46 protein-coding genes and 1 pseudogene (1 of these 47 running past the window's edge) are annotated in these 53,686 nt (G+C 38.6%); 16 read left to right on the top strand and 31 right to left on the bottom strand.

Features of this window, described 5'->3' with window-relative positions; all coding sequences use genetic code 11:
* Positions 1 to 2,296, top strand: the 3' portion of a protein-coding gene (locus tag ACJJVX_RS03845; protein ID WP_405630256.1) for an FAD-binding and (Fe-S)-binding domain-containing protein. 776 nt of this gene lie to the left of the window's left edge; only the last 2,296 of its 3,072 coding nucleotides appear in the window; its start codon lies off the left edge, out of view; its stop codon occupies positions 2,294 to 2,296.
* 91 nt (positions 2,297 to 2,387) lie between these two features.
* On the opposite strand, the gene ACJJVX_RS03850 is transcribed toward ACJJVX_RS03845, so the two are convergent.
* On the bottom strand, positions 2,388 to 3,578 hold the full coding sequence (locus ACJJVX_RS03850; protein WP_405630259.1) for a cation:proton antiporter: 1,191 nt from the start codon (positions 3,576 to 3,578) through the stop codon (positions 2,388 to 2,390).
* Complete coding sequence (locus tag ACJJVX_RS03855; protein WP_054203688.1) at positions 3,579 to 4,790, bottom strand: tyrosine-type recombinase/integrase; 1,212 nt, start codon at positions 4,788 to 4,790, stop codon at positions 3,579 to 3,581. It abuts the gene before it with no gap.
* Positions 4,791 to 4,906: 116 nt separating this feature from the next.
* Between ACJJVX_RS03855 and ACJJVX_RS03860 the strand changes: the two genes are divergently transcribed.
* Together ACJJVX_RS03860 and ACJJVX_RS03865 are read left to right on the top strand one after the other, a co-directional pair.
* Positions 4,907 to 5,470 carry a YSC84-related protein gene (locus ACJJVX_RS03860; RefSeq protein ID WP_054203689.1) on the top strand — a complete coding sequence of 188 codons (564 nt, stop codon included), beginning with the start codon at positions 4,907 to 4,909 and terminating at the stop codon, positions 5,468 to 5,470.
* Positions 5,471 to 6,015: 545 nt separating this feature from the next.
* Entirely contained in the window at positions 6,016 to 6,756 is a 741-nt protein-coding gene (locus ACJJVX_RS03865) for a hypothetical protein (protein WP_405630263.1), read from the top strand.
* A 168-nt stretch (positions 6,757 to 6,924) separates the two neighbouring features.
* Here the strand turns inward: ACJJVX_RS03865 and ACJJVX_RS03870 are convergent, their stop codons facing one another.
* Both ACJJVX_RS03870 and ACJJVX_RS03875 read right to left on the bottom strand, forming a co-directional pair.
* A complete protein-coding gene (locus ACJJVX_RS03870; RefSeq protein WP_170172865.1) occupies positions 6,925 to 7,968 on the bottom strand; it encodes a patatin-like phospholipase family protein in 1,044 nt (347 codons plus the stop codon).
* A 73-nt stretch (positions 7,969 to 8,041) separates the two neighbouring features.
* Positions 8,042 to 9,448: a sodium:alanine symporter family protein gene (locus ACJJVX_RS03875; RefSeq protein ID WP_054203694.1), complete on the bottom strand. Its 1,407-nt coding sequence runs from the start codon at positions 9,446 to 9,448 to the stop codon at positions 8,042 to 8,044.
* A 426-nt stretch (positions 9,449 to 9,874) separates the two neighbouring features.
* On the opposite strand from ACJJVX_RS03875, the gene ACJJVX_RS03880 reads away from it, so the two are divergent.
* Both ACJJVX_RS03880 and ACJJVX_RS03885 read left to right on the top strand, forming a co-directional pair.
* On the top strand, positions 9,875 to 10,288 hold the full coding sequence (locus tag ACJJVX_RS03880) for a LexA family protein (protein WP_405630265.1): 414 nt from the start codon (positions 9,875 to 9,877) through the stop codon (positions 10,286 to 10,288).
* Entirely contained in the window at positions 10,276 to 11,538 is a 1,263-nt protein-coding gene (locus ACJJVX_RS03885) for a Y-family DNA polymerase (protein ID WP_054203696.1), read from the top strand. Before ACJJVX_RS03880 ends, ACJJVX_RS03885 begins: the two co-directional genes overlap by 13 nt.
* Positions 11,539 to 11,652: 114 nt before the next feature.
* On the opposite strand, the gene ACJJVX_RS03890 is transcribed toward ACJJVX_RS03885, so the two are convergent.
* From ACJJVX_RS03890 to ACJJVX_RS03915, 6 genes are all read right to left on the bottom strand, one after another.
* The gene (locus ACJJVX_RS03890) at positions 11,653 to 12,117 is read right to left on the bottom strand and encodes a hypothetical protein (RefSeq protein WP_054203697.1); all 465 of its coding nucleotides are present in this window, start codon (positions 12,115 to 12,117) and stop codon (positions 11,653 to 11,655) included.
* A 104-nt stretch (positions 12,118 to 12,221) separates the two neighbouring features.
* On the bottom strand, positions 12,222 to 12,740 hold the full coding sequence (locus ACJJVX_RS03895; protein ID WP_054203698.1) for a DUF4240 domain-containing protein: 519 nt from the start codon (positions 12,738 to 12,740) through the stop codon (positions 12,222 to 12,224).
* The gene (locus tag ACJJVX_RS03900) at positions 12,737 to 12,931 is read right to left on the bottom strand and encodes a YwbE family protein (RefSeq protein ID WP_054203699.1); all 195 of its coding nucleotides are present in this window, start codon (positions 12,929 to 12,931) and stop codon (positions 12,737 to 12,739) included. The genes ACJJVX_RS03895 and ACJJVX_RS03900 overlap by 4 nt, the downstream gene beginning before the upstream one ends.
* A 57-nt stretch (positions 12,932 to 12,988) precedes the next feature.
* Positions 12,989 to 13,435, bottom strand: a complete 447-nt coding sequence (locus ACJJVX_RS03905; RefSeq protein ID WP_405630269.1) for a hypothetical protein — start codon at positions 13,433 to 13,435, stop codon at positions 12,989 to 12,991.
* Between the two features lie 7 nt (positions 13,436 to 13,442).
* Entirely contained in the window at positions 13,443 to 13,730 is a 288-nt protein-coding gene (locus ACJJVX_RS03910; RefSeq protein ID WP_054203701.1) for a hypothetical protein, read from the bottom strand.
* Complete coding sequence (locus ACJJVX_RS03915; RefSeq protein WP_054203702.1) at positions 13,723 to 13,944, bottom strand: hypothetical protein; 222 nt, start codon at positions 13,942 to 13,944, stop codon at positions 13,723 to 13,725. Before ACJJVX_RS03915 ends, ACJJVX_RS03910 begins: the two co-directional genes overlap by 8 nt.
* A gap of 101 nt (positions 13,945 to 14,045) precedes the next feature.
* Here ACJJVX_RS03915 and ACJJVX_RS03920 point away from each other — a divergent pair, with 101 nt between their 5' ends.
* Both ACJJVX_RS03920 and ACJJVX_RS03925 read left to right on the top strand, forming a co-directional pair.
* Positions 14,046 to 14,855, top strand: a complete 810-nt coding sequence (locus ACJJVX_RS03920; RefSeq protein ID WP_170172978.1) for an ion transporter — start codon at positions 14,046 to 14,048, stop codon at positions 14,853 to 14,855.
* A 160-nt stretch (positions 14,856 to 15,015) separates the two neighbouring features.
* Entirely contained in the window at positions 15,016 to 17,130 is a 2,115-nt protein-coding gene (locus ACJJVX_RS03925) for a TonB-dependent receptor (protein ID WP_405630271.1), read from the top strand.
* A gap of 68 nt (positions 17,131 to 17,198) precedes the next feature.
* Here the strand turns inward: ACJJVX_RS03925 and asd are convergent, their stop codons facing one another.
* Positions 17,199 to 18,344 carry an aspartate-semialdehyde dehydrogenase gene (gene asd, locus ACJJVX_RS03930; RefSeq protein WP_342884334.1) on the bottom strand — a complete coding sequence of 382 codons (1,146 nt, stop codon included), beginning with the start codon at positions 18,342 to 18,344 and terminating at the stop codon, positions 17,199 to 17,201.
* A 267-nt stretch (positions 18,345 to 18,611) separates the two neighbouring features.
* On the opposite strand from asd, the gene ACJJVX_RS03935 reads away from it, so the two are divergent.
* The gene (locus tag ACJJVX_RS03935; RefSeq protein ID WP_405630273.1) at positions 18,612 to 19,019 is read left to right on the top strand and encodes a hypothetical protein; all 408 of its coding nucleotides are present in this window, start codon (positions 18,612 to 18,614) and stop codon (positions 19,017 to 19,019) included.
* 219 nt (positions 19,020 to 19,238) lie between these two features.
* Here ACJJVX_RS03935 and ACJJVX_RS03940 read toward each other — a convergent pair whose 3' ends face one another.
* From ACJJVX_RS03940 to ACJJVX_RS04010, 15 genes are all read right to left on the bottom strand, one after another.
* Complete coding sequence (locus ACJJVX_RS03940; RefSeq protein WP_054203707.1) at positions 19,239 to 21,962, bottom strand: TonB-dependent receptor domain-containing protein; 2,724 nt, start codon at positions 21,960 to 21,962, stop codon at positions 19,239 to 19,241.
* 72 nt (positions 21,963 to 22,034) lie between these two features.
* Complete coding sequence (locus ACJJVX_RS03945; protein ID WP_054203708.1) at positions 22,035 to 23,645, bottom strand: hypothetical protein; 1,611 nt, start codon at positions 23,643 to 23,645, stop codon at positions 22,035 to 22,037.
* Between the two features lie 321 nt (positions 23,646 to 23,966).
* Entirely contained in the window at positions 23,967 to 25,274 is a 1,308-nt protein-coding gene (locus ACJJVX_RS03950; protein WP_054203709.1) for a lipopolysaccharide assembly protein LapB, read from the bottom strand.
* A 33-nt stretch (positions 25,275 to 25,307) separates the two neighbouring features.
* The gene (locus ACJJVX_RS03955) at positions 25,308 to 25,913 is read right to left on the bottom strand and encodes an energy transducer TonB (RefSeq protein WP_054203710.1); all 606 of its coding nucleotides are present in this window, start codon (positions 25,911 to 25,913) and stop codon (positions 25,308 to 25,310) included.
* Between the two features lie 9 nt (positions 25,914 to 25,922).
* Positions 25,923 to 26,333: a biopolymer transporter ExbD gene (locus tag ACJJVX_RS03960; RefSeq protein ID WP_054203711.1), complete on the bottom strand. Its 411-nt coding sequence runs from the start codon at positions 26,331 to 26,333 to the stop codon at positions 25,923 to 25,925.
* A 51-nt stretch (positions 26,334 to 26,384) separates the two neighbouring features.
* Positions 26,385 to 26,912: a MotA/TolQ/ExbB proton channel family protein gene (locus ACJJVX_RS03965; RefSeq protein WP_054203712.1), complete on the bottom strand. Its 528-nt coding sequence runs from the start codon at positions 26,910 to 26,912 to the stop codon at positions 26,385 to 26,387.
* Positions 26,913 to 26,915: 3 nt separating this feature from the next.
* The gene (locus tag ACJJVX_RS03970; protein WP_054203713.1) at positions 26,916 to 28,283 is read right to left on the bottom strand and encodes a MotA/TolQ/ExbB proton channel family protein; all 1,368 of its coding nucleotides are present in this window, start codon (positions 28,281 to 28,283) and stop codon (positions 26,916 to 26,918) included.
* Positions 28,284 to 28,293: 10 nt separating this feature from the next.
* Entirely contained in the window at positions 28,294 to 29,046 is a 753-nt protein-coding gene (locus tag ACJJVX_RS03975; protein WP_054203714.1) for a DUF3450 domain-containing protein, read from the bottom strand.
* Positions 29,047 to 29,265: 219 nt separating this feature from the next.
* Positions 29,266 to 29,688: a DsbA family protein gene (locus ACJJVX_RS03980; protein ID WP_331458687.1), complete on the bottom strand. Its 423-nt coding sequence runs from the start codon at positions 29,686 to 29,688 to the stop codon at positions 29,266 to 29,268.
* 15 nt (positions 29,689 to 29,703) lie between these two features.
* A complete protein-coding gene (locus ACJJVX_RS03985; protein WP_405630277.1) occupies positions 29,704 to 29,850 on the bottom strand; it encodes a hypothetical protein in 147 nt (48 codons plus the stop codon).
* 30 nt (positions 29,851 to 29,880) lie between these two features.
* Complete coding sequence (locus tag ACJJVX_RS03990) at positions 29,881 to 30,972, bottom strand: GGDEF domain-containing protein (RefSeq protein ID WP_054203715.1); 1,092 nt, start codon at positions 30,970 to 30,972, stop codon at positions 29,881 to 29,883.
* A 32-nt stretch (positions 30,973 to 31,004) separates the two neighbouring features.
* Positions 31,005 to 32,894 (bottom strand): methyl-accepting chemotaxis protein, encoded by a 1,890-nt coding sequence (locus ACJJVX_RS03995; RefSeq protein WP_405630279.1) that lies wholly within the window; start codon positions 32,892 to 32,894, stop codon positions 31,005 to 31,007.
* Positions 32,895 to 33,134: 240 nt separating this feature from the next.
* Positions 33,135 to 33,701: a basic secretory protein-like protein gene (locus tag ACJJVX_RS04000; protein ID WP_405630281.1), complete on the bottom strand. Its 567-nt coding sequence runs from the start codon at positions 33,699 to 33,701 to the stop codon at positions 33,135 to 33,137.
* 203 nt (positions 33,702 to 33,904) lie between these two features.
* Positions 33,905 to 36,262 carry a GH92 family glycosyl hydrolase gene (locus ACJJVX_RS04005; RefSeq protein WP_405630284.1) on the bottom strand — a complete coding sequence of 786 codons (2,358 nt, stop codon included), beginning with the start codon at positions 36,260 to 36,262 and terminating at the stop codon, positions 33,905 to 33,907.
* Between the two features lie 201 nt (positions 36,263 to 36,463).
* Positions 36,464 to 37,735: a sugar MFS transporter gene (locus tag ACJJVX_RS04010; RefSeq protein ID WP_405630287.1), complete on the bottom strand. Its 1,272-nt coding sequence runs from the start codon at positions 37,733 to 37,735 to the stop codon at positions 36,464 to 36,466.
* 142 nt (positions 37,736 to 37,877) lie between these two features.
* On the opposite strand from ACJJVX_RS04010, the gene ACJJVX_RS04015 reads away from it, so the two are divergent.
* The 3 genes from ACJJVX_RS04015 (at position 37,878) to ACJJVX_RS04025 (ending at position 41,993) form a co-directional block, all read left to right on the top strand.
* On the top strand, positions 37,878 to 39,095 hold the full coding sequence (locus tag ACJJVX_RS04015; RefSeq protein ID WP_054452664.1) for an AGE family epimerase/isomerase: 1,218 nt from the start codon (positions 37,878 to 37,880) through the stop codon (positions 39,093 to 39,095).
* Complete coding sequence (locus ACJJVX_RS04020; RefSeq protein WP_054452667.1) at positions 39,092 to 40,051, top strand: carbohydrate kinase; 960 nt, start codon at positions 39,092 to 39,094, stop codon at positions 40,049 to 40,051. Before ACJJVX_RS04015 ends, ACJJVX_RS04020 begins: the two co-directional genes overlap by 4 nt.
* Before the next feature lie 211 nt (positions 40,052 to 40,262).
* Positions 40,263 to 41,993 carry a hypothetical protein gene (locus ACJJVX_RS04025; protein WP_054452669.1) on the top strand — a complete coding sequence of 577 codons (1,731 nt, stop codon included), beginning with the start codon at positions 40,263 to 40,265 and terminating at the stop codon, positions 41,991 to 41,993.
* A gap of 375 nt (positions 41,994 to 42,368) precedes the next feature.
* Here ACJJVX_RS04025 and ACJJVX_RS04030 read toward each other — a convergent pair whose 3' ends face one another.
* From ACJJVX_RS04030 to ACJJVX_RS04040, 3 genes are all read right to left on the bottom strand, one after another.
* The gene (locus ACJJVX_RS04030) at positions 42,369 to 42,878 is read right to left on the bottom strand and encodes an RNA methyltransferase (RefSeq protein WP_405630290.1); all 510 of its coding nucleotides are present in this window, start codon (positions 42,876 to 42,878) and stop codon (positions 42,369 to 42,371) included.
* Entirely contained in the window at positions 42,878 to 43,375 is a 498-nt protein-coding gene (locus tag ACJJVX_RS04035) for a YcgN family cysteine cluster protein (protein ID WP_054203723.1), read from the bottom strand. The genes ACJJVX_RS04030 and ACJJVX_RS04035 overlap by 1 nt, the downstream gene beginning before the upstream one ends.
* Before the next feature lie 95 nt (positions 43,376 to 43,470).
* Entirely contained in the window at positions 43,471 to 45,285 is a 1,815-nt protein-coding gene (locus ACJJVX_RS04040) for a DUF885 domain-containing protein (protein ID WP_405630292.1), read from the bottom strand.
* A gap of 196 nt (positions 45,286 to 45,481) precedes the next feature.
* Here ACJJVX_RS04040 and ACJJVX_RS04045 point away from each other — a divergent pair, with 196 nt between their 5' ends.
* The gene (locus ACJJVX_RS04045; protein ID WP_054203725.1) at positions 45,482 to 46,747 is read left to right on the top strand and encodes an amidohydrolase family protein; all 1,266 of its coding nucleotides are present in this window, start codon (positions 45,482 to 45,484) and stop codon (positions 46,745 to 46,747) included.
* Positions 46,748 to 46,965: 218 nt separating this feature from the next.
* Positions 46,966 to 49,377 (top strand): TonB-dependent receptor, encoded by a 2,412-nt coding sequence (locus ACJJVX_RS04050; protein ID WP_405630319.1) that lies wholly within the window; start codon positions 46,966 to 46,968, stop codon positions 49,375 to 49,377.
* Between the two features lie 82 nt (positions 49,378 to 49,459).
* Here ACJJVX_RS04050 and adhP read toward each other — a convergent pair whose 3' ends face one another.
* The gene (gene adhP, locus ACJJVX_RS04055) at positions 49,460 to 50,470 is read right to left on the bottom strand and encodes an alcohol dehydrogenase AdhP (protein ID WP_405630296.1); all 1,011 of its coding nucleotides are present in this window, start codon (positions 50,468 to 50,470) and stop codon (positions 49,460 to 49,462) included.
* 266 nt (positions 50,471 to 50,736) lie between these two features.
* On the opposite strand from adhP, the gene ACJJVX_RS04060 reads away from it, so the two are divergent.
* The 3 genes from ACJJVX_RS04060 to ACJJVX_RS04070 all read left to right on the top strand — a co-directional run bounded on the left by ACJJVX_RS04060 (position 50,737) and on the right by ACJJVX_RS04070 (position 52,876).
* Positions 50,737 to 51,282 (top strand): GbsR/MarR family transcriptional regulator, encoded by a 546-nt coding sequence (locus ACJJVX_RS04060; RefSeq protein WP_054203728.1) that lies wholly within the window; start codon positions 50,737 to 50,739, stop codon positions 51,280 to 51,282.
* 487 nt (positions 51,283 to 51,769) lie between these two features.
* On the top strand, positions 51,770 to 52,120 hold the full coding sequence (locus ACJJVX_RS04065; RefSeq protein WP_405630298.1) for a hypothetical protein: 351 nt from the start codon (positions 51,770 to 51,772) through the stop codon (positions 52,118 to 52,120).
* Between the two features lie 315 nt (positions 52,121 to 52,435).
* The gene (locus ACJJVX_RS04070; RefSeq protein WP_054455077.1) at positions 52,436 to 52,876 is read left to right on the top strand and encodes a helix-turn-helix domain-containing protein; all 441 of its coding nucleotides are present in this window, start codon (positions 52,436 to 52,438) and stop codon (positions 52,874 to 52,876) included.
* Positions 52,877 to 52,958: 82 nt separating this feature from the next.
* Here ACJJVX_RS04070 and ACJJVX_RS04075 read toward each other — a convergent pair.
* Positions 52,959 to 53,686 (bottom strand): annotated as a pseudogene (locus ACJJVX_RS04075) (group II intron maturase-specific domain-containing protein); the annotation flags it as partial.

Below are 53,686 nucleotides of genomic sequence, written 5' to 3' on the forward strand. Positions count from 1 at the left end.
ATTAATAACAGGCTCAGAAGGTTCACTTGGTATTGTTACAGAAGCTAAATTAAACATTACCCCAATTGCTGAATTTAAAACCTTAATAAATATTAAATACGATAGTTTTGATTCTGCACTTCGCCACTCACCATTTTTAGTAGATGCACGTGCAACGTCTGTTGAAACAGTCGACAGTAAAGTATTGAACCTTGCACGCCAAGATATAATCTGGCATTCAGTATCGGACTTAATAACCGATGTTGAAAATAAAGATATGCAAGGACTCAACATGGTTGAGTTTAATGCAGTATCAGCCGATGACATAAAAGACAAAGTTGAATCATTATGTGCTTTACTTGATGACTGTGCAGCGCAGCAAAAAAATGGTGTCATCGGGTATCAACTAACGAGTAATAAGGCTGATATTTTAAAAATTTACGCCATGCGTAAAAAATCAGTTGGTTTACTCGGTAATGTTAAAGGCTCACAAAAACCACTCGCATTTGCCGAAGATACCGCAGTTCCTCCAGAAAACCTCGCCGATTTTATCGTTGAATTTAGAGCGTTACTTGATAGTCATAATTTACAATACGGAATGTTTGGTCATGTTGATGCTGGGGTTTTACATGTACGACCCGCACTTGATATGTGCGACCCAGAACAAGAAAAATTACTTCGCGTGATCTCCGATCAGGTTGTAAAACTCACAGCCAAGTATGGCGGTTTAATGTGGGGAGAGCATGGTAAAGGTTATAGAAGTGAATACGGCCCTGAATTTTTTGGCGAGCATTTATTTACACAATTACGCCGTATAAAATCAGCTTTCGATCCAAACAATCGTATAAACCCAGGTAAAATATGCACCCCGATTGATAGTAAGGACTCACTTGTAAGCGTTGATGATCAGAAGCGTGCATGGTTCGATAGACAAATTTCGGTTGATGTTAAAACCAGCTTTAACAACGCAATGACCTGTAACGGTAATGGTATTTGCTTTAATTATGATGAAAACTCCCCAATGTGCCCATCATATAAAGTAACGGGTGATCGTCGTAATTCACCGAAAGGCCGCGCAAGTTTAATGCGCGAATGGCTGCGTTTACAAGAAGCAAAAGATATAAATTTAATTGAAGTTGAAAAAGAGCTCAATAAAGGTGAAGTCATCACCTGGTGGGAACGTTACCAACATAGTCGAGATAAAAGCAAAGGCGAGTACGATTTTGCTCATGAAGTTAAAGCCTCAATGGATGAATGTTTAGCGTGTAAAGCATGTACTACCGCCTGCCCAATTAAAGTAGATGTGCCCACTTTTAGATCACGCTTTTTAAATTATTATCACAGTTATTATGCTCGCCCTTTAAAAGATTATTTAGTTGGTAATATTGAAGCAAGCGCACCATTAATGGCAAAATTTTCAAACGTGATAAACCCAATAGTAAAAACTAAATTTGTTAGCTCGCTAATAAAAAAATCTGTTGGCTATGTTGATACACCCATATTAAGTTCACCACGTTTAGAAAAACGAATAAACAAAACACACAAATTTAATTTTGCACATTTATCAGCACTCAATCCAGAACAACAAAATGAGTATGTGCTCATTGTTCAAGATCCATTTACCAGTTTCTATGAAGCTGAACTAGTCGAAAGTTTTATAAAAATAATTTCAGCATTAGGGAAAAAACCAATCCTGTTACCATTTAAACCCAATGGTAAACCGCAGCATGTTAAAGGTTTTTTACATGAATTTAAAATCACAGCAAAAAATGCAGCCGCATTTTTAAATTCATTATCAGAAATAAACGCACCATTAGTTGGCTTAGATGCATCACTAGTTATGTGTTATCGCGATGAGTATAATTCGATTCTCGGTGATGAGCGCGGGGATTTTGAAGTGCAACTTGCTCATGAATGGTTAGCGACACAATCATTTAAACCATTAGCTGATAAAATAAAAAACACTCAAGATAAAAATTTTACATTATTAAGTCATTGTACTGAAACAACTGCGTTACCAAAAGCAGCGAATGTATGGCAAACAATTTTTTCTGATTTAGGTTTAACTCTTAATACAACAGCCACCGGTTGTTGTGGTATGGCTGGTACTTATGGTCACGAAGCACAAAACCAAAATAACTCTCGCGCACTTTATGAAATGAGTTGGCAAGGTGTAGTAAATAAAAATAAACCTGAGCAACTATTAGCAACTGGCTTTTCTTGTCGCAGTCAAGTAAAACGCTATGAGAAATTTAAACCCAAGCATCCAATAGAACTTATCGCAGAAAAATTTATTAGCACCCGTAGTATTAAATAAATAGTGATTTTATTTAATACTTGAATTCAAGAATGAATAAAAAATGCCACATTATTTTAAAGTAATGCGGCATTTTATTTTTATATATAAATTATTTTAAATAACTATCAGCAATTGGCTTTGTACTCATGCCATGAATAAAAACGCTAAACAAAATAGTCGTCATAGTAATAGTGGCTATAATAAATTTATTTTCTATATCGCTATCGATCACCATCAAAGTAAATACTATAGATGCTAACCCTCTAGGCCCAAACCAGGCAAAAGTAAAACGCTCTTTTACTTTCAAGTGCGTAAATTGTAATGACAACATAACAGGAATAATTCTGATCAGTGTTGTACTTAGCAAGGCGAATCCTACAATAGCCCATGATAATTCTGGTAAAACTAAATAACTACACACAAAACCAAATAAGCACCAGATCAGCAAACCACTAAAATCTGCAATGTGTTCACTGTCTTCAACCAGTTTGAGACGTAATGACGACTCTGTAAATCTATCAAAAATTAATCCTGCAACAAACACTGCAATAAAACCACTGCTATGTAAACTTTGCGCAAGAGAAAATACAGCCACAGCAATCCCAACAACTAAAAATGGGCTCGTATTATTTGAAAAATAATGGCGTTGCATCGAAAATTTAATTAATGGAATCACTATAGCCATTGCCGTAACAGCAACAAAAATTGCGACTCCAAGCTCACGAGCAAAAACCAGTGCAGTATCATAAAGCGAAAATGCAGAGGCGGGCTCTTTGGCTAACAACATAAGTATTAAAAATACTGGCACACATAAACCATCGTTTAATCCACTTTCAGTATTAATACCTTCACGAATTTTTTCAGGTACTGCACTGCTATTTAATAAGCCTTTACTAAGCGCGGCGTCTGTTGGCGTTAAAATAACAGCGACTAATGCTGCTTGAATAAGTGTTAATTGAGTAAACATTAAACTTGCAATAACAATTCCGATTATTAAAGTAAGTGGCAATGCAACAAAAAGTAACAGGCTAGGGTATTGAAAACTATGTTTTAAAACCGACAGTTTTGTTTTCGCCGCATCAGTAAATAAAAAGATACTCAAAGTCAGCTCAATCAAAGGTAACAAACGCTCAAGGTCACTTAATAAGAATACAGTTTTACCAGGGATTAAAATTGCAAGCATAGCTCCAATAATGACAAAAAACATTGGCCCAGTAATTTCTGCACGTTCGAGCTGGCGGATAGATAATGAGTAAATTAAAAATGCTAAACCTACAGCTGTTAATACACCATATTCCATTTAGATTTTCCTTTTAAGTCCTGATTTTGCGCGCTCTTTTATATTTGTTTGAATATAAATTTGGTCGGTCGTCGCAATTTTTGCATGGCCTAAATCTTCAGATAAATGTTTTAAAGGTCGTGTTTGTGCATCATGTGTTGCACCGGTATGCCTGAGCCAATGTGCAGTTGCGGATTCAAGTTGCTCTGCATCATCAGTAAAACCATCATCAAGCAGTGATTTTTTTGCTAAATCAAAACTTTGCTGAACTAAACGACGAATTTGACGAACCGTCATACCACCTTGACCACGAATTTTATGCACTAAAGGATCTGCTTCATCAACACGGGGCAGGGCCGTTAACCCGCGATATAATCTATAACGTTTTAAGTAAGTTACAAAATCTTCACTCAGGGTTACATCGCGTAATTTATTACCTTTACCCATAATCCTTAAAAACCAAAAGCCATCATTGTCTTGCCAAAAATGTGACATTACCGGTGACCATTGTGGTCGTTCCGATAACTCTGATATTCGTAAATAAAGGCCTTTTAAACAAGCTAAAGTAAATAAATTACGTTCTAGCTCGGGGTTTTGTTCGCATTTATCACGAGTTACACCAAATACATATTCCCACTGAATATCGCTTAACGTATCAGGAATTTTAATTTGTGATTGCACAACCAAGTATGGACTATTCTTTTTAACAACAGGAACAAAATTCGCAAACGTTTTTTCTTCTAAAATCGAAAATTTATAAAATACATTAAGCGCGGTAAACATTGCAGATAAAGTTTGTTGACTGGCTATCGACTCTTTAAGAATAAAAGGGCGCCAGTTTTCATTTAAACGCCTAAGTCCTTGTTCATTTTTATAACGTGATTGCACAGATGTTGATGCCCAGTTTTTATCTGGCTCAACCATAAAATCAACGTATGCTTCAATATCTTCGCGTTTTAATTCAAATACTGATTTTTCAGCAACTAACCACGCCCATAAATAAAAGCGTTCTAGTTCATTACGAAAACGATTAAAAGTCGCTTCTGATTTTCGACCATAAACATATAAAAACTGATACAGAAATACTAACTCATGCTTTGATTCAGCGACAGTCAAGCCAACTTGCTGTATAAAGGAGGCAAGTTCTGGGTATTCAGATCGCAATGTATCATCTTCAAGATGAGCAATTTGATATCGTAATTGTTTTAATGTATCGACCAATGCAACAAGCATATTATAGTTATTTCTAATAAAATAAAGTACTTACAGTTTAACTTTAAAGTCCGATACTGTCTAGTATTGGACTTTATAATACTATAATTTTGTTGTTCGTCGTTTAAGGTAAGCATATGAAAAAGTTTATGGTTTTAAGTTTAATCGTCTTCACGTTTGCATTGTCTGGTTGTGCTACAACGGGCAGTGCTTCTCCTGCTGAAAAACGTGATCTTGTGCAGAATATGAGAGCTGATACGCTAACCAAATTATACAAAGAAAAGCCAGATGTTAAAGAGCAAATTAAAAATGCGGCTGGTTATGCTGTTTTCGATAATGCCAATGTTAACGTTGTATTAGCCAGTTTTGGTGGTGGTTATGGGGTTGTTAAAAATAACCTAACGGGTAAATCTACTTATATGAATATGGGTGAAGCTGGTTTAGGCCTAGGTTTAGGTGTAAAAGATTTTAATGTTGTGATGGTTTTTCATAATCAAGCTGCATTAAATCGTTTTGTTGAACATGGTTGGGCCTTCGGTGGTAATGCCGATGCAGCCGCTAAATACCAAGATAAAGGCGGTGCTATTGTTGCCGAAGCAATTGTCGATCAAGTAACTGTTTATTCATTGACCGAAAGCGGCCTTGCATTACAAGCTGTATTAAAAGGGACTAAATTTTGGGTAGATTCTGAGCTAAATTAAGTATTCAAACCCCTCTAAAAGTGGGCTAGTTTGTGTAATTACGCCCGCTTTAATTCATTTAACTCTATTTAACATAAGATAGATTATAGGATATAAGCCGTAAGCCGTAAGCCGTAAGCCGTAAGCCGTAAGCCGTAAGCCGTAAGCCGTAAGCCGTAAGCCGTAAGCCGTAAGCCGTAAGCCGTAAGCCGTAAGAAAAAATAACTCACATCCTTAAAGTGTCAATTAATTTAAATTCAAATTTTCTTATTGCTAGGCTAATATCAAATGCGTCAGCTAAACCAAACTCCAATAATTTATCTCCTCCGACTCCCCCATCTGGAAATTGTATAGTTTCCTATCATGACTCTATAATTACTACTCCTTGGGGTAAAGTTAAACCGTCTGGTGAAAAATTAGTCCATCGATATAAATCGCTAAGAAAGAAACCCTGAATCTATAAATACTTAAAGAGAAAAATAAAACACAAGATGTATATTTACCTGACCTACAAAGCCAACTTTTAGATATAATTGAAGAAATATCACAAAGAACAGGAAGTTAGAATGAAACCAATTCTATATCCAAAAAATATGCTACTAAATATTGTTTTTGTAATTTCATTAATTTGTGTTCTAGTCATAACGTTTTTTGGTCATTACATACCATCATTATTTTCTTGGGGTCAAAAATTTGAGGATTTATTTTCGAAATTTTCTTTTACAATAGTTACAAGCTATATTTTTTATTACATTGTAATTTATCTTAAGGAATATAAGGATAAAAAAAACTTATTGCCACTTGTGCTTGTGTACAACCAAGAAATACTCGAAAGTTATAAACGCTTTAATAAATCTTTATTTGAAATATGCTTTCAACATGAACATAATGAACACTTTTTTTCCGAGGAAGGATATCTTAAAGATGAGAATTCAGTAATCGACGTTAAGAGTTTAACTCAAGATAATTTTACATACGCTTTATCGCTTATAGATATAGAAAAAAGAAAGAAAATGAGAAACCCGCCTCACTTACTTAATATTACGTTTACAGAATATATGACTTTAGAACTAAATAAGATGGAAAAATATATTGATAATTTATTATTGGTTTCAGCTCACTTAGATAGTGAACACGTGAAGCTTTTATATAAAATAAAAATGTCTGAATTGATGAAACAAATAAGCAATGATGAGTTTAAATATTTTATATTTGATGATGATTTAACGCCTCTTACGCTATATGTGTATCAGTTCCATCAGTCTTTAAGTGCTCTTAATATTTATCACACCACGACAAAGCCTTAAATTTTATGTTTATAATATAAAAGATAACCAATGCCAAACTGTCATTATAGTTAGTTAGGCTAACCCATTAATAAAAAAGGGCTTTTCGCCCTTTTCTTTAATATTACGTACCATAACTAATGGGCTGTATAGACAGTATGATCAATAAACATAAAAACACTCACATTCTTAAATTGTCTTTACTTCAAACTTACCTATTGTTAGATTTTTATCAAATGCGTCGGCTAGTTTTTCGGTTTCGCTAAATACGGTATTCCAATATTTTATTCGGGTGTCGGTATCGAGTTTTGTAAAGTCTGTTCTGTCTGGGATTTTTCCGTAAGGTAAGCTGGCGATGAATTTTTTAGACGGGGTGATCATTACCACGTTATCGTAATTTTCTGTAGCGACTTTGCGTTTTAAATTTTTATCGAACCACCCTGCCTTGGGATCTGAATTAAAATGTGGGTATAAAATTAACCCTGGGTTGTTAATTTTTAAATCAAAATGATAGTCAACAATGCCGCCGTCGCGGTACATACCAGGTGGTGAGCCGGCAATATTTTTTATACCTTGCATAACTAATGGGATTGAACCAGATGCTAACAAAGCATCTTTTAAATTTTCGCTCGTTAAATCTAATTGTGTAGTTTTAATTTTATAACTGTCTTCAATTGAAAAATCACTATTAGGTGCTTGATAAATAAAACGCTCGTATTGATTTTTTAAAAATCGGCGATCAACTCGATTATACAAATAGCTTTTTGTTAAGCCTAATAACTGTAATGCTTTATGATCGCTGCCTACAAAGCCATTTGATTTAGCGACAATAAAGTGTGCTTTAAAAATAGGATTATTAATGATTTCGGCAACACCTGTTTGGGCAAAAACATCGTCTAATAACTGTTTTGCTTTTTCGGTTATTTCTGCTGGTGTTGGTTTAGCGGTTGAGTAACGTGTTTGGGAATACGATTTAGCTAAACGCTCAATCGCTGCAACAGGATCCTTTTGTGCAAAACACGCGGCACGAAATGCGCCGGCTGATGAGCCAACTAAGTTTAATTGCGTCGTTCTATTTTTAAAAAACTCACCAAAAATATACTTATCTAAACCAAATAAAGTAAACCATTTAGGCCCACCGGATGCACCTAAAAAGGTATTAAAAAGCGGTGCTTTAAAGCCTTGTTCGGCAATTATTTTTGCAGCAGTTTTACCTGCATATATCTCTATCATGGTAATACTTAATTATTTTAGCGCGATCACACTGAATATTTATTCAATTAAATATTCAGTGTAAGCGAGCTATTTAATGCCAAATACCCTTTTCGGTCTTACCTTGAATAATGACATTTTTTGCATTAAATTTAGGTTCAATACCTTGGGCTCTTTGCTTATTATAATCATCTGTTACATTTAAAATAGTCGGGGTGAGTAATATAATGGCAATAACGTTAACCACGGTCATCAAACCCAGCGCAATATCGGCTAAATCCCACACCTCTTTTAATGTTGCAGACGCGCCCCACATCATCATTGATAAATATAATAGTGTATAAATGCCGCGCCCTATTTTGTTATCAAGCTTAAATAAGTGCAGGTTGCTTTCTGCATAGGCGTAGTTGGCCACTACAGAAGTAAACGCAAATAAAGTAATGGCTGCAGCCACAAAATATACGCCACCCTGTGCTAAATGTGCGGTCATAGCTGCTTGCGTTAAACGAATACCTTCCATCTCGCCGCTAATATCCACATTAGCAAGTAAGATGATCACCGCGGTGCAGCTACACAGTACAATAGTATCGAAGAATACACCCAGCATTTGAATATATCCTTGAGTTACAGGGTGGTTAGGTGTTGGTGAGGCGCTAGCTGATGCATGCGGCACACTGCCCGCGCCTGCTTCGTTTGAATATAAACCCCGTTGTATACCATTTTTTATTGCAGCTCCCATTGCCCCCGCACCGGCTTCTTGCAGGCCAAACGCAGATAGGAATATATCCTTTAACATAGCAGGTACTTGGCTAAAGTTGAGTAGTGTAATAATGACCGCAGCCAGCACAAATATAATCCCCATCACGGGCACTACTCGTTCAGCAAAGCGTGCAATGGCTTTGAAACCACCTAATATAATAGAGCCTGCGAGGATGGTTATAACAATACCAGAGTAGAATGTTGGAATTTCAAATGCGAAATTAAGTGCATCGGTTATGGTATTGGTTTGCATAGCGCTAAAGGTAAAGCCGTAACCTAAAAATAAGCACAATGCGAATGCAATAGCGAGACTGCGGCTATTTAAACCTTGTTTAATATAATAAGCAGGGCCGCCTCTAAATTCACCTTGGCTATCGCGTACTTTATATACTTGACCAAGCACGCTTTCAGCAAAGCCTGTGGCCATGCCTAATATAGCAATGACCCACATCCAAAATATTGCGCCACTGCCACCCAGTGATATAGCAACCGCTACACCGGCTAAATTCCCCGTGCCAACACGGGCACTTAAGCCTGTGCAAAGCGCTTGAAAAGAGCTTATATCGTCTTTATTACATTTACTGCTGCCTTTAAGCAGGCTAAACATATGTTTAAATTTTAGAATTTGCACAGCTTTTAGTCGCACTGAAAACCAAATACCGGTAAACAGCAGGATATAAATAAGGACTTGCCCTTCACCCCATAAAAGATTATTAATGCTGCCTACAACTGTGTTAAACATGTTTATCCCTTCTTGAATTCAAGTATTAAACCTAGCACCTTTATGAATAATAAATCACTAAATACGTATTTTTATTTAACATGCACTTTATCGTGATTTGTTAAATAATCAAGAAGCTATTAACGTTAAAGGGAATTTTTTATTTTTACTGGAAGAAATTACTTACAATAAACAAAGTAGCCATCACTTAGCGTTTGAACTCAGCAGCATTTAAGTAAGTACTTATGTCTGGCTGAATATTTCACTATAAATAATGGTTTCTCTATATTGATGAAAAGACACAGCTAGACTTTAGAAAGAAAAAATAATAAACATAAAAATCATGTATTTAAGTTTTAGTAATTAATTTACTGTCACCCCCTGCTTGGCTTTTTAGCTAACTTTACATTACACTGTATAAACATACAGTATAATGTGTTTTTATCTATGCATGTCATTCCTATATATATCGAAGCGGGCGTATGCGGGTTTGAATCGCCAGCCGCCCAATATAAAGAACTTGGTTTATCTTTGGATCAATTATTAATTAAACATCCCGATGCGACATTTATCGGTGTGGCTTCTGGGGAGTCAATGCAAGGCGTTGGCATTTTTGATGGTGACTTATTGCTTGTGGATCGCGCTGAAGAAGCCAAAAATGGGGACGTTATTGTGGCTAATTTAAATGGCTTATTTGTATGTAAGCTATTAGACAAAACTAATGCCCGCTTACTCTCAGCCTCAGCTTTATATTCACCTGTGCAACTAAGTGATGCCGATGAATTTCAATTAGAAGGTGTTGTCACTCGCTCTATTCGATTACATCGTCCAAGTCCTAAGCTACACCAATGTACGCCTTAGTGGATGCTGTAGCATTTTATGCCAGTGCAGAAAAAGTATTTGATCCCGCAATTCGTTCAAAACCGGTGGTAGTACTTACTAATAATGATGGCTGCGTGTGCGCTATTTGCCCTATAGCACGGCGTTTAAATATTCCTAAATTCCAACCTTATTTTAAAGTTAAGCATTTATTGGCTAAGCATAAAGTAATCGTTCGTTCATCTAACTATGAGTTATACGCAGATTTAAGCGATAGAATGATGAATGTGATCAGTCGTTTTTGTGATAAACAATATATATATTCAATTGATGAGTCATTTTTACATTTTACCGGTTTTACTCCTTTAATTAATGATTGGCATCAGTACGGACACTTGATCCGCCGTACAGTATGGCGTGAAACTAAATTACCTGTGGGAGTCGGCTTTGGCTCAACGCCCACTTTGGCCAAAGCAGCAAATCATGCAGCTAAAAAGCTTAAGGGTTTTAACGGGGTTGCTGTCATTGATAGCGAACAAGCGCGACTGCGTATTTTAGCTGCGATGGATGTCGCTGATATATGGGGAGTGGGCAAACGTTTAGCCAAAAAGTTAAAGCAACTTCATATTAACAGTGCACTTGATTTGGCAAAACAAGATCCACTGCAAATGAAACGCTTATTTAATGTAGTACTGGCTCGTACTGTGGATGAACTAAACGGCCGAACCTGTTTAGAGTGGGATGAAGTACGCCAAGATAAACGTGAGATTTTTTCGACTCGTAGCTTTGGTGAACGTTTAACAGATCCAACGGTATTAAAAACAGCCTTGATAAACCATTGTACTATTGTTGCTCGAAAATTGCGTCTGCAACGCTCTTTAACTAAACGCTTATTATTATTTGTGGCAAGCTCCCCACATGAACTAAACGCTTATAAAAAATCATTAGTGTATGAGCTGCCCACATCTAGCGCTGATAGCTGTGTATTTGCCAATGCAATTAGCGAGGTTTTTGCACAATTATACCAACAAAATGTTCGCTTTTATAAGTGTGGCGTGGGAGCATTAGAGCTTAGTTCACAGCAATTTCAGCAATCAGATCTTTTTACGCCGAATAAAAATAACATTAAACTAATGAAATGTTTGGATTCTGTAAATGCGCGTTATGGCAGCAATACGCTTGCTTTGGCAAGTCAGCAACAAAGCCAAGCGTGGCATATGAAACGTGAATTTTTATCTCCACAATACACTACTCGCTGGCTACATTTGCCAAAAATAAGCTGTAACTTATAAAAGGTTAGAACAAGGCAAAATTATGATATGTAGTTGTTCTATATAAGTAATTTTTAACGTAGTTAGTGAGTTACTTAATTTGCTAGAATGATCACGTTTTTAATAAAATTGGTATTATGGCTGGCGCTCAAACTCACAGCGTACATTGGTATTTTCAACACTGTATTGAATACGCGTAGGCGAGATGAAATGCAGCATTTGGCTCGTATCTAAATTATCAGCCTGATTTTCACAACGAGTATGGCGCAGCGATAGCGTAACTCTTTGCGTTGTGTATTTGTATTTAGTCGTCACTAAACAAAAGTTTGCCGTTTTATTCGTTTGCGTTCCATGATGCAAAGCGGTAAAAACAATCCCTTCACCTAGTTTAAACCCTAGGCTTGGCGCGCTTTTATCAAACCATGATAATTGCCCATCAGTGCACACACTCGCGCTGCCTGAAACTAACTTATACGTACCTACTTTAGTGTTTAACAAACTAATAAACTGACTTTTATTGCTTGGTAGTTCAGTTTTAGCACTGATTGTAGTGCTAAAAAAAACAAACACGAAACACAGTAATATTTTACGATAGCCCATTAAATACCTGACTTAGAGTGGTTTGTATTTACAGCATAGCATGCAATGTCTATTAAAATTAAACAAACCTATAATGAATCGTTGTTTACTTTTTATAGTTAAAATTATTGCCAATATTTAGCAAATAATTGCGGATACGCGAGTTTTAAAAACTTAGCTTTGTCTTTAAAGCGTTTACCTTTAGGCTGTTCTTGCCCTGATGGAGCAAAAGGTAATTCATCTTCATTGCGCTCTTCGTACAGTAATCCTGCAATAAGATCATACTCATCTAAATAGGGATAGGGTTGCTCATTTAAATGGTATACAGGCGTGCAATCGGCCAATGAATCTGCATTATCGAGGGCGGCGTTAAAAGCAGCTTCGCCACGAGATATTAACCAACAGCGAAACTCTGAAAAACCATACTCATCGTTACAGCCTGCCATTACAAACGCTGCGCCAAATAACTCCCACGTAAAACTTTGTCGCATACAGAGACTAAATTGCTTATCGAATTCAATTAACTGATCGTCGTCTAAATCTGTAAGTAAGTTTTTTAAACGCTCGCTCACTGACTCTGGCTCAGCGGTTTTATCTTCTACTGTGACTAACTGCCAAAATTCAGCGGGGGTAAGTACACTCATGACAATATCTCTTTCACTCGCCCTACTTGTCCATCCTCTAAACGAACTTTAATACCATGAGGATGGTTAGGTGATTTAGTGAGTAGGCGCTCAACAACACCTTGGGTCAATGTGCCGCTACGCTGATCTTCTTTTAAAACGATATTAACTTCGCTGCCAGGGGTAATTTGTGAACGAGTAGGAACAGTCATTATTGATCTCTATTACTATTTTGTAGAATTATAGCCTTATGTGATCGCAATACCAAATTAAACAAGAGTGATTTGAATAGTTTGCTGCTCATTAGCTGCTAAAATTGAGCACATATGTGTTTTGAGCTCGCACGCTTTACCCACTAATTGAAAATCAAAACCTTGACCATTGCCATCCAATATACAACTTAAGTAATTGTCAGCAATTGTTATTTTGCTAATACGGGGGATATCAAGCCGAGATAGTTTATTTACCATACTTTGTTTAATGATTAACTCATTGCCTTCACGTGTAATAGCCGCTGTAACCATATTTTTTTCTAAAAACTGCTGACTATAACGTCGTGAAAACGCCCAGAACGCTATGGCCACTACAAAGCCATTGCTTAGCACATGATTTGCACCTACGGGTTGTTGAAGCTGATAAAGCCCAAATATAAAAAATAAACCTGCTAATATGAGCAGCCCACGCTGCTTTTGTTTATTCGTTAAATTAGAAAACATCATAATCCTAAATATTGTCAGCGCTAAATATAAATTTTTTGACAGTTAAATCAATGCTTGCAAGTTTTTTACTTATTATATTTTTAACTAATTGAGTATCTTGATTTTTCGTTGCTTGCTCAAGCGCTAATTGATCTTTAAAGTAACAGCTTAATTTAAGTGATGTAGTTGGTTTACTTAAATCTATCTCATGAGTTAGCCAACTAAATTCACTTAGTTCATCTTTAATTTCTTCACAAGCTCGCGTTAAATTGACACGCAGTACTTTATCGAATTGCTTTTGTGTTTTAGTCATTTTTAGTCGCTTGCTGCTCTGCTCGTTGCTTTTTAAACTCATCGTAGCCATCTTCTTGGCGCTTTATACACTCATGGTACTCTTTATCAGCCATATAATTACATTCACCTAACCGTGCAGATTGAATTTCATGGTAACGTGAATTTGAGCTACATGCGGTTAAAAAAACCACTAGCATCGCACTTATAGCGAGCTTTAGCATATTGAAAAGCATTAAAAATTCCTTACATTTAAAACCGGAAAAGTAATTCATCCATGACTATTTTGCTGTATATTGCACTCGTTTTTATTTATAACCGTTAAGGGCTAATTATGATGTTGTCGCAGTTACACGAGCTGTTCCAGCGTATCGATAAAAGTAAAATATTTCAATCATTTGTTATTGTAGTTATTATAATTTCTGCATTAACAGTAGGCGCACATACTTACTCACTACATCCAACGGTTGAGTTTTTTTTACATTGGATGGATATTGGCATCACCGTCTTTTTCTTGATTGAGTTGATCATTCGTTATATCGCGAGTAAAGGCATCAAAGACTTTTTTTCCAAAGGGTGGAACATCTTTGATTTAATAGTAGTCGTAGGCAGTTTATACCCTGCTGCAGGCTCAAGTGTATTTATAGCACGGTTGCTACGTATTTTTCGCGTTCTACGCCTGGTATCAATGGTTCCTGAACTGCGTTTATTAGTTAATTCTCTGCTTAAAGCTATCCCACAAATGGGCTATATCGCCCTTCTAATGTTTGTTATTTTTTATATCTATGCAGCAACAGGAAGTATGTTATTTTCTGAAATAAACCCTGTTTTATGGGGGGATGTGTCTATTTCGATGCTTACTCTGTTCAGAGTGGCAACATTTGAAGATTGGACCGACGTCATGTATGAAACCATGGCCGTGTATAAGCTAAGCTGGATCTATTACCTTACATTTATATTTTTGACCGCTTTTGTGTTTTTGAACATGATGGTAGGCGCTATTTTAGAGGTAATGTCTGAGGAGCACCGCAATGCGCGTGAAGAGCAAACAAACATTAATGATATGCCAGCAACACAAGGGCAAATAAACGAATTAAAAACACAATTAAGTGAGTTAAAGACATTGCTTAGTGAAAGGAAAATGTAACTCTTCGTGTAATGACACTTCTTAAATGCAGTGTCATTACACTTTAAAACCATAAAATCATTTTAGAAGCGTGCACAACCCTAAACAGGAACTCAATTGCGAATCATTTCCAATTAGTTTATTATTGCGTTCCATTTTTATATTGCGCATTTTTAAGAATATGATCAAAACCAACCTTAGCATCCTAGCACTTATAATTTCAGCTCAAGTAACCGCCAACGATGAACCACAAGACTTAGAACGTATTTTAGTTACCGGTAGCCGTATCGCTGAAAGTATTGATGAAATTCCATCATCGGTAACAATTATTGGCCAAAAAGAACTTGCAGCACAACTTAAAGTAACCACTGATCTGCAAAGTATATTAGCAATGTATGTACCCGGCATTGCCTCAAGCAGTGGAACATCAAGTAACTTTGCACAAACATTACGTGGCCGTGCAGCACTTGTTATGATTGACGGTGTCCCGCAATCAACACCACTTAGAAATGGGTCTTTAGGAATGCGTTCATTAGATCCTCATGTCATTGAACGAATTGAAGTTATTCAAGGTGCGACCTCTATTTATGGTAATGGTGCTGCGGGAGGTATCATTAACTACATCACTAAAAAGCCCGCAACAAACAGTAAGTTTAGTTTAAACACAACCGCATCGACACAATTTAGTGCGGTAAAACTTGATGACTCTGCTGGTTTAAAAGTAACGACAACCGCATCAGGTGAAATTGATGACTTTAGCTATATTGTCAGCTTAGGTATTGAAAATAATGGCGTATTAAGAGACGCTGAAGGTGATGCACTCGGTACACAATATGGATTATCTGAAGCAAAGTCGCGTAATTTCTTCACTAAACTAAGTTATGACTTTGATGCCGATAAATCACTGCAAATGACCTACAACTATTTTGAATCGCAACAAGATTCTGCATGGGTTGATGTTATTGGTGATATCAATAAAGGTGAAAAAACCTACGCAATAAAAGACGCTGTAAGCACACCATTTAATGCAGCGCCACAAGGGCCACGTGGTAATCATAATTTACAGATAAAATACACTGATGCAGAGATTTTTAGTAATACCGCATTCAATTTAGATGTGTATAAACAATCCATCGAAAATGTATTTTTTTACTCAACGGTTTTAGCAAACCCTGATTTAAACCTAGCAGGTGGACAGTCGTTAATTAAGTCAGAAAAACAGGGATTACGCTCAGTATTTAATACGTTAGCTGATTGGGATAATGTTGAAGCGACCTTTATTTACGGCGTTGATATCCTCAATGATACTACTTCTCAACCAATGGTTGATGGTCGACTTTGGGTACCAGAAATGGACATGGTTAATGTTGCTGGTTTCTTACAAAGCAAGTGGGTTATTCAAGATGACTTTATTGTCAAAGCTGGACTTCGCTATGAAAATATGGATATTGAAGTAAATGATTACAATACATTAAAGCTATGTAGAAGCGCTGATCAATGCTCTGTTCCCAAAGCTGTAAAAGGCGGAACCATTGAATTTACCGCAACAACGTTTAATGTTGGTTTTCGTTATAATGCAAACCAAGCGTTTACACCTTACGTAAGCTATTCGCAAGGTGCTAACATTCCTGATTTAGGTGCTTTATTACGCTCAGCAACAGTACAAGACATTGCACTTATCCAAACTGAAGCGGCGATAATAGATAACTATGAAGTCGGTTTTGTCAGCGAGTTCGAACAATTTAGATTTGAGTTATCCGCTTATAAAAGTTTTTCAGATTTAGGGTCACGCAGCGTACAGGATCCAAAAACTGGGATTTATATAACACAACGCGCACCACAAAAAATTTGGGGCTATGAAGGGGTACTTAACTACACGTTCAATGACCAATGGGATTTAGCTGCAACGTATGGTTACGTTGAAGGCAAGCACAGCAATACAGGCAATTATTTAGGAGCACGTGAAGTATCTGCGCCTAAAGGCACACTTGCATTAAATTGGCAGCCAACTACGCAGGCAAAAATGTCAGTTCATTATATTCATGTTAGCGACCGAGATCGTTTTGAAAAAAATGATAAAGGCGTTTACACCGGCGATGAGGGGCCTGTAAATGGCTATGGCATTGTTAACTTAAGCGGCAGTTACGATTTTGATCAATGGTCGGTGTTTGCAGGTGTTGAAAACTTACTTAATAAAGATTACTTCCCTGCCCGTTCACAAGCTTTAACGTTTAGAGCGTTTAACGTCAAAGGGATCGGGACTACCGTAAACTTAGGTGTTAACTACCGTTTTTAAATAAACTAAATTGGCAATAAAAAAGGGCGGAAATATCCGCCCTTTTAATATTAATAGATATTTAATGTCTACGCGTTATTACCTTCAACTATAATACGTAGCATACGGCGAAGCGGCTCTGCAGCACCCCATAATAACTGGTCGCCCACTGTAAACGCGCTTATATATTCAGGGCCCATCGTTAGTTTGCGAATACGCCCAATTGGAATGCTAAGCGTGCCTGTCACTTTAACCGGTGTTAAATCAGTTGCTGTAATATCGCGTTCATTTGGGATCACTTTAACCCATTCATTATGTGATGCTAAAATCTGTTCAATTTTCTCTACACTGATATCTTCACGCAGCTTAATAGTCATCGCTTGAGAATGGCAACGCATCGCACCGATCCTCACACATAAACCATCAACGGGAACTGGTTGCTTAGATGAACCTAAAATTTTGTTCGCTTCAACCTGCGCTTTCCACTCTTCTTTGGATTGACCACTTGGCATAGGCACATCAATCCATGGAATTAAGCTGCCAGCAAGGGGGACTCCAAATTGCTCTTGCGGTAAATCGCTTGCAGCAATTTGCTCTGTCACTAGTTTATCTATTTCTAAAATAGCGGCTTGTGGATCAGCTAACTTATCAGCAACAGACGCATGAATAGAGCCCATTTGTGCTATTAGCTCTTTCATATTACGAGCACCCGCACCGGATGCTGCTTGATAAGTCATTGGGCTTACCCATTCAATCAAGTCTTGTTCAAACAAGCCGCCTAGCGCTAATAGCATCAACGATACGGTGCAGTTGCCACCAACAAAGGTTTTAACCCCCTGTTCTAACCCTTGCTCTATGACATCTTTGTTTACTGGATCAAGAACAATAATACTGTCATCGGCCATGCGAAGTGCGGACGCCGCGTCAATCCAATAACCATCCCAACCGGTAGCACGTAATTGAGGATATACCGCTTTGGTATAATCTCCCCCCTGGCAGGTAATAATAATATCCATTTGGGCAAGGGCATCTACATCCGTTGCATCAAGTAGTGGTTTTGCATTGCCAGCGAGATCAGGACCTAATTGGCCTGTTTGCGAGGTGGTAAAAAAAGTGGTGTCGATCAGTGCAAAATCATTTTCTTGTTGCATACGCTCTAATAAAACAGAGCCAACCATGCCGCGCCAACCAACCAAGCCTACTTTTTTCATTGTTTGTTCCAGTGTTTGAGTCATAAGAGATACCTAATTCATTAAAAATTAAAATTCATTGCGTGAGATTTAATTTTTAGAACCGATAATCTAGCACTGTGATCAAAGCAAAACCAGCGTTACTCATAGAACATAAAATTTTTTCATATTCAATGTCGTTGTTACACCATTGTGTAACTTAATCTAAACACGCCCTAGCTTCATACAAATGAAATACATAAAAATTATGATTATTGAGCACTTTGGAATTAGATGTATTGTGTATCAATTTATTAAAAAAGGACCTATCACATGAAAACACTCTATCTAGGTAGTATAATTGCCAGCTTGTTCTCTTTGAGCGCATTTGCACAAACAAATGACAACATCGAAGAATCACTTACTTCCTTTGCAAGCTCAACTACGAGCATTGAACAAAAACTAGGGGCAACTCGCCGCTCATCAACCGTTATTTATAACAACCCAACAGTGAGAGTTAATAATAGTTATAGAAATATGTTTGTAGGCTCTCTTACTGGCAATCAGTTTTGTAAAGAGCGAGGCCATAAGCAAGAGGTAACAGGCAGTACAATAAAGTGTGGCGAAGATGAATCGGCCTATGCAAACTATGATTGGTATGATAGTCAGTGGGTATTAAAAAGCACAGGTAGCAAAAATCAGTGTTATCCGTTATACGCTAGCATTAAGTGCGGTAACTAAAAGCAATAAAGAACCCGGTAAAGACTGGGTTCTTACTCCATCGTAACCCCAAGCCAGCAGAACATTGATATCAACTTAAGCCCACCAGCATGAATTAACTTCCACTATTAAAATAACGCGTATAACTATTCATTTCATAAGTAACAAGTAATAAAAAGCCCTACACTTGGCAGGGCTCGGTAATAATAGCTTATTGTTACTGCCGTTTATTAGAGAGTGTTAAAACTCGTAACTAAAGCTCACACTTAACTCTCTAGGCGTTTCTTGAGAACGAATTAGTACATCATTTTGCTCTACTTCAAAACTTTGTCCCAACATATTTTTCGCTTTAAATGTCAGTGTGGTATTAAACGTTGGATAATAACTATAAACCATGTCTAACGAGTTTAAAGGTTGCTCGTAAGCATCATCAAAGTTATTTACTCCCGCAGCTAAAATGCGATCACCAAATACATTGTAGATAACAGATGCTTGATGCATGCCATCATGCGAATCGTAATTCAATTGCAAATTAGCAACATATTTTGAGTGGCCAGTCATACGTCGTTTTAGGTTTGTCAGATCGCCGCGCTGCTCCTGTGCAATTTCAACTTCTGAATCACTGAGAGTTAAATTACCTGAAGTAAAGAAAGCACCGCCGAGTAAATCACTATGTAACTCTGTTAACCATTCAGCTTCAATACCGTAAACATAGGCGGTGTCTGCATTATCAAACTGCAAAGTAAAACGGCCGTCGCTTTCTGTTAATAGCGCTTCAATTGGCTTATCAATATCTTTATAGAATGCGCCAACTGAGTAGTTATCGCCATTATCCATATAAAATTCGATGCGCGCATCAAAGTTATCTAAATAACTAGATTCTAAGTAAGGGTTACCCAGTGTTCGATAACCCGTAAGCGGGTCTTGAAATTGAACTGGGCTTAACTCTCGTAAATCAGGACGAACAACAGTGCTGCCATAACCAAAACGAATTTGATACGAATCTTGGCTATATGTCATAGATAACGATGTAAAAAACTCATCTTCCATCACACTTGCTTGCTCTATTGCTTGTGCACTTAACTTGTCAGCAAGTAAAGCAGGATCAAATGCTGAACGAGAAAAAGCGAGCGCAACTTGGCGGAAGTCTTCGTAACGTACACCACCACTTACACGCCAATCTTGAGCAAATGTTATGTCAAAAGAGCCATAATAAGCATCGATCATTTGTGCTGCTAAGTAATCATCGGCGGTTGGTTCTTGGAACAATAACTCGACACCAGTTGAGTCAATAACTGAATCATTAGCAAAATAACTGCCTATTGAAAGTGCTTCGTCTTCACTTTGTGCTAAATCGAGTGACTGAGTTTGGCTAAAACGATAATTGAAAAAGTCTGTACGGTAATCACGTGTTTTTTCAACAAAATAACCACCACCTGCAATCTCAACTTCTGCGTTATCAAAGTAGAAAACTTTGTTAACGTTAACGCCCCAGTTTTCGACATCATCTTCTAACTCAACAAATCGATACAGATAAGGGTTACCGCCTAAGCTACCATTGTAAAAAGTGCGTTGGTATTTACCATCTAAGTACTCATCACGAACCGTTACTGTAAGCTCTCCAGGAATACTCGTTGTCGCTGTTGAATCAGTATATTGCCAATCAACGCCAACACCTTCAAGCAAGCCCCAATCTAGGTTGTGCATACCGCGAAGTTGGAGTATCTCAAGTTCGCGCTCTTCGAAAGATGTTAAGTGGCTACGTTGTAATTGCCCAGCATCAATACTTAGTGATTTTGACGGTTCTTGATATAACGCAACAGAGGCTTCATCTTCAGTGTCTCGCAACATCATATAAGTAGCGGTTAAATCATGTCCCTTAATTTTATACCCTAAATTAACTGAGCTATTTAACTTTATATTATGCTTTGTCGATACTTCTTTTTCTGTTGCCGAATAACACGTAAAGTCATCTTTTGAACATGCGGATTCAGATGCGTCAACAGAAGACAGTACAGCGCTAAACTTCTCAGCATTAGACCATTCATTTTCATAGGCAACGGATGCTAGAAAACCAAAAGATCCGCCTAAGCCAAATAAATTATCAAAACGGTCGCCATAAACAGCTTTTATACCGGCATCAGGGTTTAAGCTTTCTTTTTCCAAGCCAAAATCTCTTGGTAATGCTTTTGCTAAACTTTTATTTAAATCTATCGCAGCGGCTTGACCAATATCAGTGCCTTGACGTTTTGACTCTACATCTCTTATGTTTCTATATGAGATATCAGACAGGCCATTAATATAGGTATTTAGCGCTGTTCTAATTGTACTAGGTAATGCTCGCGTGCCATCATCTTGACCTAGCCAATCATCACTGCCGCCATTATACGTATAGCCTTCGTCGTTTGTATCTTTGTAACTAGCGCCAATTTCAACTTTAAACAAAGTGTCACTTGGTATGCTCTTCGTTCTGATATTTACATCACCACCGCCAAAAGCTGCGGGCATATTAGGTGAATAAGCCTTTTGAACAGCCAAGGATTCAATAATACTTGATGGAAAGATATCAAGTGGAATTACATTTCGCGTTAGATCTGGGCTCGGCACTATTGCGCCATTTAAACGTACACTTGAGTAGCGCTCACCTAATCCACGTACATAAATAAACTTATCATTAACTAATGATAAGCCTGTAACACGACGAAGTGCCGAAGCGGCGTCACTGTCACCTGTTCGCGATATTTGCTCAGAACCCATTATATCAGCGACGAAAGCCTGATTTTTACGCTCATCTATTACCGCACTGGCACTGCCTTTAAGACGTGTGCCTGTTGCAACAACTTCTTCTATTGCTTCTTCATCTATTATTTCTTGTGCTTGATCAGCGAAAGAATGAAATGAAGAAAAAAGGGAGAGCAGAGATAAAGTTATTAGATTGGTTTTAAACTGCTTTTGATGTTTCATATTTATATCCTCTAAACCTAAAATTCCCTTAAAAAAGGCGCCGTAGCGCCTTGTAATTAGAGCCGGTCTAGATTAATTACTAGCGCGTTGTAAAGATGCGGCTACAAAATCAGCCCACTCGCTTGATTCACCGTCTTTAAGTGCACCAATGTAGCCTGCATTAGTAAAGAAAGAGTTAACTTCGCTCATGTCTTTAGCTGTTGTAGCAACAGCAGTACCCTGTGAATCAGTAATTGTTGCCGCTGTTGAAACACCATCAGCACCTAGTACATTTGTAAAATCAGCAAAACCAATCAACTGGTTGTTTTCACCACCCGTAAACCAAGTATTTACATCAAAACTTGCTAGTGCACCCGTTAAAGGCGTATTCACGTCTTCAAAGTTCTTACCACACGCAAATATTGAGCTCATAAATGCGATATCGCCATTATTTGCATTGGCATGAACACCTGCATCACCTGATTTGTCTTTTTCATTATATAAGTCAAAACAGCCTGCACCATCTACTGACGAAGAGTTAACAAATAACATGTTAGCTAATTGTGCTTTGCCCCACTCTTTCATTTCCATACCAGCACCAGTTCGACGCCCTTCAGCGCCTTGGTCACCCGTGGTTACAACAGTTGCATTAGCAATTGTTGGGTTAGAAACGCTCGTCACTAAGTCTTGTGCATCTGCTGATAATGGGTCAACCTTTGCTCCATCAGTTTCAAAGCCATGATTACCATATTCATTTGAACGTACAAGAATGAATTGTCCATACCCTTTCCAGCCTTCATCCCAGTCAATACCATCATCACCTGTATCAGTGATAACAATGTGCTTGAGGTTAACGCTACCACCAAATAGTTCAATACCATCATCAAAACCATTATGAACATGCACATAATCAATCGTTGTGCCTGAACCAACAGCATTAAGAGTTAAACCGTTAAGCTCATCACCTTCAACACCAAAACCTGCATATTTAATAACAATGTGCTTGAGGATACCGCTGCTATCTTGCGGATCGTTACCGCCATAGTACGATACAATACCTTCTGCAGAGTGGTTACACATATCCTGTGCAGCAGCAGCGGCTGTACAACGAATAGAATGACCACGGCCATTTACCTGAACGCCACCCCAGTCACCTATTTGTGCTGTTGTTGAATCATCACCATCAACTTCTTTGATACTGGTGAAAATGATTGGCTTATCTACTTCACCAATTGCTTCGATATTTGCACCACGAGCAACACGAATAAAGCTCTCAGGCTTAGTAAAAGCAATTGTTGAACCTGCTTCAATTGATAATGTAGGACCATTGCCATCAATTGTAGCGCCAGTTGATGTGTCTACATCATCACCAATAAATAATGCACCTTCAAACACGTGTGCGCCGCCATTGCCTAAGGCAGAGATTACAAAAGAGCTGGTAATTTCTTTTGCGTTACTTGCAAATGCTTGACTGTAAATACAGTTAACACCTTCAGCTTCACCTGTAAATGTAGCTCCATCTAATGTGTATGTAGCGCAATTTAAGGTCTCACCACCGTTATTGCCACCACCTGAATTATCTACACTATTGTCTACACTGTTATCTACTGTTGTAGGTGTAACATTAATATCACCACCACCACAGCCAGCAAGAGTCATTGCAGCAGCCACTAGGCTGACTTTAAATAAACCAGATAATTTCATTGTTCACTCCGTTAAAGTATTTAATTATTTTGTTAGCGCATTAAGTAAAACTCAAGTCACTTTAAAGCACGAAAGCCATGCCTTAAGGTCACTTGAGCCTTAGAACGAGCACTACAATACGGGAGGTGTATGACAGCGAGGTTACACTTTAATAAACATAAAATGACAATGTGCATTTTTGACTAAAAAACCAATTATCCTTATATAACAAATTGTTAAAAACGAAAAAAAACCGCCCGAAGGCGGTTTTGGTGTTGCGATTATAAACTCAAGATATGATCAGCTCATAGCCCACGTTATGTCATTTAAATTACGACAATATTAAAGCAGTGCTGTGCGTAAGGTTTCAGCATGGAGCTTTTCACGCTTGACGTATTTGATCCATTGTTCAGCTAATCGCTGAGATTTTTTATGTTTTTCAGCTTGTTCAAACGCCAATATAGATGCATCAAAATTTTGTAAACTGTATTGCGCCATACCTAATGCTACATAAGCATTAGATTCAAAATCGAGTGATCCTTTCTCTAGCGCTTTACGAGCTGCATCGGCAGCGTCTTCATACTTTTCAAGGTTAACGTACACCTCTGCTAGACGTTGCTCGTACTTACCGTGATCTGACTGCTGTGCAGCTTTACTAAAATAAGGTATTGATTTTTCTTCTTCTTTTGCTTGTATCATGGCTTCTGCGATAAAAGCATAATTTTTTGCTGTCGCTTGGACTATCTCATTATCTATTGCAGTACTCATAACATTCGCCGCTTTATAAGCGAGGCCATTATATAGATACACTTGCGATAACTGCCGAAGGTCTGATTTTGACGTTAAAAAACCTTGCTGATAGGCAGCTTCAAAAATAGCTAACTGTTCTTTCTCCTTGCCAGTTTCACCATACATGCCGCCAAGCTGCACCCAATATTGGGGCTTATTATACAGTTTTACCATACGCTCTAATACTGTAACGACTTTATCTGTATTACCGAGCGAATAGTACATAGCGCGTTGCAAAACAAGCCAATTTTCTTTTGGCTCTTTCCCTTCACTATCGCTTAGTGCAATTGCATGCTCGATATTATTAATACCATTTTGATAATCTTTTAACTGATAATAAGCCTGTGATTTAAGCACATAGTACGCGTCTGTTTTAGGCTTGGTATTGATTGTGTCCCACTGCGCTAAAAAGTTTAAGGTTTTGTTGTAGTCGCTATTTGCCATTGCTAGTTGCGCTAAACTAAAGCTGGTACTTAAACGAAGAGATTCTGGGATCTCATCCTCAGCAATCACTTTTTCAAACGATGCAATCGCTTTGGTTAAATCATTCTCGTTGTAATAAATAAAACCATAAAAATTGTACATCATGGCCTTTTCATACGAGTTCATACTTGATGAACGCTCATTAATGTCGTCAAGTGCAGCAAGACCCGCTTGTGCATCACCATCATCTGCAAGCTTTTGTGCACGCGCCAATTGGCTATACACTTTTTCACGTAGCGCTGGTACACGCTTTGTTTTAATTTCATCTGCGTAGGCTGTCGCCACATTAATGCCTGGTAACATACTCACTAAGCTTGGTAGTGTAATACTTGCACTCAATGCTAAAGAACAAAAGAATGCTGTTTTTAATAGTTTCATAATCGCCTCGTTTCTCTATCCAATTATTAAGGGCTAGCCGTTTATCTGGAAAGAAATTTTATTCTGTACACCCGCAACTTCAACCGCTTCACCGTCTACTACGCGTGGTTTATATTTAAATTTAAGAGCGGCATCCATCGCTGCCTGATCAAACAATGACTCTGGCTCAGCTTTTACTACTTTTGCATCACGTACTGTGCCTTGCCTGGTTACTGTAAATTCAACAATCACATACCCTTCAATACCACGCGATAAAGCGCGACGCGGATAAACGGGTGCCACTTTTACAATGGGTAGGTATTCACCATCACTTGAATCAAGCGCTAAGCCACCGCTTAAACTCACATCAGCGTCCACACTGGCACCAAAATCAAAATTAGCTGCACTGGCATTAGGATCACTATTTTGCATTTGTGGTGATTCCATTGGCGGCGGTGGCTCTTTTGGTGTGGGTGGTTTTTGAGGCTTACGCTCTTTCTTTTGTACACTCTCTTCTTTTTTAAGACGCACAAAATCAAGTACATTGCCTTTGGCAGGCTCAGTCATCGCCCCCTCGCCACCGGTGATAAGTGCCTGCATGCCTAAAAACAGCATAAAAGTCACAACACCGGCAATAAATAATGCTACTAAATAACGCATTATGCTTCCTTAGGCCTCTTGTGCCGCAATAGATACGTCAAACACGCCTGCTGCACGCGCTGCATCCATCACCTTGATAAGTGTGTCAGTGGTTGATTTTTTATCAGCTTGAATAACCACACTGCCTTGTGGGTTTTCTGCTTTTAGGCGCTCAATATTCGCTTGCACTGCCCGCACATCAACTTGGCGTTTGTTGATCCAAATTTCGCCTTCGTCTGAAATAGCGACTAAGATATTTGCCCGTTCTTTTTTAACAGCTGTAGCCGCTTCAGGACGATTTACATCAATACCCGCTTCTTTAACAAACGAGGCGGTAACAATAAAGAAAATGAGCATGATGAAAACAACATCCAACATAGGTGTCATGTTAATTTCTTCTGCTTCATCTTCTTGAAAAAGACTTCCTAATGGGGCTCTCATTTTATTCTCCTGATGCATGCGGCTGTCGCCGCATGCTTAAAAATTATTGTTTTAATGGTCTAAAACCATGCTGTCTTCAAGTAGTGCAACTTCGCGCTTCGCTTTACGCTGTAAATACGTTGAAGCGAATACGCCGGATAACGCCCCCACCATGCCTGCCATTGTTGGGATAGTTGCTTTTGAGACACCGGATGCCATAGAACGTGCACTGCCTGTGCCTGTTATCGCCATAACATCAAACACTTCTATCATGCCAGTTACCGTACCGAGTAAACCTAACAACGGACATAACGCAACCATCACATTAATAAGCGCTAAGTTAGCGTTTAATCTCATCCCTGCACGTGAAATAGTGGCTTGGCGTATTTGCTCTGCGTTCCAGCTATTACGCTCATTACGCCCTGTCCAACTTGTTTTAACAGTATGCTTGTAGTGCCTAAATCCATTAAAAAAGTATATAAATCGCTCGAGTATCAATAACCACATCGCGAAGATTAACACTCCGATGACCAATAGAACTTGGCCACCAGTGTCGAGAAAATCACGGATAGCATTGATTGAATCAATCAATAGCACCATGGGTTATGCTCCCTTTTCGCTACGCTCAGCGATAATACCCGCGCTTTGCTCTTGTAAGATAAGTAGCAAGTTTTTAGAGCGTGTATTCAATAAGGTGTATAAAAATACTGTTGGGATAGCCACAACCAAACCAAGTACCGTTGTGACGAGTGCTTGTGAGATACCACCTGCCATTAATTTAGGATCCCCCGTACCAAACAAAGTTATTGCTTGGAAGGTATTAATCATACCCGTTACTGTACCTAGTAAACCTAAAAGCGGTGCAACCACTGAGATAATTTTAATCAGTGTTAAGTTACGTGTAATTTTTGGCATTTCACGTAAAATAGCTTCGCTTAGTTTCAGCTCAAGGGTGTCGTATGCAACAGACGGGTATTGGTCTTTTACTTTCATTACACGACCAAGCGGGTTGTCATCACGTGGTACGTCATCTTTAAGTTGACGACGAATTCTGCCACCCATCAGCATTAACGAAATAAAGCGTTCAATGGCAATTAATAGTGCTAATAAACCAACACCTAGAATCACATAACCCACTGCACCGCCTTGATGTACTTGCTCAGTGGTATCTGGCGCTTGTACAAGTAAACCAAGGATAGAGCCACCTGTTGGGTCAAGTGCAAATTGCACAGTCCCTGATGACGCTTGTTGTAAGTCTGCTGCAGTTGACGTAAAACGTCCTACTGGCTGGCGAGTTAATTCACTTAGCGTATTTGTGCTGGCGTTATATTCTAAATATTTACCTTGTGAAATAAGGTTAAATGCACCAACACGCATAACTTCTTGCTGTGCTTTATTGCCACCTTCAACAATGACATCCGTCGTAAAGCGAGACACTTTACCTTGCTCTGTCATTTCACGTTGCAGCTCGTACCATACTTGTTCAATGTCTTCGATTGATGCAAGCTTAGACGTTGATCCCATTTTTTGAGCCAGATCATCCATAAATTGACCGCGCCCTGGTAATTGGGCAGAAACAACAGAGGTTGCAAACTTATTGCTTGAGTCTCCAGCAACTTGCTGCAGTACACCAAATAACTCTTTCAACGAACCCATTCGTTTAGATAATGTATCCGTTTGATTGGCTAGCTTAATTTCATTTCCTTCAAACAGTGTTTCAAGACGCTCTGATTCAGAAAGCATATTGTTACGCTGTGCTTGAGTATTTTTGAGCATTTGCACTTGATCATTTTGTCGTGCGATAAACTCTTGCTCACGTTGCTTGTTCTCGACCGATTGCTGTGTTTTACCTTGCTCTAAGGTTTTAAGTAATGAATCTAAATCCATAGCATCTGCAGCAAATGTGCTGCCAGCAAAGCCAAGTGTTGCGCCAAATAAAGCGATTTTGGTCATTTTTGTAAAAAGTGTCATTTTTAACCTCTTAATCCGCAGCGTGAACTGGCAGTGTTAACATATCTGGGGCTAGTTGTTTACGTGCTATGCGTAAACCTTTATTAATTTGACTGATTGTTGAATCTGGTAGCGCGACAAAACCATTACTATCTTGATCCCACGAACCTGCTTTTTTACCGTCACGAGTCAGATAAATAAGCTCTAAACGACCGATGCGAAGAAAATCAACTTCACGCTCTTGCCCATCAACATCAAGCAAAGCCGTATACGCTTCAATTGTGCGGCCATAATCTACTTCAACCTGATAGGCTTCTAATACACGACGGAATTTTTCACTTGAGTTAATATCCGCTCTGTCCATCATGGTTTTTAAAGAGGCTAAACGTTTTTCGCGTTCATCAGTAAGAAACGGCACGTCAAGGGCAACAAATTGCTCTAAACCTGTGATCATACGTAGCATTAAAGGGGTAATTTGACGCTCTATAATAGAAACCTGATCCATTGAAAGGCTCAAAGCTTCCATTTCTGACATTTGATTGCTCAGTTGCTTACTTAACTGCGCGTTATAAACAGTTAAACCGTCTATTTCTTTATTAAGGGTTTTAAACTGTTGTAAACGCCCTTGCATTGAATCTGCAATCTTGTCTATTTTTGTTTGTGATTGCGCAGCTGATTTATTAATTTCACTGCTTTTATCGATAACCTTATTTAAATCATTTGCTTGGACTGTCGCACTCATGGCCACAATACCTGCTAAGATCAATGGTTTAACGCCTTTCATCGCATACACCTTTACTCGTTAATTAGCGGATTTGCTAGTTGCTTAATATCAATGCACGAGATTCTATAGGTGAAAAATGACAAGGGTGTTGCGCAAAAAAGTCTATTTCATGACAACCGTCATAATTACAACGTTTAAAGGTATTAATTCTAAGGATAAATAGTAAGAAGGATTTTTTTAAGCAGCCGCAGAGAATATATGCTCAGATTAATTGAGGCGTTAAGATTGAGTCAATACGTCACGAATACGTGTAATAACGTCATCCGCATTCGTGTAGTTAATAGCAATTGCATAATATTGATTCTGATAATAAAGCACCAGTGATGGAAAACCATGAACCGGTAATTGCAGAACAAATTGAAGCTCTTGCTGAAATTCCTGATTCAGAAGGTCACTGCCAAATAATTGTAAGAACTCATTGGTATCTATTCCTACTTGTTGAGCAAATGAGAGCAAGTTATCGGCATTAGAGGGGTTTTTAGCTAATAAATAGTAACCTTTTTGAATCGCTTCAAGCATGGCGTGCTCTTTATTAAAGTACCGAGCAGTAATAACAGCACGACATGCCGGGTAAGTACTGCGTCTAGGCTCACAATTACGCCAAAAATCAAAATTAAATTCAGCCCCTGTTTGATCTGAAATTCGTTGCCAAGTCTGCTACAAAAACTTTTGCATACTCATTGCCATGGGCTCATCAGAATCCGGAGCTAGACCGCCAACTTTATAGACAATATCAAGCTCTGTGGCTAAGCGAGCTTGGATCTCTTGCCACGTTTTACTAAAACTCCAACACCAACTACACATAGGCTCATAAACATAGGGTTGCGTTATTATTCATGCTAATTCACCTGACATAACACAATTACGACCTGCGTGCTTAGCGTCATATAAACACTCATCTGCGCGTTTGACGGCTTGATTAAACTCAGATATTTTATTTACCTGCACAACACCAATACTGCAAGTAATGGTGGTTTTTTGCGTTTGAGTAAACATGATTGTTTGCGTTGAAATATACTCTCTAAATTTATCTGCAACATAAAAAGCGGCATCGGAGTCAATTCTAGGTAATATAACCATGAACTCCTCACCACCATAGCGTACTTTTATATCTGAAGAGCGTAACTGGGATTCAAGAAACGTGCTAAATTCAATAAGAACGTGATCACCAAAATCATGACCAAAGCTATCATTTATATATTTAAAGTTATCAAGATCCATAAGTAAAACTGTAAATGGAAAGTATTGTTCTGGCCGCGATTTAGCAAGCGGTAAAAAATGACTCGTAATAAATCGGCGATTGGCTAAGCCCGTTAGTTGATCTGTGTGTGCATCCTGTTTTTGTAATAGCGTCATATGTGCTATTTCCATATGACTTTTATTCCGAAAATACTCGCCTATAAAGGTAAATAAAAAGACTAAAATAAAAGACGCACTAAAGCGCACTTTTTCCGCATAACCGTATTTAACTTGTCCTATATCAGGGCCATATAGTAAAAAACACGACACACATAGTAAAACCGATACACCGATTAAGCCAATTCTTAAACCCAGCGTTGAGAATGCAACCACTGGGTAGAACATTAACCAATATAATGCCGTATTTTCTTTACCGCCAGTGTAAACAAGCGCGACACATAACATGCAGATAATACCCAGCACAAGCGCAGCAACCGCATTTAAATGCCCAGTACGCATAAAGTAAATTGCACACACTAAAAAAGTAATGTCCGATACGACTAACATGACAGTCAGTGGCTTAGCGTAAATATGATAATTGAGCACAACCAGTGTAGTGACTAAAACCAAAGCAATAGAGATCATAGTAAAAAACGTAAAAGCACGGCGTTGTTTTTCTGCACTATAGACACTTTCTATATTAATCAATTTAAGCCAACTTGGTTGGCTCGTATTCTGTTCAGGCATTATATATCTTTCATTTTTAAATCAGTGAGTTATTAGACTTTAAAACGTAATACCATTTTCTCTAACTCATCAAATTGTAGTTTAAGGTGTGTACATTCAGCTAAAGTATTATTTAAATTAAGCTGTCCTTGCTGTGACAATTCACTGATTGTATGAATATCGCTATCTAATGACTGTATGACGACATTTTGCTCAGTCGTAGCATTAGCAACGCTATGATTAACCTCATCGATTGATTCAATCGTTTTGGTAACTCCCGCCATTTTTTCACCAGCACCATGTGCTTGTTGAACGCTATTTTCACTTTCAATTAAGCTTGCTTTCATTACAGCTACAGCGCTGGCTGACCCTTGTTGTAATTGACTTACGGTGTTTTCAATTTCCTGCGTTGATTGTTGTGTGCGATGCGCCAACTGACGAACTTCATCTGCAACAACAGCAAAACCTCGCCCTGCCTCACCCGCTCGAGCAGCTTCAATTGCAGCGTTAAGAGCCAGTAAGTTCGTTTGCTCACTGACCCCTTTTATAACTTCAAGCACTTGGCCAATGCTTGCTGAATGCTCCGCTAAGCTATTAATTGTGGCTTGTGCTTTTTCCATATTTTCAGATAACACATTAATCGCATTAATGTTATCAGTTAATGACTGCTGGCTTTGTACTGATTGTGAATTTGCTTCACTGGCTAGATTTGAGGCATTACTCGCACTGTTCGATATTTCAACGGCACTAGAAGAGAGTTGATTAATTGCAGTAGCCACATTATCTGTACGTTTGGTTTGATCGCCATACATATTAAGGGTTGACTGCGTTTGATCTACTAAACTCTCAACTGAACGTTCAAGTTCTATCGTTGTCGTTTTAACCTGCTCAATGGATGTGTGTATTTTATCAATAAAGGCATTAAAGTAACCTGAAAGTTCTCCAAATTCATCATTATTTTCAATAACTAAACGGCGAGTTAAATCACCTTCACCTTGTGCTATATCTTTTATTGCGTCATTTAAACGATGCATAGGCCGCATTAAATAACGCAAAGAAAACTGCATCATTAATACAATAGCAGTGATCCCAAGCAACATATAAATCGCGGCCATATTGCGAAAAGAATCAACAGAAGAAAATGCGATGCTTTTATCAATCACAACACCAAGATACCAGTCAACATTTTCAATGCCTTTAATTCGTGTAAATGACACAAGATGCTCTACACCATTAATATCTAATTCTACAAATTGAGGATCGAGAGTAAGTTTCTCACCTAGTAAATCAACCATTGATTTATCATTATATTGGGTCTGAGGGTGACTTAAAATACGCCCATCGCTATCGAGTAAAAAACCATAACCGAATCCTAAAAAATCTATTTCGTTAACAATTTTAGTAATGGTTTTCATATCAATATCAGCACCGGCTACCCCAGTGAAGCGCCCTGCAATAGTAATAGGCGCAACAGCAGATATAGTTAGCTCATTGGTAGTAACATCAATATAAGGGGTCGTAAATGCGGTTGTTGTTTTGTTTTCAACTAATTTATACCATGGCCGAGTTGTTGCGTCATAATCTGCGGGAAGCTGAATCGTTTGATCATTTAAAACAAATGTACCATCCGGTTTGCCAATATATGTATTTTTAAACCCACCAGCCATTTCAGCAGTATTTAATTGCGATAACGTGAGTGATTTTGCATCATTCTCTTGATGTGTTTTAGCAACCGATAAAACAATAGCTAACTTATCATTAAGCCAATTAGCTATATTTTGTGAAACTGATTGTGAGCTCTCTTGTAAAACAAGGGATAATTGCTGTTGCGTTTGTGTACGCATTGAAATGAAGTTATTTATAGTAAATAAACCAAGAACTAACACCAGCACAATTGACGCTGCGATCGTGACTTTAGTTGTAAATTTGAGAGAGCTTTGCATGGCAAACCTATTTTAATTTATTATTTTTATTAACAAATGACTTTGTAACAAAAATAGACCTATTTGTCTTATATAATTGTATTTAGTAACGACAATACAGTTAAAAACAATAATAAAGGATGATTAAATAGCTAACTGTGTTATCAATCCAGGTATTTAATAAGTATAGAATTAAAATAGAAATATGAAATAAAGTAACAAAAAAGGGGCTAATTATAGCCCCTTTTAACATTCTGAAACTTAAAGTAATGTTTGGTAATTATTCCACTCGCGTACAAGATTGATATTTAAATTACTTTCAAAGTTCTGCCATTGCCACGTTTTACCATCATTAGGGTCTAACTGTGCATTTAACTTAATGAGTAAATCACGGTGCTTATTCTTTTCAAGCCAATGTATAAAAAAAGCAGTTGTTTTATAACCATCGTTATAATTACCGCCAATTTTTCGTTGTGACATATCAACGTAGCCTGCTTTTATACGAACAACATCTGCAATGCCTTCAATAAGTGGTCCTATGTTTTTATAGTTTGCATCATCAAGTTGATAGGCATGCGCAATTTCATGATACAAAACGCCAATCAATTCATCCGCCATAGCGCGTTTACCATGATCAGCTTGATACTTTTTCAGGTATTGCGCACTAATGTGAATTTTAGCACCACTAAAGTCACCTTCTTTGAACGCAACGCCATCCATATCTTCAAGACTAATTGCTAAAGTAGGTAACGCAGGTGCATTCGCTTGGTATTTATAAAGTAAGCGGGCAACATTATAGCTAACTTGTTGTACTAGCTCAGTGGTCAAATCACTCCACTGCGATAATTGCTCAGAACTTGTATTAGTAAGCGTAACCACTGGTAAATAAAACTGTTGCCATTGAATATCAGCGTTAAACTACACGGGTTTTAATTGCTCGCTCACTGGTGTTTTAGCCATCACATTCGCACTCAACAGTAGAGTTATCAATGTTGACGCTGATAATGATTTTTTAGTAAAAGAAGCCATTTTCACCCCTTATATTTACTAAGTGCAGGTGGGCGAGCTGAATGAGCTGTGCCCCACGTTTTATTTGGTTTATCACCCATTTGGTAACGTAGTTCTCCACCATTGATTATTTCTGCATGCATTAAATAGTTACGTGTAAGTGGCTTACCATTGAGTGTTACTGATTGAATATATAAATTTTCTTCGCTGATATCTTTAGCGAACGTTGTAAAACTTTTCCCTTTTGCGAGCTTTAAGGTCACTTTTTCTACTTGCGGAGCACCTATCGCGTAACTTAAATCACCCGGTGCCACTGGGTAAAAACCCATTGCCGAGAAAATATACCACGCTGACATTTGGCCAACATCATCATTACCTGCTAAACCGTCAGGCTTATCTGAGCTAAGTGTATCCATTATTTGGCGAATACGCTCTTGCGTGCGCCACGGTTTACCTGCGTAATTATATAAATAAGCAATATGATGACTTGGCTCATTACCATGGGCATAGTTGCCTATTAGCCCTGCAATATCTTCATGTTCTTTGATCATGTCAGCTGAAAGGTGAGTGTCAAAAAGAGCATCTAAACGGCCTTCAAACTTATCGTCGCCTCCCATTAAGTCAATCAAACCAGCAACGTCATGCGGAACATAAAAGCTGTATTGATTTGAATTACCTTCTGTAAATGGCCCCATGTATTTTGCAGCTTCAGGGTTAAAATCAGGATTCCAATTACCTTTACTATCTTTGCCACGCATGTAACCTGTTTGCTTATCAAATACATTTTTGTAGTTCATTGCACGAGCATAATATTCTTTTGCAAGCTGCTTTTTACCCATAGCGTTAAACATTTGTGCAATTGCAAAATCATCGTAAGCGTATTCTAATGTGATTGATACTGACTCAGGCAATATATCCATTGGCACATAGCCAAATTTTTTGTATTGAGGAATAGCATCATAAACCGGGTTATTGGCAGTATTAATTGTTGCTTCAACGGCTAAATCAATATCAAAGTCACGAATGCCTTTAAGGTACGCATCTGCAATAACGGACACTGCATGATAGCCAATCATAGTCCATGTTTCGTGGCCGTGGAATGACCAAATTGGCAACATATTTTCATAACTTTGCTGATAATGAACCAGCATTGATTGCACCATTGATGATACGCGATCAGGGTCGATTATCGTAAGTAGTGGATGAAGTGCACGATAAGTATCCCATAAACTAAATAAGGTGTAATGCTCAAACCCTTTACCTTCATGGATTTCACCATCAACGCCACGATACTGACCATTTACATCCTGATAAATATTGGGTGCTTGAAGCGCATGATATAACGCGGTGTAAAACTGACGCTTTTGGCTTTTTGTGCCTTCGACATCGACTTTATCTAAATAGGTTGCCCATTGTGCTTTTGCGTCAGCTCTTGTTTTATCAAAATCCCAGTGTGGCAGCTCTGTTTTCAAGTTTTCAAGTGCATTGCTTCTGCTCACAGCAGATAAACCCACTTTTATATAAAGCGGCTCATCTTTTAAACCATCAAAACTGGCAACAAACTTAACGGCTTTACCCGCTGCAATTTTCACTGCTTTATTTTCAATTGTTGAATGTTTTTCTTTGCCTAAACAATCCACACAGCGGTAACGTTTATCATCTTCATTAATAAAGTTATACTCACTGATTGGTTTTGAAAATTCGATAGCAAAATACATCTGGCGGTTATTTGCCCAGCCATTCGTTGCACGATAAGCAACCAGTGTATGATCATCAATTAATCGAATGTCACTCCAAATTACTTTGTTTTCAAAATTATATATTGCAGCGGTTAAATCAATTAAAACATGCCCTGCATCAGCGTCATTGAACGTATATTTATGCATACCAACGCGTTGCGAGGCGGTAACTTGAGCTGTAATGTTATAGTCTTGTAATTCAACGCCATAGTAGCCTGGCTCTGACCACTCTTTATCGTGCGAAAAACGAGAACGATAGCCTGCCTCAGGATTTTCAGCGCTACCGGGTGTGGTTTTAATCTCACCGGTCATGGGCATGATCAACAAATCCCCCAGATCAGAATGCCCAGTGCCTGAAAAATGCGTATGCGAAAAACCAACAATAGTGTGATCATCATAATGATAACCTGCACAACGTTTGTATATTTCAGGCTGCGGTGATACCCCGCGCATCGGATTATCTGTATCTGGACTCAATTGCACCATTCCAAATGGGACCACTGCACCTGGAAACAAATGACCATCTCCACCTGTCCCTATAAAAGTGTCTACCCATTGGGTATTTGAGTGCTGTGTTGCATACGTATTTAGACTCACTAAACTGCCACACAGCAACAGAGAAGTGTAGAAAGACGCTTTCATAGTCGTTCCTTTTTAATTAATTATTGATTTTTGGATCGTTCCAGTGAGTTTATAATAACGCGCTATTGAATACGTATTCAATAGAAAATAGGTAAATTTGTAAAATAATTGCGATTGATGAAAGGAAGTACTTTTTTCAGGTAATAAAAAATGCACTTACACAGCGTGTAAATGCATTTTTTTAAATCATTTTATACAATTTTAACTAATTTTTTGTTGCCATACATTACTTAATCTAACAACATTCATGCCATACCAAGCGATAAATACATAGCAGATTGCAGGAACCAAAAAGCTAATTTGTATGTTTACAACATCAGCAATAACACCTTGTAATAATGGGATAAGCGCACCACCAACAATCGCTAAACATAACCAGCCAGAGCCTTTGCTCGTTAGTGAGCCCAGCCCCTCGATAGCAACTGAAAATATTGTAGGGAACATAATTGAGTTAAATAAACCAATGGCAAGCACGGCATACAACGCAATATTACCCTCAGTGAATACCGTCACTAACAACAATGCGATTACTGCACACGCATTGAAAAGTAACGCTTTAGATGGCGCTATTTTTTGTAATAAAGCAGAACCAATAAAACGTCCCACCATCGCACCGCCCCAATAGTAGGCAATGAGTTTAGCTGCATCATGCTCTTCAAGCCCAGCTATGTGTGCTTCGCCAAAAAAGTTAACCAAAAAGCTACCAATCGCGACCTCTGCCCCGACATAACAAAAAATAGCCACGACACCCATAATCAAATGTGGCGCTTGTGTTAAAGAATGATCTTTTGCTTTGCAGTTAAAATCTTCTTTATGTGATTTAATTTCTGGTAATTTTAAAAAAGCAAAAACAACGGCAATTGTCATTAATGCCGCTGCAAGCATAAGGTAAGGGACTTTTACAGATTCAGCTGACGCTGCGTTGACGGTTAATGAGCCTGCTGCGCCAAAAAACAAAATCCCGCCAACCCATGGACCAATTGTGGTTCCAAGAGAGTTAAGCGCTTGGGCTAAGTTCAAACGCGATGATGCTGTTTTGTCCGGCCCTAAAGCTGCAACATAAGGGTTTGCTGATACCTGTAAAACAGTAATACCACCAGCAAGAACAAACAAGGCGGTTAAAAATAACCAATATTCATGAACAACAACCGCTGGGTAGAACAACATACAACCCGCAGAGGCAACTATCAGCCCCGTTAAGACTCCTTTTTTATAGCCAAATTTATTAACCAACATACCCGCAGGTAAAGACACAATAAAGTAAGCGCCAAAGAAACAAAATTGTATCAGCATCGCTTCAGTGTAACTTAAATCGAATACCCCTTTTAATCGTGGGATTAATACGTCATTAAGAACGGTAATAAAACCCCAAAGAAAAAATAGGGTTGTCATTGCCGTCAATGGCAGCAGGTAATTTTTATTTGACTGCGGTTCATTGGTGGCAAAGTTTTGATTTGTATTTATTTCACTCACGTGATTTTCACTCCATTAACAAGTTATCTCTGATTCTACACACTGCAACAAGAAGATCACAAACTTTTATTTGGATCGTTCCATATTTTTTATTTAATGGTATAGTTATTTAACTAATTTAATTAACTTGAAGTGGATATAGATGTTGGCTAATTTCCAAAGCTGTGATTTTTTACAAGAACATATCAAAACAACCTTAAATTTTTATCACCCACATTGTGTTGATAAACAAGATCAGGGTGGCTTTTACCACTTCTATAAAGACGATGGCACCATTTATGATAGACAGACACGTCATCTAGTCTCTAGTACGCGTTTTGTATTTAACTATGCAATGGCTTATTTAGAATTCGCCGACGAGCGTTATTTACCATTAATACAACATGGTCTAGATCACCTAGAAAATGCACATAAACAATCCTCTGGTGGCTATGCTTGGTTAATAAAAAGCGACGACAACAAAGATCTGCATATTGTTGATGATACAAACCATTGCTATGGGCTTGCGTTTGTACTATTGGCAAACGCAGTAGCATTAAAAGCAGGTTTTAGTGAGTGTAAACACACCATTGAGCGTGTATGGCAATTGCTCGAAAGCAAATACTATCAGCCTAAATATAATGCCTATTTAGATGAAATTAACGGTGACTTTTCTATTGTGGATGAGTACCGTGGGCAAAATGCTAACATGCATTTATGCGAAGCGCTGCTAATGTGTTACGAAGCAACGCAAGACAAACAATACTTAAACCGTGCAGAAACACTCGCCCTTACTTTTACAATAAAAAATGCCAGCAGAGAAAATGGACTCGTTTGGGAGCATTACAATAGCCAGTGGCAAATTGATTGGCAATACAATTTAGATGATCCTAAACACCTGTTTCGCCCGTGGGGATTTCAACCCGGTCATCAAACTGAATGGTCAAAGTTGCTATTAATTTTAAATCGACACAAACCACAGGCATGGCTTATAGAACGTGCCGAGCACCTTTTTAATACCGCAATGGAGCATGCATGGGATAACACCTATGGTGGTATATGCTATGGCTTTGCCCCAGATGGCAGTATTTGTGATGGTGATAAATACTTTTGGGTACAAGCTGAATCATTTGCAGCTGCCGCACTGCTCGCGCAGGCAACTGGTAATGAAAAATACTGGCACTGGTATGATAAAATTTGGCAATACAGTTGGCAGCACATGGTTGATCATACCCATGGAGCTTGGTATCGAATTTTAACCAACGACAATAAAGCATACAATGACGAAAAATCCCCAGCCGGTAAAACAGATTACCATACAATGGGAGCATGCTATGAAGTGTTACGTGCGTACAAATTAGTAAAAGGTGGTGAGGCATGAGCTTAGTGTGTTTTGGTGAAGCATTAATCGATTTTTTGTCTGATGGGAAAAGCCCTGAATCATTTACTAAATATGCAGGCGGAGCACCTGCAAATGTTGCGGTTGCCGCAGCTAAACTTGGTTTAAAAAGTAGCTTTTGTGGCATGCTAGGTCAAGATATGTTTGGTGAGTTTCTAGAGCAACAATTTACAAGCTTAGGTGTAAATACGCAGTATTGTAAATTTACTAACAAAGCCAAAACAGCGCTGGCTTTTGTATCTCTTGATGAGCACGCTGAACGTAGCTTTAGCTTTTATCGCCCACCAGCGGCTGATTTGTTATTTAAAGTAGACGACTTTAATTCTGCGATGTTTACAGAGCACGCGTTATTTCATGTGTGTAGTAATAGTCTAACTGAGCATAATATATATCAAACCACCATATATGGCTTAACACAGGCTAAAAAAGCGGGGGCTATTTGTAGTTTTGATATGAACTTACGGGAAAATTTATGGCCAAGCTTACGCTATACTGTTGAACGAATTTGGCATGTTATTTCTCTTTGCGACATTGTTAAATTATCAAAAGAAGAACTTGAATTTTTAAATAAAAATAGCCACAAAGATCATGATCTCGAACATACTATTTCTGCCGTACTTGAAGCAGGTGTAACCTGCCTGCTTATAACTGATGGCGGTGCACCAATTCACTATTGCCACAGCACATATCGCGGCCAGGTTATGCCACCTAAAACGAAAGTTGTCGACACCACAGCAGCTGGCGATGCATTCATTGGCGGGTTCCTATCGCAAATAGGCATTAAATGTGTAAATAAAAAAGCATTTAAACTACTTTGCGCTGAACAATCAAATATCACCAATGCCGTGAGCTTTGCTGCCAGTGCCGGCGCATTTGCAGTCAGTAAATATGGTGCATTTTCCTCATTACCAACCGCAGCCGATCTACCCCAACAATAACTAAAACCTTACAGCGTGTGTATCAACGCACACGCTTTTCAACACTAATTGAAGATACCCAACCCACTGTTCGTAAATTAAAATACGATTAAATGTAATCCTGAAACCAAACTCAAATAGTTTCGCCTAGCCTGCAAAGATACTTTTATGCTATCGTCTTGATAACAAACACCAAAAAACGTACTTTCGTAGTGCAAAAAGGAATTTATTAATGAATGCAAAATTACTTACGGGTTGTGCAATTGCTGTTGCGGCTGGGGTATTAATCTATACACAAACTGAAACTTCATCAGCCTCCATTGAACTTGCACAGCTTGATTACGTCCCTGCTGACACCCCTTTATTTTACGGTCAGTTAAAGCCTTTTCCATACAGTAAATACTTTGACTTACTCCCAGAGCAAATGAAAGGTGCAGACGATTTAACACCGTTAATCGAAAATTTAACAACGAACAATAATAAAAACGCACAGTTTTTAGCATCGCTTCTTACACAATACCAAGCATCTCTGAGCTCTTATGATGCTCTAAAAGCAGCTTGGGGATTCGCAGACGACTATAAAGGCTTGGCCTATACAATTGGCTTAATGCCCGTGTTGCGCTATCAATTAGACGATGAAACTGCATTATTTAATACAATAAATAGCTCCGCGGATAAAGCAGGGATTAACTTTACAACGAAAACCATCGAAGGAGTTAACTACACTACGTATCCTTTAGTATTTGAAGATGATATTACGATAAACCTAATTGTGTCAGTTAAAGACAAGTGGGCCACAATTACGTTTGATACAAAACTCAATACCTCTGACGATTTACGCCTTGCGTTAGCAATTGATAAACCAAGTAAATCGCTAACACAAACCAATAAGCTTAATAATTACATTGCTAAGTATTCATTCGATGGCCACTCAGTTGCTTATATAGATCATGTTGAAATTGCCAATGCTATTACCGCCAAAACACCATCACGTTTAGGTGACATGCTTGATGAACTGCTGCAACAATTAGGCAACCCTCAAGCTTTTGACATTGCAAGAACACCGCAGTGTCAAAATGACATTACCAACCTTGTTAGTTATTGGCCGGCATCAGTAACAGGTAGCACGTACATACAAGTAACAAACTCTGATGCTCACTTTAAAGCGGATGCTATTTTACAAAGCACAGCGACTGATATTATTAAGACACTAAAATCTGTTCGTGGTTTTGTGCCTGAACATACAACACAACTTGACGGCCAAATGCTAAGCTTTGCTTATGGCGCGGATATTTCAAAAATTCCACCGCTTATTAATATACTTTCAAGTGCATTTAAAAAAGCTGAATTCGAATGTGCCCCTCTTGTTGACTTACAACAACAAACGCAAGACACAAATTTAGCTGCACTATCAATGATGACCGCTATGGCCAATGGTATTCAAGGTGTGAGCTTAAGTGTTCAAGATCTTGTTTTAGAAGCTGATGCAAATCAGCAGCCACAACTAAAAGCTTTCGATGCACTAATCACACTTTCAGCAACAGATCCTGATAATTTACTTTTTACTGCTAAAGGGTTTTTACCTGCATTAGCAGATATTGAAATACCAGAGAACGGAGGTGCTGTTAGTATCAATACTGCAATTCCTTATCCTTTACCTGCTGGCCTTGATATTAAATTAGCTAAAAAAGGGAAACATCTTGTTTTATTCACTGGTGAAAAGTCAGCGACTATTGCAAATACATTATCAGAGCAAGCGCTTGAAAAAAATGGATTTTTAAATACCGCAGTTGATCTTAATTCATTAATGACGCCGGTCATCAACGTATTTAAAATGACAGGACAAGTGCTCCCTGAACAACTTGATCAGTTAAAAAATCAAACCATGTCTGTCTACTTTGCTACGGATATAAAAGATGAAGGGATTGTTGTTAATTCAGAGATCAAAATTACTAAAGAGTAATTTTAATTAAATAAAAAGGGGCATTGATTGCCCCTTTTATTTAATCTTCTATTAGGGCGTGTTGACCTTTGTGGATTGAAATTTGTTCAACCTAGGAGCGATTTAATCGCGGCGCGAGGTTTGTAATCGAGTGGACTAAGTAAAAATCGAGCAAAGCTTCCGCGTCCTGCTCACGCCCCTTACCTACATCCGTGTAGGTAACAAAGAGTTAATCGCTCCTAGGAAGAACCCTTTGGGCCGCGCATGTTTGGCATTTATACTGCGTTATCGCCTACTTATGGGGAACAACCACACTGCATAGGCGCTGCCTTGCCTAAATACCAAACAGACTGCTGCAAAATCAATCACGAAAGGTCAACACGCCCTAGGTTTATATTATTTTTGCCATTTCATTTTATTATTCGTATCGCGACTCTCAATAATTGTTTTATCAGAGCTTTCTACTCCACCGAGCTTTGCCTGCCTGTCATAGAGCACCACATTACACGTCGCCGCTAAATTCATGCAGCCAATTGTTGGAATATATACAACCTCATCACACCAATTAAGTACCTCTTTACTTATTGAACCATCTTCAGGGCCAAAAATATAAAAAGCGTTTTCAGGGTGAATAAACTCAGGTAAAGGCGTTGCGCCTTCAATCAACTCAATAACAACAGCTTTAGCACCTGAAGGCTTGGCTTGAGCTAAATCTTCAACAGAGGTGAGTGGTATTCGCTCCAGCGCATTTTTAGTATCTGTATGAAATTTTTTGGCTTTTAAATAGCGAGTGCCCGAAAAAAACACTTGCTGAGCGCCATAGCAGCCTGCGGCGCGTAAAACACCGCCAACGTTAGTTGGGCTTTTTGGGTTTATTAAACCAATGGTTGCACGCACTTCACTCATTAATCACAATCCAAGGTAGGCCACTGCGCTACATATAAATCAAAATCATCAAGCTCAACATCACAGTCTTTTACTGTTTTATCGCGTACAGAGATACCAAGCTCATGCATAAGTTTTTTACTCCCCCTATTATTAAGTGGGTGCCATGAGGCAAGGCCGCGACCTTCATGCAAGCGACGATAACTGCAGCTTTGTGGCATAAAGAAAATATCTTTAAGATTTTCTTTGGTTAATTTTACACACGAAGGAACAAGTGTTTGACGGTTCTCATATTCGCTGCAACCGCACGTTTTGTTATCCAAATATTGACAAACTATATTGGTAAATATCAACTCTTCACCTTCGCGTAGCTGATCTGTCGCCGTAAAATCATCTTCGTCTTCGCTGTCGATAAACGTATTCAAACAGCATTTTCCACAGCCATCGCAAATGGCTTCCCATTCACTTTGTGACATTTGCTCAAGTGATTTCTCAAGCCAAAATTGGTTTTCAATCATGGTATAACTCAGTGCCCCTAATGGCGCGCATTTTAACGTAATTGAGCACCGCGCGCAAAGCCACAATTAGCTTTGCGCTATTTCGGCTTATATCGTTAGCGTTGTGAATTAACCCAACGTTTTATTTTAGCTTCTAAAATTGGCATTGGTAACGCGCCATCTATTAATATTTGTGTGTGGAACTCTTTAATATCAAAGCGTTTACCTAGTTGTTTTTTACTGTAATCACGTAGTTCTTGGATTTTAAACTGCCCTAGCTTGTATGAAAGTGCCTGCCCTGGCCATGCAATATACCGTTCAACCTCAGCGGTCACATCACTTAACGCCATAGATGAATTTTCTAGCATATAATCAATGCCTTGTTGACGTGTCCAGCCTTTAGCATGAAAACCCGTATCAAGGACCAAACGCATCGCGCGTAATTGCTCGTCAGCTAATCGGCCATACCACATGTATGGATCGGTAAATAAACCAAGCTCTTTTCCTAGGCTCTCAGCGTATAATGCCCACCCTTCAGCAAAGACAGTGTAGCCACCAAATTTACGAAATAGCGGTAACGACTCAACTTCCTGTTGCAGTGCAATTTGAAAGTGATGCCCTGGTGCCGCTTCATGGATAGACAGTGTCTCAAGTAAAAACTTAGGCTGCGCTTTTAAATTAAACGTATTTATATAGAATATGCCCGGTCGAGAACCATCCGGTGACGGTGATTGATAAGACGCACCTGCCGCTGATTCTGCACGAAAATCTTCAACAGCTTTAACGATATAATCTGCCTTTGGTGCAATATTAAATAAACTCGGCACACGGGCATCTATTTTAAGTTTTACTGCTTCATAGGCTGCGATAAGTTGTTCTGGAGTATCATAATAAAACTCATCGGATTCACGTAAATGAGTAAAAAAATCAGCTAAACTTCCTTCAAAGCCAACTTTATTTTTTACAGCTTTCATCTCACTAAGAATACGTGAGACTTCTTGTAGACCTATCGTGTGAATTTCATCCGCAGATAAACTTAATGTTGTATTTTTCTTGATTTGATATTCATACCACGCTTTACCATTTGGTAAGTCACTGTAGCCCACTGAATCGCGGCTTTGAGGTATATAGGTATTGGCTAAAAAGTCACTCATTCTTTTATAGGCAGGGACTAAACGATCCATAATAAGCGCACTGTATTGCTCAGTCAGTTGTTGTTTTTGTTGCGCTGTAAACTGTTCTGGTAGTTGTTTAATGGGGCTATAAAATAATGACTCTTTTACGTCGCTAACCACATGCGCTTTAAACTGCGGCAATAATTTTTCAGCTAGCGGTTTTGGTAACACTATTCGTTGCTGTATGCCTTGTTGCATCGCTTGTTCAACGCTGTCTAACCACGTTATGAAGCCATCTGCACGGCTTATAAAATTTTCATAATCCTGATAATTATTAAACGGTTGAGCACTTTGCGCAGAACCAAAACCCGCAAACGTATTATGCGCACCCGACATTTGATTAATTGGGATCAAATAACTTGGAAAGCCTTGTCCTTCAACACTTAATGCTAAATCGCGTTTCAATATTTGATAGCTAAGCAACGCTTGACCCGTTAACTGTTTTGAGTCTATCGCAACTAAGCGTTGTTGATAGGCCTCAGTAAAGGCGCGCATTTTATTGCGTTGTTGCTCAGAAATGGGATTTATAAATTGATTGTTATACTCGTTATAACCAATAAAAGTACCACCTAATGGGTTAAATTGAAGTGACTCTACAAAATATTGCTCAACTAATGTATTTAACTGCTGTGCTGAAAGCGATGTTGTTACACTAGGCGAATTTGGTGTGATTTGCACCGTGTTGTTGCTACTTGAACACCCTGATAATGCACTTATAACGCACGTTACCAGCATTGTTAACTTAAAATTTTTCATGAAGATCCTTGAATATAAATAACCCGCGTTGTGAGTAAAAAACGATTACTATTTTGTTTTATTAGGCATTATGCTCTAACTGATATTTATTCGCATGTTAATCAATCCATTAACTACGAATTAGCGTGTTTAGTATACAATGTAAATCGACCTTGCTACATTTAAAAATTAATTCATACATAATCAGAAGAAACTAATGAATAAATTATCACTTAGCGTCCCTTTGAGCCTGCTTTGCCTATCTGCTTTTAGCACTGAAGCAACAACCTACATTACAGCTAAAGCAATGCTTGACGTTAATAACGGCAAGCTAATTAGCACGCCACTCATTCAAATTGATAATGGCGTAATTACTCAAGTCAGCACGGGAAACTTACCTACGTTGCAACAAGGCGATGAACATATTCAATTACCTGAATTAACAATAATGCCAGGATTAATGGATATGCATGTGCATTTAACCAGCGATCCTACCGTGCCTCGTAGTGAGCGTATTGGTCAATCAATCCCTCGCCAAGCAATTAAAGCTGCATACTTTGCACAAAAAACCTTAAACGCTGGTTTTACAACCGTGCGTAATGTCGGCGCACAAGGTTACAGTGTTATTGCTGTTCGTGATGGTATTAATGCAGGCGACATTATTGGCCCAAGAATTTGGGCCGCAGGACCATCGCTAGGTGTTACTGGTGGTCATTGTGATAATAACCGCCTGCCGCCTGAGATGAAGTACACGGCAGAAGGTGTTGCCGATGGTCCGTGGGCTGTGCGAGCAAAAGTACGCGAAAACATAAAATATGGTGCAAATGCTATTAAGTTTTGTGCCACTGGTGGGGTATTTTCTAAAGGCACTAAAGTCGGTATTCAGCAATACTCGCTTGAAGAGATGACAGCAATTGTGGACGAAGCCCATATGCGAGGCTTAACGGTCGCAGCGCATGCGCACGGTACTAGTGGAATTACGGCAGCAATTAAAGCAGGTGTAGATAGTGTTGAGCATGTTAGCTTTGTTGACGATGAAGCAATTAAGCTCGCGAAAAAACACGGAACTTGGTTTTCAATGGACATCTATAACACCGAATATACGCTCACTTATGGTGAGCAAAATGGTGTTGCACAAGAGAACTTAGAAAAAGAGCGTCAAGTATCAAAAAGGCAAAGAGATAGTTTTAGGCGCGCAGTTGATGCTGGCGTTAATATGGTGTTTGGTACAGACGCTGCTATTTACCCCCATGGTGATAATGCAAAACAGTTTTCTCGTATGGTTGAATTTGGCATGACCCCATTACAAGCAATACAGTCTGCAACAATCAATAGCGCAAAATTATTAAAGGTTGAGGATCAGCTTGGTCAACTAAAAGTGGGCTTTGCAGCAGATATAATTGCCGTAAAAGGAAACCCATTAAATGATGTGTCATTGCTTGAAAATGTTAGCTTTGTAATGAAAGCAGGCACAGTTTATTAATTATTATGGGTTAACCACAATGGTTGGCCCGCTTTATTTCGAACTTTTATTTTCTTACACCTCTATTAGTTGAATAAATTGTTACTATGTAAACCACAAAGAAACGAATAATAATAAGATTGTTTCACATTTAACTAATTTTAAGTGAATGGCAATTTTACCTTGTAATACAAATAACAAACATTATCATTACCTTAAATTTCAAAATGATACTTATTATTACAATGTTTAAATTCTCACTTATCTCGTTAGCCTGTTTATCATCCTATACTGCTTTTGCAACCGAACAAGCAGATCTTGAGCACATAACTGTGTATGAAAAGCAAAATCGCGTAATTTTAAATTCAGGGTTAGCCACAAAATCTGACATGTCACTAATGGAAACGCCTGCGCCAATCGTTGTCGTTGATCTAGCCCTTATTAATTCACAAGGCGTTGATAATTTACAAGACTTAGCACGTAATATAAGTGGCGCAACACAAGCAGGTAACAATTATGGTATTGGCGATAATTTAGTTATTCGTGGCCTTGGTGCAAATTATACCTATGATGGCATGTATGGCGGTGCAGGGTTAGGGAATACATTTAACCCTACACGCTCACTTTCAAACGTAGAATCGGTAGAAATTTTAAAAGGCCCTGCTACAGGTTTATATGGTATGGGCAGCGCTGGTGGTGTAATTAACCTTATTGAGAAAAAACCAAAGTTTGATGAGCAACACACAATCACTGCCGAAATTGGTCAATGGGATACTTACTCACTTGGGTTTGATAGTACGAATGCAATAACGGATGATCTTGCATACCGTATCAATATAAAAACAGCGCGAAGCGACGGGTATCGTGATTTAAAAGATGACCGTGATGAAATCTATGCCTCGCTTAAATACGTATTAAATGATCAACAAGACTTTTTAATTTCTGGGGCCTATATTAAAGACGCACTTGCTGTTGATTCTATCGGGCACCCTATTAGGATTTACAACGCTGAATCCGTAGGTGGCAAAACAGCAGATCAAATAACGGGGGATGACTTAATAAACCACCCAACATCTGCGGGGCTGCAATTATCTGACGCTCAACGTCAACAACTAGCGGACTCTCTTGCTGGCTCTGATGGCTTAACACCCTATAAGTTTGGCCATAACGGCATAATTTCACCAATGGCAAAAGATAATGAAGGTGAAGAACTGCGTTTTAAATTAAGTCATAACTATTTTTTAACTGACGATTTATTTTTAAATCAACAACTCCAGTATCGTAATTTCACAACCAGCTTTGCCCGTCAAACAGGCGCGTATAATTATGTATATTGGAATAGAAGAAATATAATTAACGCAGATCCGCGTGCTCCATTAGTGATTGATGACGTACTTTACCCGTTTGCTGCTCGACGCCAAGAATATCGACAAGTAGAAGCTGACGAAAAATCCTTACAGTACTTTGTCGATTTACGTTATGACTTTGCACTTGGCGATATCGACAATGAATTTTTAGTCAATGCCAACTATGAAGACAGAGATATCCGCTTAACACAGCATTCTATCTACGACGCTGATAAAATGATTAAAAATAAGCAAGGCGATTTAATCTATCAAGGAAGCTTGCCGTATATCCTAGACATTCGTAGCCCTGAGTGGGGAGCGGGTAGCTTCGCTGATTATGATCCATTAATGACTAGTAACTATAACAAAAAAGTACAATCTTGGGGCGTTGGTATACAGCATGTTGCGTACATAAATGACGTAATTACAACCCGTGCTGGGGTTGCCATGAATAATATAAAACAAACCTATGAACATTTTGGAGTAGATGCACGTTATCGTGCCAGTGCTTCAGAGCCAACACCGCAACAAAGCACTGACAATAAAGGCATAACGTATAATCTAGGGGCAACTTATAGACCAACAGATAACATTGCATTATTCATTAATCATGCAAAAGGCCGAGCAGCCTATTCTGTTCTTGGGACTGTACTTGGAAATGAAGGTGATCGTGATGATTCTGAATCATTAAGTTCTGATCTCGGCATTCGCTTTAAAGCACTTGACGACCAACTGCTAGCATCACTCGTTGTCTTTAATACTGAACGTACAAACCTACAATACACAAACCCTGATTACGAGGATGGTGTATCGGATCCTGACGTACCAAAAGATTTTTTTGATGGTAAAGACCAAACAACCGGCATAGAGTTTGATTTAAATGCCGATATCAATGAGCAATGGAAGATAAATTTCAATGGTGTGTATCAAGATGCTCGAGATAAGAAAAACCCACATTCAAAAAATTACGATACACGTCAAAAAGGTGTGCCTCACGTAGCTGCAAGTACGTGGGTAACCTACAGCGCGCAATGGTTTGAGCTTTCTGAACCACTTCAGATAAGTGGCGGAATTAAGTACGTAGATGATAGAAGTACAAACTCAACATCATTTGGTATCCCAGATGGCTATGTACCAAGTTACACAGTGTATGATGCTGCGTTAAGCTATAAAACACAGCAATGGCAATTACAGCTAAACGTTAATAATCTATTTAATAAATCTTATTATTCAAAGGCGATGTTCCTAGGCGGCATGCCGGGTGAAGAACGTAGTGCTAAACTAACATTTAGCTATACTCTATAGATTTAGTGACAATAAACGCTACAGATTTAGTGACAATAAAAAAGCGCACAAGGGAGTGCGCTTTTTGTTTACTAATTTAAAATCAGATTGTTACAACGATACGCCCATTAATTTCACCTTTTAACATATCATCAAAAATCTCATTAATATCTTCAAGGCGTTTTTCTTGAACAATTGCTTTTACTTTACCTTGAGCGGCAAACTCTAAGCACTCTTGCAAGTCCTTTCGTGTGCCAACAATTGAACCAACAACCGAAACACCATTAAGCACAGTATCAAAGATCGGTAATGGCATATCGTCAGGAGGTAAACCGACCAAAACACATTTACCACCACGACGTACACTTTTATACGCTTGCTCAAAGCCAGGTTTAGAAACAGCAGTACAAATTACGGCATGCGCTCCACCGACCTGCTCAAAGATTGCCTCGCTTGGCACAACATCTTTAAAATCAAGCGTAATATCAGCACCTAACTCTTTTGCTAGGGCTAGTTTTTCTTTACCTGTATCAACAGCAATAACATTAAAACCCATCGCTTTAGCGTATTGCACAGCCAAATGCCCTAACCCACCAACACCCACAATAGCAACCCATTGACCCGGTTTTGCATCCGAGACTTTCAGTGCTTTATACGTTGTTACACCGGCGCAAAATAATGGTGCAGCCTCTGTGAAACCAAGCTCTTTTGGAATTTTAACAACATAATCACCGTGGGCTAAACAATACTCTGCGTAGCTGCCATCAATAGAGTAGCCCGTATTATGCTGTGACAAACACAATGTCTCTCTACCGTCTAAACAATATTCACAGTGGCCACACGCGCTATAAAGCCAAGGTACACCCACTCTATCACCAACTTCTAAGTGAGTAACGTTACTGCCCAATTGCTCAATAACACCCACGCCTTCATGCCCTGGAACCAATGGCATTTTTGGCTTTACCGGCCAATCACCGTGGCAAGCGTGTAAATCCGTATGGCAAACACCGCATGCTGCTATTTTAACCAGTACATCGTTTGGGCCTACTTTTGGAATAGGGAGTTGGCCAATTTCTAATTTACCTTTATATTCGTTGTTGATTGCTGCTTTCATGCTCATCCCTTGGTTAGTTAGGAAAATGTTGTCATTCATTTGGTTATGACTTATTGCACAACATAACCCACAATAGATGAGTAAATATTAATCCATATCAAACTTTGGTATTAATGCTCTAAAATAACACCGCAAAACCGTACTTACTCGTAAACCAGCTAATTTTACGTGCAGTAAAAAACAGACGTTAAAGCACAGGGTAAATCTTGCTATCGTATTTCATCGTGCTAGCATTGGTTTCATTATTTATTGAAACTTGAAAAGCCATGACGTTATCGGATAAAAATTATGCTTTTGTAATGCACTGCGGTGAAATGGGCAGCCGCTGGGGCTTTAACCGTACCATTGGGCAAATGTGTGGGCTTTTAATTATTACCAAAGAGCCAATGACAGCTAACGAGATAGCCGATGGCTTAAGTATTTCTCGTGGTAATGTCAGTATGGGTATTAAAGAGTTACAGTCGTGGCGCTTGATAAAAGTTCAACATATTCCCGGCGATCGTAAAGAATATTACGCACCTGCCGGTACTATTTGGGATATGGCAAATCGCGTGTTTGAAGAGCGTAAAAAGCGTGAAATAGATCCGACTTTAAGCCTGTTAAGAGATAACCTTATTGAGCCTGCCACCAATGACGATGAAAAGTTTGCTCAACAACAAATGCATGAAATTCACGACTTGCTAGAAACAGTCACCAAATGGTCAGCCGAATTACAGCGCCTAAGCCCAGAACAACTGCAAAGCCTAATGAAACTCGGCTCAGGCATAGGTAAAGTACTCGACTTTAAAGATAAGATTTTGAAGAAACAGTAGCAGCGATTTTATATCGCGTCTGTGCTTTTAGGTGCTATGTTCAAGGTTCAAGAGAATTTAACCACAGAGCACACCGAGATCACAGAGAAATATACAAGAGTTAATGTTCTAACTCTGTGCAGCGAGAAGCGCCTTTGTGTTCTCTTTGGTGAATAAAAAAATAAGTTGTTCCACATAAAAAACGCAGATAAGTACTGTACTTTATACACGTTCTGCTGACGGAGCTCTTTGAGCAAATTATAGTCATTGATATTGGCTAAGAGTAATAATTAATTGATTGGTCAAACTATTGTTTGCTCACATATTCAAGGATATGAGCGACGCGCGTATATTATTCCACTTAGCTTTGTTTAAAAGATATTAGAAAACTTAATGATAGTAATATCTTAGTTAATTTGTTAAAACTATATAAAGTATAAATATGAGTGTGGTCGGAGCAGAAATATCCGCCCTTCGCGCACTATAAAATTGTTATGAATCAAAGTAGATGAAAGAGTTAGTCTTAAAAACTGAGATCGAAAATGCCAGCTTTTATATATCTTCGCTAGCGATTGGAATTCTAGAGGGTATGAAATCTGGCGGTGTACCTCTGGAAAGCGGAACATGGAGTTTGGCAAGGCCAATTTTCTGGCAAGCTCTGGAAGAGTGCGATGAAATTGATTGCCGCCTAATAGATTGGGTGTCTTCATTAGATGAACTGGATGCTCTTCAGAAGCTAAGTGGTGATGCTTATAAAGTTGTAGATGAGCTTTTGGCTCTATTGAAAATTAGTCAAGAAAAGTCACTTAAGGGCGGGCCGTCACTTGCAATTTCATCTTCAATACAAACAAATTCATAACAAGCGCAGGTTGTCGGACTGGTTTTCCGCTGCGCTCCAAACCAGCCGCAACTGCGGGCGTTGTGGCTGTAGAATTACTCTTTTTTAAGAAAAATAGCCAGTTTTATGGGTTCCAAATGCATTACCTAATGCTTTAAAAACGCTTAGAGTTAATTATAGGAGCTCGTTTTTTAATTGAATTTGGCTGTTAGAGTAATTCTACAGCCTCGTTATATGCCTTTGTCACATGTGTCACATTACTAATGTCATATGTTTAACGTATACGGAGTTATATTTTTTTGAGACTGTTAGAAAAACAACTTCAAGGAAATAATTATGGATATGAATGTAGATATTAATTTAATAAAAACAGAAAGAAATAAAAGAGGTTGGACTCAAAGCCATTTGGCTGACGTTTGTAGTCTTAGTTTGCGAACAATTCAACGAATTGAAAAGTTAGGTTTATCTTCGCATGAATCAGTTCAATCTTTAGCTGCCGCGTTTGAAGTAACTGTGGATGAGTTAACTATTAGTGAAATTAAGGCTGCAAACACATTATCAATCAACTTTGATAAAGGCTCTTGGACTAATAAGTCTTTTTATTGGTTAGGCTCAGTTGGTTTTATTATAACCGCGCTAATGCATATGCTTATGGCTATTATTTTATCCTCTGGATCAGATGATTTTAATCATTCAATATGGTTTGCTTTGTATGTAGTGTGGGGATGCTTCTTATTAATGGGCATACCCAAGAGGCAGAGTTCATCAGGCATATAATCGGGTAGCCGGAGGTCTCTAACCTCCAGCCCCCACACCACCCATCATGCGCTTTTTATTAACAGGAAGTGCTATGGGCGGTTCATCTCCCGTAATGAATATTTATCCAAATATCTCTCAATGACACTAACCCTTGTGACGCTAAGTAGTTATTGCCTAGCGCAATGTTAATTCCTTTTGTTTTTGAGCTTCTACAAGGGCCTTCGCTTCCAAGCGCCTACTTTTGGTACTGGTGATACCACAGGCTATGGCGAGTCGCTCGCTAACACCCAATTTCATTAAACTGCGTACTTTAGTGCGGGCTATTCCTTAATAAAGAGCGCCACTGCCGCCAGTAGCACATTCTTATCCTACGGCGGATCCAATGATCTAAATCCACCGTTAGCTGATAAGCGTTGGCTATTAGGTAATAGTGTCCCCAGCCGCGTAAATACTGCGTGAGTTTATGAATTTGTAAGGTCATTGAGATCCCCCAGTTGCGGTTAGTGAGTTCCCTGACATTTGCTTTAAATTTCTTTAGCGCTTGTTCGTGGATTTGCACTTGACCGTAACGAAAGGTAAACCCGAGAAATTTCGAGCCTGATACAGGAGCGACTCGACTTTTCGATTCATTCACTTTGAGTTTTAATCGCTTAGTGATAAACGCAGTAATGTCCCGTTGGATTATTAGCCCTTCGCTTTTGGTTTTTACTAAAATGATTATGTCATCAGCGTAACGTGCAAACTTAAGGCGTTTGTAGGTTAGCTTCTTATCTAATTCATCGAGTAAAATATTGGAAAGTAAAGGGGATAATGGCCCACCTTGAGGGA

This window comes from Pseudoalteromonas sp. Ld20 (assembly GCF_045064175.1).
Taxonomy (GTDB): domain Bacteria; phylum Pseudomonadota; class Gammaproteobacteria; order Enterobacterales; family Alteromonadaceae; genus Pseudoalteromonas; species Pseudoalteromonas neustonica.

Bases quoted from the DNA above. Each gene is read 5' to 3' on its own strand.
- ACJJVX_RS03925 (WP_405630271.1), top strand. From the start codon at position 15,016: ATGATCAAAACCAACCTTAGCATCCTAGCACTTATAATTTCAGCTCAA.
- ACJJVX_RS03865 (WP_405630263.1), top strand. From the start codon at position 6,016: ATGAAACCAATTCTATATCCAAAAAATATGCTACTAAATATTGTTTTT.
- ACJJVX_RS03885 (WP_054203696.1), top strand. From the start codon at position 10,276: ATGTACGCCTTAGTGGATGCTGTAGCATTTTATGCCAGTGCAGAAAAA.
- ACJJVX_RS03870 (WP_170172865.1), bottom strand. From the start codon at position 7,968: ATGATAGAGATATATGCAGGTAAAACTGCTGCAAAAATAATTGCCGAA.
- ACJJVX_RS04035 (WP_054203723.1), bottom strand. From the start codon at position 43,375: ATGATTGAAAACCAATTTTGGCTTGAGAAATCACTTGAGCAAATGTCA.
- ACJJVX_RS03970 (WP_054203713.1), bottom strand. From the start codon at position 28,283: ATGACACTTTTTACAAAAATGACCAAAATCGCTTTATTTGGCGCAACA.
- ACJJVX_RS04015 (WP_054452664.1), top strand. From the start codon at position 37,878: ATGTTGGCTAATTTCCAAAGCTGTGATTTTTTACAAGAACATATCAAA.
- ACJJVX_RS04045 (WP_054203725.1), top strand. From the start codon at position 45,482: ATGAATAAATTATCACTTAGCGTCCCTTTGAGCCTGCTTTGCCTATCT.
- ACJJVX_RS03920 (WP_170172978.1), top strand. From the start codon at position 14,046: ATGTTGTCGCAGTTACACGAGCTGTTCCAGCGTATCGATAAAAGTAAA.
- ACJJVX_RS03880 (WP_405630265.1), top strand. From the start codon at position 9,875: ATGCATGTCATTCCTATATATATCGAAGCGGGCGTATGCGGGTTTGAA.
- ACJJVX_RS03890 (WP_054203697.1), bottom strand. From the start codon at position 12,117: ATGGGCTATCGTAAAATATTACTGTGTTTCGTGTTTGTTTTTTTTAGC.
- ACJJVX_RS03905 (WP_405630269.1), bottom strand. From the start codon at position 13,435: ATGTTTTCTAATTTAACGAATAAACAAAAGCAGCGTGGGCTGCTCATA.
- asd (WP_342884334.1), bottom strand. From the start codon at position 18,344: ATGACTCAAACACTGGAACAAACAATGAAAAAAGTAGGCTTGGTTGGT.
- ACJJVX_RS03990 (WP_054203715.1), bottom strand. From the start codon at position 30,972: ATGCCTGAACAGAATACGAGCCAACCAAGTTGGCTTAAATTGATTAAT.
- ACJJVX_RS03915 (WP_054203702.1), bottom strand. From the start codon at position 13,944: ATGCTTTTCAATATGCTAAAGCTCGCTATAAGTGCGATGCTAGTGGTT.
- ACJJVX_RS03975 (WP_054203714.1), bottom strand. From the start codon at position 29,046: ATGAAAGGCGTTAAACCATTGATCTTAGCAGGTATTGTGGCCATGAGT.
- ACJJVX_RS04065 (WP_405630298.1), top strand. From the start codon at position 51,770: ATGAAAGAGTTAGTCTTAAAAACTGAGATCGAAAATGCCAGCTTTTAT.
- ACJJVX_RS04040 (WP_405630292.1), bottom strand. From the start codon at position 45,285: ATGAAAAATTTTAAGTTAACAATGCTGGTAACGTGCGTTATAAGTGCA.
- ACJJVX_RS03855 (WP_054203688.1), bottom strand. From the start codon at position 4,790: ATGCTTGTTGCATTGGTCGATACATTAAAACAATTACGATATCAAATT.
- adhP (WP_405630296.1), bottom strand. From the start codon at position 50,470: ATGAAAGCAGCAATCAACAACGAATATAAAGGTAAATTAGAAATTGGC.
- ACJJVX_RS03935 (WP_405630273.1), top strand. From the start codon at position 18,612: ATGAAAACACTCTATCTAGGTAGTATAATTGCCAGCTTGTTCTCTTTG.
- ACJJVX_RS04020 (WP_054452667.1), top strand. From the start codon at position 39,092: ATGAGCTTAGTGTGTTTTGGTGAAGCATTAATCGATTTTTTGTCTGAT.
- ACJJVX_RS03955 (WP_054203710.1), bottom strand. From the start codon at position 25,913: ATGCGTTATTTAGTAGCATTATTTATTGCCGGTGTTGTGACTTTTATG.
- ACJJVX_RS03850 (WP_405630259.1), bottom strand. From the start codon at position 3,578: ATGGAATATGGTGTATTAACAGCTGTAGGTTTAGCATTTTTAATTTAC.
- ACJJVX_RS03860 (WP_054203689.1), top strand. From the start codon at position 4,907: ATGAAAAAGTTTATGGTTTTAAGTTTAATCGTCTTCACGTTTGCATTG.
- ACJJVX_RS04060 (WP_054203728.1), top strand. From the start codon at position 50,737: ATGACGTTATCGGATAAAAATTATGCTTTTGTAATGCACTGCGGTGAA.
- ACJJVX_RS03940 (WP_054203707.1), bottom strand. From the start codon at position 21,962: ATGAAACATCAAAAGCAGTTTAAAACCAATCTAATAACTTTATCTCTG.
- ACJJVX_RS03985 (WP_405630277.1), bottom strand. From the start codon at position 29,850: ATGTGTAGTTGGTGTTGGAGTTTTAGTAAAACGTGGCAAGAGATCCAA.
- ACJJVX_RS03900 (WP_054203699.1), bottom strand. From the start codon at position 12,931: ATGACTGTTCCTACTCGTTCACAAATTACCCCTGGCAGCGAAGTTAAT.
- ACJJVX_RS03995 (WP_405630279.1), bottom strand. From the start codon at position 32,894: ATGCAAAGCTCTCTCAAATTTACAACTAAAGTCACGATCGCAGCGTCA.
- ACJJVX_RS04030 (WP_405630290.1), bottom strand. From the start codon at position 42,878: ATGAGTGAAGTGCGTGCAACCATTGGTTTAATAAACCCAAAAAGCCCA.
- ACJJVX_RS03960 (WP_054203711.1), bottom strand. From the start codon at position 26,333: ATGAGAGCCCCATTAGGAAGTCTTTTTCAAGAAGATGAAGCAGAAGAA.
- ACJJVX_RS03965 (WP_054203712.1), bottom strand. From the start codon at position 26,912: ATGGTGCTATTGATTGATTCAATCAATGCTATCCGTGATTTTCTCGAC.
- ACJJVX_RS03895 (WP_054203698.1), bottom strand. From the start codon at position 12,740: ATGAGTGTACTTACCCCCGCTGAATTTTGGCAGTTAGTCACAGTAGAA.
- ACJJVX_RS04025 (WP_054452669.1), top strand. From the start codon at position 40,263: ATGAATGCAAAATTACTTACGGGTTGTGCAATTGCTGTTGCGGCTGGG.
- ACJJVX_RS03875 (WP_054203694.1), bottom strand. From the start codon at position 9,448: ATGTTTAACACAGTTGTAGGCAGCATTAATAATCTTTTATGGGGTGAA.
- ACJJVX_RS04005 (WP_405630284.1), bottom strand. From the start codon at position 36,262: ATGAAAGCGTCTTTCTACACTTCTCTGTTGCTGTGTGGCAGTTTAGTG.
- ACJJVX_RS03945 (WP_054203708.1), bottom strand. From the start codon at position 23,645: ATGAAATTATCTGGTTTATTTAAAGTCAGCCTAGTGGCTGCTGCAATG.
- ACJJVX_RS04070 (WP_054455077.1), top strand. From the start codon at position 52,436: ATGGATATGAATGTAGATATTAATTTAATAAAAACAGAAAGAAATAAA.
- ACJJVX_RS03910 (WP_054203701.1), bottom strand. From the start codon at position 13,730: ATGACTAAAACACAAAAGCAATTCGATAAAGTACTGCGTGTCAATTTA.
- ACJJVX_RS03950 (WP_054203709.1), bottom strand. From the start codon at position 25,274: ATGAAACTATTAAAAACAGCATTCTTTTGTTCTTTAGCATTGAGTGCA.